Source organism: Oceanobacillus neutriphilus, from assembly GCF_014645515.1.
GTDB lineage: Bacteria > Bacillota > Bacilli > Bacillales > Amphibacillaceae > Oceanobacillus > Oceanobacillus neutriphilus.
In genome coordinates this window covers 288358-346028 of sequence record NZ_BMLW01000004.1, presented here as the reverse complement: position 1 = coordinate 346028, position 57671 = coordinate 288358, and the positions used below count along the sequence as shown (strand labels likewise).

50 protein-coding genes, 1 pseudogene and 1 riboswitch (1 of these 52 running past the window's edge) are annotated in these 57671 nt (G+C 38.5%); of the genes and pseudogenes, 31 read left to right on the top strand and 20 right to left on the bottom strand.

Translation table 11 applies throughout. The annotated features are described in order from the left end of the window. From rpe to IEX29_RS08865, 7 genes are all read right to left on the bottom strand, one after another. Positions 1-139, bottom strand: partial view of a ribulose-phosphate 3-epimerase gene (gene rpe, locus IEX29_RS08895; RefSeq protein ID WP_188734106.1) — the start only. It extends 545 nt beyond the left edge of the window; 139 of the gene's 684 nt are visible here — the first part of the coding sequence; the start codon lies at positions 137-139; its stop codon lies beyond the left edge, outside the window. Positions 140-163: 24 nt separating this feature from the next. Then, on the bottom strand, positions 164-652 hold the full coding sequence (locus tag IEX29_RS08890) for a PTS sugar transporter subunit IIA (RefSeq protein WP_188734105.1): 489 nt from the start codon (positions 650-652) through the stop codon (positions 164-166). Positions 653-687: 35 nt separating this feature from the next. Further along, positions 688-2031 carry a PTS galactitol transporter subunit IIC gene (locus IEX29_RS08885; protein ID WP_188734104.1) on the bottom strand — a complete coding sequence of 448 codons (1344 nt, stop codon included), beginning with the start codon at positions 2029-2031 and terminating at the stop codon, positions 688-690. Positions 2032-2051: 20 nt separating this feature from the next. Next, on the bottom strand, positions 2052-2330 hold the full coding sequence (locus IEX29_RS08880) for a PTS sugar transporter subunit IIB (RefSeq protein ID WP_188734103.1): 279 nt from the start codon (positions 2328-2330) through the stop codon (positions 2052-2054). Positions 2331-2376: 46 nt separating this feature from the next. Further along, a complete protein-coding gene (locus IEX29_RS08875; protein WP_188734102.1) occupies positions 2377-3198 on the bottom strand; it encodes a BtpA/SgcQ family protein in 822 nt (273 codons plus the stop codon). 18 nt (positions 3199-3216) lie between these two features. Continuing rightward, positions 3217-4008: a DeoR/GlpR family DNA-binding transcription regulator gene (locus IEX29_RS08870; RefSeq protein ID WP_188734101.1), complete on the bottom strand. Its 792-nt coding sequence runs from the start codon at positions 4006-4008 to the stop codon at positions 3217-3219. A gap of 257 nt (positions 4009-4265) precedes the next feature. Next, complete coding sequence (locus IEX29_RS08865) at positions 4266-5975, bottom strand: ABC transporter ATP-binding protein (protein WP_188734100.1); 1710 nt, start codon at positions 5973-5975, stop codon at positions 4266-4268. Positions 5976-6353: 378 nt separating this feature from the next. Here IEX29_RS08865 and IEX29_RS08860 point away from each other — a divergent pair, with 378 nt between their 5' ends. From IEX29_RS08860 to IEX29_RS08850, 3 genes are read left to right on the top strand one after another with little or no spacing between them, the layout of a single operon-like run. Continuing rightward, positions 6354-7766 (top strand): ABC transporter permease, encoded by a 1413-nt coding sequence (locus tag IEX29_RS08860; protein ID WP_229720146.1) that lies wholly within the window; start codon positions 6354-6356, stop codon positions 7764-7766. Positions 7767-7783: 17 nt separating this feature from the next. Beyond that, entirely contained in the window at positions 7784-9277 is a 1494-nt protein-coding gene (locus IEX29_RS08855; protein ID WP_188734099.1) for an ABC transporter permease, read from the top strand. 27 nt (positions 9278-9304) lie between these two features. After that, complete coding sequence (locus IEX29_RS08850; protein WP_188734098.1) at positions 9305-11107, top strand: ABC transporter substrate-binding protein; 1803 nt, start codon at positions 9305-9307, stop codon at positions 11105-11107. 177 nt (positions 11108-11284) lie between these two features. On the opposite strand, the gene IEX29_RS08845 is transcribed toward IEX29_RS08850, so the two are convergent. Beyond that, positions 11285-12691: a YfcC family protein gene (locus IEX29_RS08845; protein ID WP_188734097.1), complete on the bottom strand. Its 1407-nt coding sequence runs from the start codon at positions 12689-12691 to the stop codon at positions 11285-11287. 232 nt (positions 12692-12923) lie between these two features. Here IEX29_RS08845 and IEX29_RS08840 point away from each other — a divergent pair, with 232 nt between their 5' ends. The 24 genes and pseudogenes from IEX29_RS08840 to IEX29_RS08725 all read left to right on the top strand — a co-directional run bounded on the left by IEX29_RS08840 (position 12924) and on the right by IEX29_RS08725 (position 40632). Then, positions 12924-14051: a M20 peptidase aminoacylase family protein gene (locus IEX29_RS08840; protein ID WP_188734096.1), complete on the top strand. Its 1128-nt coding sequence runs from the start codon at positions 12924-12926 to the stop codon at positions 14049-14051. 286 nt (positions 14052-14337) lie between these two features. Further along, complete coding sequence (locus IEX29_RS08835; RefSeq protein ID WP_188734095.1) at positions 14338-15441, top strand: amidohydrolase/deacetylase family metallohydrolase; 1104 nt, start codon at positions 14338-14340, stop codon at positions 15439-15441. Continuing rightward, positions 15419-16525, top strand: coding sequence for a DgaE family pyridoxal phosphate-dependent ammonia lyase (locus tag IEX29_RS08830; protein WP_188734094.1), 1107 nt, complete (start codon positions 15419-15421; stop codon positions 16523-16525). The genes IEX29_RS08835 and IEX29_RS08830 overlap by 23 nt, the downstream gene beginning before the upstream one ends. Next, a complete protein-coding gene (gene dagF, locus IEX29_RS08825) occupies positions 16525-17277 on the top strand; it encodes a 2-dehydro-3-deoxy-phosphogluconate aldolase (protein ID WP_373290658.1) in 753 nt (250 codons plus the stop codon). Before IEX29_RS08830 ends, dagF begins: the two co-directional genes overlap by 1 nt. Then, positions 17270-18283 carry a sugar kinase gene (locus IEX29_RS08820; RefSeq protein ID WP_188734093.1) on the top strand — a complete coding sequence of 338 codons (1014 nt, stop codon included), beginning with the start codon at positions 17270-17272 and terminating at the stop codon, positions 18281-18283. Before dagF ends, IEX29_RS08820 begins: the two co-directional genes overlap by 8 nt. Before the next feature lie 335 nt (positions 18284-18618). Beyond that, on the top strand, positions 18619-19059 hold the full coding sequence (locus IEX29_RS08815) for a DinB family protein (RefSeq protein ID WP_229720145.1): 441 nt from the start codon (positions 18619-18621) through the stop codon (positions 19057-19059). Between the two features lie 432 nt (positions 19060-19491). Beyond that, positions 19492-20655, top strand: coding sequence for an ROK family protein (locus IEX29_RS08810; protein ID WP_188734091.1), 1164 nt, complete (start codon positions 19492-19494; stop codon positions 20653-20655). Between the two features lie 320 nt (positions 20656-20975). Beyond that, complete coding sequence (locus IEX29_RS08805) at positions 20976-22547, top strand: ABC transporter substrate-binding protein (RefSeq protein ID WP_188734090.1); 1572 nt, start codon at positions 20976-20978, stop codon at positions 22545-22547. Between the two features lie 109 nt (positions 22548-22656). Further along, complete coding sequence (locus tag IEX29_RS08800) at positions 22657-23577, top strand: ABC transporter permease (RefSeq protein WP_188734089.1); 921 nt, start codon at positions 22657-22659, stop codon at positions 23575-23577. A 90-nt stretch (positions 23578-23667) separates the two neighbouring features. Next, the gene (locus IEX29_RS08795; protein WP_188734088.1) at positions 23668-24561 is read left to right on the top strand and encodes an ABC transporter permease; all 894 of its coding nucleotides are present in this window, start codon (positions 23668-23670) and stop codon (positions 24559-24561) included. Between the two features lie 14 nt (positions 24562-24575). Further along, positions 24576-25592, top strand: a complete 1017-nt coding sequence (locus tag IEX29_RS08790) for an ABC transporter ATP-binding protein (RefSeq protein WP_188734087.1) — start codon at positions 24576-24578, stop codon at positions 25590-25592. Next, entirely contained in the window at positions 25564-26547 is a 984-nt protein-coding gene (locus tag IEX29_RS08785) for an ABC transporter ATP-binding protein (protein ID WP_308423632.1), read from the top strand. The genes IEX29_RS08790 and IEX29_RS08785 overlap by 29 nt, the downstream gene beginning before the upstream one ends. Positions 26548-26594: 47 nt before the next feature. Then, positions 26595-26864 (top strand): annotated as a pseudogene (locus IEX29_RS08780) (M81 family metallopeptidase); the annotation flags it as partial. Between the two features lie 13 nt (positions 26865-26877). Further along, complete coding sequence (locus tag IEX29_RS08775) at positions 26878-27750, top strand: sugar phosphate isomerase/epimerase family protein (RefSeq protein WP_188734085.1); 873 nt, start codon at positions 26878-26880, stop codon at positions 27748-27750. Between the two features lie 118 nt (positions 27751-27868). Next, the gene (locus IEX29_RS08770) at positions 27869-28933 is read left to right on the top strand and encodes a Gfo/Idh/MocA family protein (RefSeq protein WP_188734084.1); all 1065 of its coding nucleotides are present in this window, start codon (positions 27869-27871) and stop codon (positions 28931-28933) included. 55 nt (positions 28934-28988) lie between these two features. Beyond that, entirely contained in the window at positions 28989-30032 is a 1044-nt protein-coding gene (locus IEX29_RS08765) for a Gfo/Idh/MocA family protein (RefSeq protein WP_188734083.1), read from the top strand. A gap of 93 nt (positions 30033-30125) precedes the next feature. Next, entirely contained in the window at positions 30126-31778 is a 1653-nt protein-coding gene (locus IEX29_RS08760; RefSeq protein WP_188734082.1) for an alpha-L-fucosidase, read from the top strand. Between the two features lie 96 nt (positions 31779-31874). Next, positions 31875-32867: an asparaginase gene (locus IEX29_RS08755; RefSeq protein WP_188734081.1), complete on the top strand. Its 993-nt coding sequence runs from the start codon at positions 31875-31877 to the stop codon at positions 32865-32867. 10 nt (positions 32868-32877) lie between these two features. Next, positions 32878-34236 (top strand): M17 family metallopeptidase, encoded by a 1359-nt coding sequence (locus IEX29_RS08750; RefSeq protein ID WP_188734080.1) that lies wholly within the window; start codon positions 32878-32880, stop codon positions 34234-34236. Continuing rightward, positions 34229-34915 carry a copper homeostasis protein CutC gene (locus IEX29_RS08745; RefSeq protein WP_188734079.1) on the top strand — a complete coding sequence of 229 codons (687 nt, stop codon included), beginning with the start codon at positions 34229-34231 and terminating at the stop codon, positions 34913-34915. The genes IEX29_RS08750 and IEX29_RS08745 overlap by 8 nt, the downstream gene beginning before the upstream one ends. A gap of 266 nt (positions 34916-35181) precedes the next feature. Continuing rightward, on the top strand, positions 35182-36810 hold the full coding sequence (gene mdlC, locus IEX29_RS08740) for a benzoylformate decarboxylase (protein ID WP_188734078.1): 1629 nt from the start codon (positions 35182-35184) through the stop codon (positions 36808-36810). 81 nt (positions 36811-36891) lie between these two features. Further along, complete coding sequence (locus tag IEX29_RS08735) at positions 36892-37815, top strand: AEC family transporter (protein WP_204799059.1); 924 nt, start codon at positions 36892-36894, stop codon at positions 37813-37815. Between the two features lie 284 nt (positions 37816-38099). Next, positions 38100-39374: a cytosine permease gene (codB, locus tag IEX29_RS08730; protein WP_188734077.1), complete on the top strand. Its 1275-nt coding sequence runs from the start codon at positions 38100-38102 to the stop codon at positions 39372-39374. Next, entirely contained in the window at positions 39364-40632 is a 1269-nt protein-coding gene (locus tag IEX29_RS08725; protein WP_188734076.1) for a cytosine deaminase, read from the top strand. Before codB ends, IEX29_RS08725 begins: the two co-directional genes overlap by 11 nt. 34 nt (positions 40633-40666) lie before the next feature. Here the strand turns inward: IEX29_RS08725 and IEX29_RS08720 are convergent, their stop codons facing one another. The 4 genes from IEX29_RS08720 to IEX29_RS08705 all read right to left on the bottom strand — a co-directional run bounded on the left by IEX29_RS08720 (position 40667) and on the right by IEX29_RS08705 (position 44315). Then, positions 40667-41443 carry a sulfite exporter TauE/SafE family protein gene (locus tag IEX29_RS08720; RefSeq protein WP_188734075.1) on the bottom strand — a complete coding sequence of 259 codons (777 nt, stop codon included), beginning with the start codon at positions 41441-41443 and terminating at the stop codon, positions 40667-40669. Positions 41444-41563: 120 nt separating this feature from the next. Beyond that, positions 41564-42895 carry an amidohydrolase family protein gene (locus IEX29_RS08715; RefSeq protein WP_188734074.1) on the bottom strand — a complete coding sequence of 444 codons (1332 nt, stop codon included), beginning with the start codon at positions 42893-42895 and terminating at the stop codon, positions 41564-41566. Between the two features lie 104 nt (positions 42896-42999). Next, the gene (locus IEX29_RS08710; protein WP_188734073.1) at positions 43000-43449 is read right to left on the bottom strand and encodes a hypothetical protein; all 450 of its coding nucleotides are present in this window, start codon (positions 43447-43449) and stop codon (positions 43000-43002) included. Next, positions 43446-44315, bottom strand: coding sequence for a DUF3100 domain-containing protein (locus IEX29_RS08705; protein WP_188734072.1), 870 nt, complete (start codon positions 44313-44315; stop codon positions 43446-43448). Before IEX29_RS08705 ends, IEX29_RS08710 begins: the two co-directional genes overlap by 4 nt. Before the next feature lie 293 nt (positions 44316-44608). Then, a riboswitch (purine riboswitch) is annotated at positions 44609-44710 on the bottom strand. A gap of 425 nt (positions 44711-45135) precedes the next feature. On the opposite strand from IEX29_RS08705, the gene clpP reads away from it, so the two are divergent. Both clpP and manA read left to right on the top strand, forming a co-directional pair. Beyond that, a complete protein-coding gene (clpP, locus tag IEX29_RS08700) occupies positions 45136-45708 on the top strand; it encodes an ATP-dependent Clp endopeptidase proteolytic subunit ClpP (protein WP_188734071.1) in 573 nt (190 codons plus the stop codon). Between the two features lie 220 nt (positions 45709-45928). Continuing rightward, positions 45929-46885 carry a mannose-6-phosphate isomerase, class I gene (gene manA / locus IEX29_RS08695; RefSeq protein WP_188734070.1) on the top strand — a complete coding sequence of 319 codons (957 nt, stop codon included), beginning with the start codon at positions 45929-45931 and terminating at the stop codon, positions 46883-46885. 52 nt (positions 46886-46937) lie between these two features. Here the strand turns inward: manA and IEX29_RS08690 are convergent, their stop codons facing one another. The 4 genes from IEX29_RS08690 to IEX29_RS08675 form a co-directional block, all read right to left on the bottom strand. Continuing rightward, positions 46938-47849: a PTS system mannose/fructose/sorbose family transporter subunit IID gene (locus IEX29_RS08690; protein ID WP_188734069.1), complete on the bottom strand. Its 912-nt coding sequence runs from the start codon at positions 47847-47849 to the stop codon at positions 46938-46940. Positions 47850-47868: 19 nt separating this feature from the next. Continuing rightward, the gene (locus IEX29_RS08685; RefSeq protein ID WP_217697318.1) at positions 47869-48666 is read right to left on the bottom strand and encodes a mannose/fructose/sorbose family PTS transporter subunit IIC; all 798 of its coding nucleotides are present in this window, start codon (positions 48664-48666) and stop codon (positions 47869-47871) included. Positions 48667-48708: 42 nt separating this feature from the next. Beyond that, positions 48709-49683, bottom strand: coding sequence for a mannose/fructose/sorbose PTS transporter subunit IIA (locus tag IEX29_RS08680; RefSeq protein WP_188734068.1), 975 nt, complete (start codon positions 49681-49683; stop codon positions 48709-48711). A 406-nt stretch (positions 49684-50089) separates the two neighbouring features. After that, on the bottom strand, positions 50090-50458 hold the full coding sequence (locus IEX29_RS08675) for a DUF956 family protein (protein WP_188734067.1): 369 nt from the start codon (positions 50456-50458) through the stop codon (positions 50090-50092). A 347-nt stretch (positions 50459-50805) separates the two neighbouring features. On the opposite strand from IEX29_RS08675, the gene IEX29_RS08670 reads away from it, so the two are divergent. Then, the gene (locus IEX29_RS08670; protein WP_188734066.1) at positions 50806-51705 is read left to right on the top strand and encodes a macrolide 2'-phosphotransferase; all 900 of its coding nucleotides are present in this window, start codon (positions 50806-50808) and stop codon (positions 51703-51705) included. Between the two features lie 125 nt (positions 51706-51830). Here the strand turns inward: IEX29_RS08670 and IEX29_RS08665 are convergent, their stop codons facing one another. The 4 genes from IEX29_RS08665 to IEX29_RS08650 all read right to left on the bottom strand — a co-directional run bounded on the left by IEX29_RS08665 (position 51831) and on the right by IEX29_RS08650 (position 55569). Beyond that, complete coding sequence (locus IEX29_RS08665) at positions 51831-53297, bottom strand: glycoside hydrolase family 1 protein (protein WP_188734065.1); 1467 nt, start codon at positions 53295-53297, stop codon at positions 51831-51833. 48 nt (positions 53298-53345) lie between these two features. Next, positions 53346-53699, bottom strand: a complete 354-nt coding sequence (locus IEX29_RS08660; protein WP_188734064.1) for a PTS sugar transporter subunit IIA — start codon at positions 53697-53699, stop codon at positions 53346-53348. 42 nt (positions 53700-53741) lie between these two features. Continuing rightward, complete coding sequence (locus IEX29_RS08655; RefSeq protein ID WP_188734063.1) at positions 53742-54986, bottom strand: PTS sugar transporter subunit IIC; 1245 nt, start codon at positions 54984-54986, stop codon at positions 53742-53744. Positions 54987-55230: 244 nt separating this feature from the next. Beyond that, positions 55231-55569: a PTS sugar transporter subunit IIB gene (locus IEX29_RS08650; RefSeq protein WP_188734062.1), complete on the bottom strand. Its 339-nt coding sequence runs from the start codon at positions 55567-55569 to the stop codon at positions 55231-55233. A gap of 202 nt (positions 55570-55771) precedes the next feature. Here IEX29_RS08650 and IEX29_RS08645 point away from each other — a divergent pair, with 202 nt between their 5' ends. Beyond that, positions 55772-57664 (top strand): BglG family transcription antiterminator, encoded by a 1893-nt coding sequence (locus IEX29_RS08645; RefSeq protein ID WP_188734061.1) that lies wholly within the window; start codon positions 55772-55774, stop codon positions 57662-57664. Positions 57665-57671 lie beyond the last annotated feature (7 nt).

The window sequence follows — 57671 nt, the reverse complement described above, 5'->3', positions numbered from 1 at the left end:
AAATACTGGGCGCAAATACACCATCAATCACATCCAAATGTAAAAATTCCGCTCCGCCTTTTTCAGCGATATCAATTTCACTGCTTAAATGTAAAAAATCAGCGTTTAAAATGGACGGAGCCAGGATTCGTTTTTTCAACTTTATTCAAAGCCTCCTGCCTGTTTATTCTAATAATTCATTTATATAAGGAAGGATACATTGAAAGACTTCCTCTTTTGTAGCTGCATTTCGAATGCTCGTTAATTTTTCTTTGTCTCTCAATATTTCAGAAAGTGCTTTCAGCATGATTAAATGCTGACCCGAATCAGTAATTCCTAACATAAAAACGATTTCCACGTTTAGAGGTTCACCTGAAGTCATTTCATGAAAGGTAACTGCATCTTTTAAGATTCCTACAGCTAAGCTTTCCTGCTTCACATGGACTGGATCTGCATGTGGAATAGCGACGCCTGCGGAAGTCGTCCTCAGTCCGGTCGGATATTTTTCTTCACGTTTTATGATTGCTTGTTTAAAAGAATCATGCACGTAATCTTTGTCATAGAATAGTTGACTTAATTCCTTCAATAATTCATCCGATGAACTAGCACAGATATTCAGCATAATCATATCTTTATCAAATTTTAATTTGTTTCTGTTTTTATTGTGATTCATTCCAGAACCTCCAGTAGAGCTTTTAGATAACGATTTTAGGATGTCTTTTCAGGCTCTTCTTTTCTATTTATCTTTTTAAATACGAAGTAGTACAATACGATAATAAATAGTGCCAGGATAATAAATCCTAATACTTCCATTCTCATTAAGATGGTAATAATAAAGTTAAACACATTCCCGATATATAATGCAGATACTTCTGTTCCCCCCGCGGATTCGATAAATCCTCCAGCGCTGGCTAAGTCTGTATAATAAGAAGAAAAGAAAGTAGCTATATAAAGCACTAATACCATATTGACTGTAGAGCTGATAAGCGTTCTGATAACATCTCCCTTATGCATGATCGTTGCCATACAGATAAAGAAAGGGGCAAAGGCTAAATCTGCGAGAGGGAGCACTTTATTGCCCGGCAGAATGGCAGCTAAGACGAGCGTAATAGGAATAATTAATATTCCTACTGTAATAGTTGTCGGATGGCCTAGTGTAACTGCTGAGTCTAATCCTATAAAAAATTCTTTGCCTTTAAATTTTGTTTGAAAGAATTTTTTCGCAGCATCTGAAATGGGCATCAGTCCTTCTACAATAATCCGGATAACACGCGGGAAAAGGATCATAATACCCGTGATTACAATGACCAGCTGGCTGCCATCCACAAAGCTTGTGCCTGCTAATATAGCAATGATTACACCCAGGATAACTCCGATAATCACTGGATCACCAAACATACCAAATTTCTTTTGAATAAAGTTTGTATCCATTTTCCTATTATTCAGAGCTGGTATTTTATCGAATATCTTATCCATCAAAGCATAGAAGGGGACAGTGGAAGTAGCAAACCCTTGACTGATGGATATCCCTTCAATGCCAATAACCTTTTGAACTTTTTTGGCTGTTAAATCAGCAACGATAAGTGAGAAGATAGCGTGAGAAATTGCAGCCATAATACCATAAAATAAATTTGAGGTAATAAGGGCAACTACAGATCCCGTCAGTGCATAATGGGAGTAGTTGAAAATATCAATATTCATTGTTTTGGTAAGCTTGCTGATTAATAGAAGAACGTTTAGGCCAAAAATAATCGGGATGATAAGAGCTCCTACAGTAGTTGAAAAAGCAATACCTGCAGAGGTCCCTGATCCTAAATCAATAACAGATAAATTTAAGCCAAACCGCTCAACCATGGTCTGGACAGATGGTGAAAGGTAATCACCTATTAAGCTGACAACTAAGTTAAGACCTAAAAATCCAACACCGACAGTTACAGCAGCTTTAATCGCCCTCAGTATGCTTAAACGGAATGCTAAACCAACTATAAAAAGAACAATAGGGACAAAAATGGTTGCTCCTAACGATAATATATAATCGACAACACTTTGCATGTTAAGCTCTCCTTTATGCTTTAGTCGGATAAAGCGCTTATAATTTGCTCTTTAATAGCCTCCTCGTTAATTCCCGTTAAGAATCCGGCTCCTGAAAGGGCAGGAACTCCGAAGTCAGATTCTACCTTCATGCTTGTCACGATTAAGTCTGCATCACTATTCTCATAAACTAGTTCAGATAAGGTGGTTTGTGTGAGCCGATAGTCGATTCCTGCTTCATCCAGTGTCTGGCGGACTTTATCCGCTATTAATGTTGAAGTTGCAATACCACCGCCACATGCTACGATTACTTTTTTCATATATTGACCTCTCCTTTAATTGAGATTGATTTGTTATTCTCTATTGCTAAGCTTGAATAGCTGTTTCGCGAAAGGCTTTTACTTTATTCATAAATTCTTCTACACGTTTCTGATCAACCCTGTTTTCAAATTTTCCATCATATTTGAATGCTGTTCCAACTACTGCACCATCCGCAATTGCCAGCTGCTGCTCCAAGTTTTCAATACGTACTCCGGTATTTGCCAGTATCACGCAATCAGGCACAGTTTCCTTTACTTTTTTCAAGATTTGAGAATCTGTCTGTTCTCCGGCAGTTAATCCAGAAACACAAAGCGCATCGGGCCGATTATTAAATACAGTAGACTTGGCAATATCTTTGATATCTCTATCAGCCACATATTTTGCTGCTTCAGGCAAGATATTAAACAGAAGCTTCACATCCTGGGCATGCAGATGATACTGGTGTCTGACGGTTTCGCCAACGTTTGTATCCCATAATCCAAAGTCGCTGGCATACACGCCGGTAAATATTTCCCGGACAAATTGAGCCCCGGTGGCAGCAGCTAAATCAAGTGATCGCTTTGCATCCCATAATACGTTAACGCCATAAGGTATTCTTATATCATTCATCAGCTCCCCGATTACTCTGGCCATCGCAGAAACTGTTTCGGTTTTTACTTCTGTTAAATAAGGAAGACTGAATTCATTGGAAAACATAACTGCATCTACACCGCCATCCTGTAATGCCTTTAAATCTTTACGGGCCTCTTCTATGACATAATCCATTCCTTTTTTATAGTCATAGGATGGATCTCCGGGCAAGGGTTGCAGGTGACACATTGCGATAATTGCTTTTTCTGTTCCAATAACTTCTTTTAACCAAGTCATCAATAACTTCCTTTCTTTTCAGTTTTTTACTTTCGGGGTATCTATGGAGATCCCCGCTTTTTTGTAATCTTTCATTTCCGTATCGGATAAGGATTTATTCGTTATAATTCTATCTAGTGTGTCTATCCCGGCGACGGATGAAAATGCTACCTGGTTGAACTTCCTGTCATCCGCCAATAAGATAATTTCATTGGCAATTTCTATCATTGTTTTTTTTATGTTGGTTTCATCAATATTGGAATTGGTTAATCCTTTATCCGCATCAATAGCATCCGTTCCTAAAAATACTTTATCTACATTGAGCTGGCGCAGCATATCTTCTGCAAATGGTCCATTTAAGCTATACACCCCCTTTCTCTTTTGCCCGCCGATAACAACGATGTCTATGAGGTCATTTTCACTGAGTACCATGGCATTTTTAATGTCATTTGTAATGGCTGTTATATTTTCAGTGCATTGTAATGCGAGTTTTTTAGCAAGCAGCAAGGTTGTTGTACCGGAATCCAGAAGAACGGTTTCCCCAGGCTGGATATGTTTGAAAGCCAATTCCGCAATTTCTTCTTTCTCCTGAATGGCTTCCTGTTCTTTGATAACATGGCGGGGTTCAAATCGGGTCCCTTTCAATTTTTTACTTTTAGCTCCTCCATGAACCCGGATAATAAGATTCTGTTTCTCTAACTCTTTTAAATCCCGTAAAATAGTTGGCTTGGAAACATTAAATTGATTTGTTAAATCGATGATGTTTACTGTTCCCTTATCATCTATAAATTCCAGTAATAACTCTAATCTTTCTGCTGGTAAAATCTCCATCCACTCCTTGTATAATGTATGATTTCATTTGATTGTTTATGATTTTATATGGCAGGAACATGAGGTGTTTTGTACCGTGATAGTAATTTTTATTTTTTGTTGATGCTTTTTAGACCTATTTTTCTAAAAAAGTTGAATGATATAAAAAAATACTTCATAAAAAATCATCACTGGCTTTATAAATTCATGAAAACAAAAAAATCTCCAGCTACTCTGAAATGAATAGCTGGAGATTTTCTATTGAGTATTATCTGTGTTTACACAAGCATCCAATGCTCCGGTCTTACTTCCTCTAACCGATTTTTTTCAAAATGATAGGTTTCTGTCTTAATATCATGCTCCCGGATCTTTTTCGCTTCAATCCCCGGATCTGGAATAGGTACAGCATCAAGCAGTGATTTGGTATATGGGTGAAGTGGATTTTCATAGAGCTCTTCACTCTCTGCCACCTCAATAATTTTGCCGGAATACATGACTGCAATCCGGTCACATATATGCTTTACCATTGCCAGGTCATGTGCAATAAATAGATAGGTTAGGCCAAGCTTTTCCTGCAATTCCTCTAATAAATCCACAATCTGTGATTGAATGGAAACGTCCAAAGCGGATAGCGGTTCATCACAAACAATAAATTTCGGTTTTACAGCCAGCGCCCGGGCGATACCAATACGCTGCTGCTGTCCTCCTGAGAATTCATGCGGATACCTGTTGGCGTGTTCCTTTGTCAGGCCTACCAGCTCTAATAATTCCTCGACCCGGGCTCTTCTTTCTGATTTTGTTTTACATAGCTTATGAATGTCCAGCGGCTGACCAATAATATCAAGAATCTTCATTCTCGGGTTTAAAGAGGCCTGCGGATCCTGGAAAATAATTTGAACATCTCTGCGGAGCTTTTTGAGTTCCTTGCGATTAAAATCATGGATTCCCATTCCTCCGAAAAGAATTTCTCCTTCTGTTGCCTGCTGCAGTTGCAGAATAAGGCGTCCGGTCGTCGATTTTCCAGAGCCGGATTCTCCTACTAATCCTAATGTTTCACCAGGTCTGATGTGGAAGTCAATATCATCCACTGCATGCACAAGTCCGCCTAATTTTAATGGGAAAATCTTTTTCAAATCCTTTACGTTAATTAAGGACTCGGTATCTTGAAATGATTTCGTGTATCTGCTCGCCTTTTTTTGATCAATCCGTGGCAGGGCATGAAGCAGCCGTTGTGTATAGGGGTGTTCGGGCTGTGTGAAAATGGATGCTGTGTCGTTTTGTTCAACAATTTTTCCATCTTTCATGACAACAATCCGGTCGCACATACCGGCAACAACCCCAAAATCATGCGTAATCAAGATGATGCTCATATCAAATTTCTCCTGCAGATTTTTCATTAATTGCAGAATTTGTGCCTGAATACGCACATCTAATGCCGTTGTCGGTTCATCAGCAATTAATAGCTTCGGCCGGCAGATTAAGGCCATTGCAATCATGGCACGCTGCAGCATACCACCTGAGAATTCATGTGGATATTGATGATACCGTTCTTCGGGTGAGGTTATTCCGACCAGCTTCAGCATTTCAATCGTTTCTTCTTTTGCTTTATGTGCAGAAAGCTTGCGGTGTTTGCTGACTACTTCATCAATTTGCTTACCGATTTTCATTGTCGGGTTAAAGGAGCTCATTGGATCCTGAAATATCATACTGATTTCCTGACCGCGAATTTTCTGCATAGCATGATCAGAATAATTTGCCAGATTATTTCCTTCATATTCTATTGTATCCGCTTGAAGGTGCGCGGATTGGCCGGGAAGTAATTGCATAATTGCTTTTGCGGTAACGCTTTTTCCGGAGCCGGACTCGCCGACAATACCTAATGTTTCTCCTTTTTTCACGGAGAAAGAAATTTGATTAACGGACTGAACCTTCTGCTCCGTAGTCTGAAAATGAACAGATAAATTTTTAACGCTTAATATGTCTTTCATTATCATATCTCCATTTAATTAAATATTTGATTTATTATATATCCCTGTACACCAGAGCAGCAGAACATTTAGCCTGATAAAAATATAAGAAAAATTGCCATTTCGATAAAATATGTGTGAATAATTTTTTTCAGGGTGAATAAACAAGACTCTGAATATATACATATATATAACAGGAAGTATGTAATGTTATTACAATTAATTTTAAGACTTTAAAATTAGTAAGCTCTTACTCTATGAAATCTGTCCGGAAGAGCACTCAAAGTCAGTAAAATTAATTTGACAATTACATCATTCCTTTCTATAATTCCTATTAAGCATATTCTATACTAAGAAGGTAGGAATTATCAAGATTTAAAGAAGGGAGTAAGAAACCTATTGTCAAATTCAATATCCGAGAATGTGTTATCCCGCGGTTTTTTGATTGTTCATCGTCAGGTCTTTCTGAGATGGATTCAATTTTTAATCGGGTTTCCAATTCATATAATTGCTCTCTGTATCTATTTCAGTAAAAGAAAGTCTAATACATATGATGCTTTGTTTAAGGAAAAAATGCATAATTTTATGAAATCAAAAGCATATGCAGCTTTAAAAAGCGATTATGAAAAACAATATGATAAAAAGCAGGCTTACTTCCGGCGCCCGATAAAAGAGACAGAAAAAGAAAAAATTGTTCAGCGGCAGCTCAGGAAGCGTTCAGAAGCAATGGTGGAAAATGAACTTGGGTCAGAGGCAAGAAAGCCGATGAATTATATGGAATTTTTCCACGGTCTTTTACTGGATAAGCGTTTCCTCATACCTACGTTCATTCCGGGGATTTTAGCTTATAGTATGTACTTTATTTATCAAGGTGCCTTTAGGCGTTTTGTATTTGAACGAGTTGTTATGACGTTCTTTGTAATTATTTCTGTTATCGTGATTGTATTTACCATTCTGTATATTTCGCCATCCGATGCGGCTGCCAATATATTGGGTGAGTCTGCTACACAGGCGCAGCGGGATGCTTTTAATATCCAGTATGGCCTGGATCAGTCTTATTTCGTGCAGTTATGGCATGCTTTAAGCGGTATTCTGACATTTGATTTAGGGCATTCTTATACAGGTAATGAAGTGATTATGAATAGTATTTCAAACCGTTTTCCAGTGACACTTACTTTAGCGATTTCTTCTCTTATTCTGGCAGTTATTATCGCTGTGCCGGTAGGAATGATTTCGGCAGCACGTGTTAATTCATTTTGGGATTATACGTTTATGTTCATTGCTCTGATCGGCTTATCTATCCCGAGCTTTTGGCAAGGTCTTATTTTTATTCTCACCTTTTCGATTCAGGGAGATCTCCTGCCGTCAAGTTATTCACCGGGGAACTTTTTATCGCTGATTATGCCGATTGTTGTATTAGGAACAGGGCTCGCTGCAGCGATAGCCAGAATGACTCGTTCCTCTATGCTGGAGGTCATGAATGAGGATTATATGATTACGGCAAAAGCAAAAGGGTTAACTGGAAGAGAGACATTTATCGGTCATGCGCTGAGAAATGCCTGGATTCCTATTTTGACAGTTATTGGGCTGCAGTTTGGCGGGATGCTCGGCGGAGCAGCCGTAACGGAAAAAGTTTTTAATATCAGCGGTTTAGGAAGCTATATTGTAGATAAACAATTTATTCCTGACACACCGGCAATTCTTGCGGGAGTCGTTTATATCGCTATTACCATTTCGATTGTTAATTTAATTGTAGATCTTGTTTATGCGATGCTGAATCCGCGTATCCGTTCGCAAATGAAGAATAGTTAGGAGGGTGAGAGGCTTACATGAATTATGCTAATCTACAGTCTTTAAAGCGATCCGACCTGTATAAACACGGTCACTTTGCATTTGTTATATCGATCGTATTAACGTTGATTTTTCTGTTCAACAGCTATGATTTTAGCACGAATACATTTCACTCTGTTTTTAGCATTTTTACCGTTATCTTTTTGATAAACAGCTTATATCAGCTTTTCATCGTGCTTTTATTACGTAAAGATTTATTGAAAACAGGAGAAATCAGGAATCGTACACGTATGCTGGCTGCAGTACAGGTTCTGTCGTTAGTCTGCGGAAATGTTTTTACAGCAACATTTGCTTTTCGGCTTTTAAAGAAGAACACATCTATTGAATATACATTTGCATATTATATGCTCATTACAGATTTTCTTATTATTGCGGTTACATCGTTGAATTTATTTAAAGCCTATGTATCTAATCATTTTATGTTATCTATGGGTATTTTACTGGCATTATTAATTATTGATATTGCCTTGGTAATTTTCTTTTATCGGCAGGATGATGCTTCATTAGAAGAGAAAAAATCATTGCGTCTGCTAGCTGTATTTTTATTTATTGCCACGTTAACAGGAAATATATTCCGTTTAATTCTTGCTTACAGTATCCTGTTAAAAATATCTAAGAAAGACCAGTCAGTTATTGATAAATGGCGATTTTTCTGGATAAAACTGGGTAAAAGCTTTACAGCAATGATTGGTTTATTATTTGTTATCTTTACCTTTTCAATATCCATTACCAGCTTTGGTACGTTTGTAACAAGCTTTGCAACAGCAAATGATTATAGCTCTCTGCTGCAGGGGCCAAGCTTTGTGCATCCATTTGGAACGGATAATTTCGGCCGTGATGTATTTTCCAGAATTATTTTCGGAGCAAGGATTTCCTTAGTCATTGGTTTATTGACAACGATTATTCCAATGATTATTGGCGGATTGCTAGGGGCACTGGCAGGCTATTATTATAAAGCTACCGATCAGGTCATTATGCGTGTGATGGATGCTTTGTATGCCATTCCCGGGATTTTATTAGCAATTGCCATTATCGCAGCATTTGGTTCCAGTACGATCAATTTAATCATTGCTCTAAGCATTGGATCGATTCCGATTTATGCAAGAACGATGCGGGCCAATATTTTAATGGTATCGAATTTAGAATATATTGAAGCAGCCAAAGCATTGGGAGAATCGGATTGGAAGATTCTGACGAAGCATGCTATTCCAAATGCTTTTGCTCCGATGATTGTCAAAGCTACCTTAACAATCGGCGGGGCGGTTATTGCAACAAGCAGTTTAAGCTTTTTGGGACTTGGCGTAGAGCCTCATGTTCCAGAGTGGGGGAATGTCCTCCGTATCGGGAGTGCTTATTTAGAAACCGAACCATATTTAGCAATTTTTCCGGGGATAGCGATTATTTTGCTGGTTTTAGCCTTTAACTTTTTAGGCGACGGCCTGCGGGATGCGTTAGATCCAAAAATAAATTAATTTTACAAATAGGGGGAAATACACAAAATGAAGAAATGGAGTTTTTCTTTTCTGCTTGTACTTGCTTTACTGTTAGCAGGGTGTGTAAGTACAGAATCTGATGTTCAGGAAGAAGGTTCAGGCGGCGGTGGTGGAGGTACAGACCAGCCGACCATCGAAATATTAGCAACAAGTACACAGGAAAATGACGTAAATATTCTACGTGATCAATTAACAAACACAGGCTTTAACGTAGAATTAAACATCCAGCCGGATTACGGCAGTTTTACAACACAGCGCGATGCTGGAAATTATGATATCGCCCTTAACAGCTGGACAACGGTTACCGGAAACCCGGATTATGCTGTCCGTTCTCTGTTCACCTCAGACGGTGATAATTCGTTATTTGCAGATGAAAAAGCAGATGAACTTGTAGATAAAGCAAGTACCGAATTGCCGGGCGAATATGAAGAAACCTATAAAGAATTAGAGGAACAAATTGTTTTTGATCAGGCGTATATTGCACCGCTTTATATTTCATTAAAAGCACAGGGTGTGAATCACGATATCATTAATGAAGAAACAGTCCGCCTGCCAAAATCACGTGCGGCAGTATGGGAGAATGTAGATTATAATGATACATCCTTACGTGATAGTGAGCCTTTACTTGTTCACCAGGCAATCAGTGATTTAACATCATTAGACCCAATTAAAGGAAATGATGGTTCTATTAACACGTTAAATACAAACATGTATGTCCGGTTAGTCAATTTAACGGATGATGATGAGGTCGTTTCTGATGGTTCGCTTTCTTTAAATCATGTGATTGCGGATGGCAGCCAGGATTTTTATTTCTTACTCCGTGACGATATTAATTTTGCAGAGGTAGATGGTGATACAGCAGCTGATACAGGTGAACGTGTAGGTGCAGAGGATGTCCAATTCAGTTTAGAACGGGCAAAGGATCCAAATTCTGTTCCGGATCATCGTACTTACAGTCTGCATGAAAGTATGGAAACAATTGAAATTGTAGATGATCTTTCCGAATTAGAAGACACCTCTTCTGTAGATGGAAATACAATTAAACAAGCGTTAGAAGAAGGACTAGATACAGAGATTGATTCATTAACAACAGATAAAACAGAAGCGGATAATGATGCAGGAACCTATCAGGTTGTAAAAATTACAACAGCAAATCCGTTCCCGCAGGTACTAAACTATCTTGCGCATCAGTCAGCTGGTATTGTATCAAAGGATCAGGTGGAGAGTATCAATACGTTTGATGTAGAAGACTATGATGTTAATGAAGATGTAGCCTACGGTGATCAGCGGACTGTACTGGAAGATAGTAATGAAGAAAACACGCTTTATGCAAGCGGTCCGTACATTATGGTTTCTAAAAATGACTATGAAGCGGATTTTGTGAAGAATCCCGGGTATATGCCTGGATCTGAATATGAGCCTAAAATAAGTGAAGTAGTCGTGAAATTTATTCAGGATCCGGAGAGTGCATTATCTGCACTGCGTAATAATGAGATTCACATTCTGAATGGTGTGGCTGAGAATCGTTATGACACAGTGGAAGAGGATGATAGTTTAACCTTACAGCAAAACGAGAGTAACGGTGTTTCCTATCTGAGCTTTAATTTGGAAGATAGCGAGCTTGCTGATAATGTAGCATTGCGCCAAGCAGTACTATATTCTATTAATCAGGAAGAATTTATCTCCTTCTATGAAGGTAATAAATTACCGGCTGTTTCTACCCTTAGTTCATTGGTGGATACCGGATTGGAGCTGAAAGCAGATCCGGAGCAGGCAAAGAGCTTGCTGGAAGAAGGGGCAGCAGAATAATTTAATAGAGGATGATTAGCAAAATATGATCGTTCACTCTGCTTCACTTTTGATAAAAAAGCTATATGAAATAAAGGTAAGCTTATATTAAAAAAATAAAAGCGAGGAGAGCTGCATTTTGGAAGCTGCTCTTCTCGCTTTTTGTGTGCTATTTTTTATAAAATATCTGTCAGATTATTATACCGGTCCCCAGTTAATCAGAACGGTAATCACGATAAAAATAATACCAATAATATACCAGATTCCCACAAGCGGCAGTGCAAATTTCAGCCACTTTGTCCACGGGATACCGGCAATTGCGAGATTGGCCATCAATACACCGGATAGAGGCGTAATAATATTAGTGAAGCCATCTCCAAGTGTATAAGCCTGTACGGCAACCTGCCTCGGAATATCCATTAAATCAGCAAGTGGTGTCATAATCGGCATAACAATGGCTGCCTGGCCGCTTCCGGAAGTAACGACGAGATTAAACAGACCATTTCCGATAAACATTGCTATTGCTCCCATGACACTGGAAAAAGGCTCTAAAGCAATTGCCATTCCATGTACAACAGTATCCAGCACCTGTCCATTTTCCAGTATGACAACAATAGATCGGGCCATGCCAATAATTAAAGCGCCATACAGTACTCTTTTTGCACCAGTCATAAACTCTTCTACCATCTGGTTGGCACCTATTTTTGCAATAAGAGAGGTAACAACGGCCAAGGCTACAAAAATTCCAGCCATCTGGTTGATATCCCAACTCCATTGGAAAACACCATAAACATAGACCACAATAGCAGCTGTAAGCACGAGTAATACAGTAAGATGTGTCGGTGTCAGCTTTCCATCCACGTCATCCATAGATTTTTCCTCTGAACGCGGAAAAGGATTATCGCTCAGGATACTTTTTTGCGGATCATTTTTAACACGATTGGCATACCAAATTATGTAGGCGATGGTTGCACCGACAACGATAACATAGAGGACTATTCTTAGAGCAAGCCCTGAGAATAATGGGAGCTGCGCAATTTGCTGTGCAAACCCCGTTGTTTGCGGGTCTAAGAATCCGATTGCAAACCCGGAATATGCACCTAAATAAATAATGGAGACACCGACAATAGCATCCATCTTCATTGCTCTTGCCAGGATAATTCCAATTGGAATAAAAGCAATAGAGGAGTTGGCGATAATTCCCAGTCCGCCAAAAACAGAAAAGAGACCGGCGACCATTAAAATTAAGAGCCATTCCCGATTTTGTGTGCGTTTAATTGTGTTGAGAATCAGATTGTCAATTGCCCCTGTTTTTTCTATAACAGCAAAAGTTCCTCCAATAGTCAATACAAGGAAAATTAGGCCGGCCCCGCCGATTAATCCTTCTTGAATCGAGCTGAATAAACCAATAAAGTTAACCGGCTGCTGTTCTATTTGGCTGTAGCTGTCAGGAACAATGACATCAATTCCTTCTTCCGTTGCTTCTCTTTCATAACTGCCTGCCGGGATAATATATGTAAGAATGGCAGCAAGCAATAATATAATAAATAAGATAACGTATGCATCCGGAAGCTGAAACTTCTTTGTTTTTTCTTTCTGTGACATAAAACCCTTCTCTCTCTTTGGAAATTTTAAACTTGAAATTGATTATATAAGAGTTTATACTTCAAGGCAATATTAAATAATGAGAATACTTTAAATAATGCAGGCTATTTGTTTTGTTTGAAAATACGATTCTATGAAAACAAAACTGGAAGGAGTTAAGCGGATAAGTCATTAGACTGTTTAAAATCTGTCTGCGTAAAAATAGAATTTATTCGATGAAGGATGGAGAAGAATGAGGGAAAATATAGAAAAAAGTGTTTTAGAAACCTTTCAGCATTTACATACACATGCTGAAATCAGCTGGGAAGAAGTAGAAACTACCAAATATATAAAAGAAAAGTTAGAAGAGGCAGGCTGTGAAACAATTACATTTCCAGACCACACAGGCGTCATTGGGAAATTCGGAAACTTTCATAAAGGTTTGCCGATAATTGGTGTGCGTGCAGATATGGATGCGTTATGGCAGGAAGTGAACGGGAAATTCCTGCCCAATCATTCCTGTGGGCACGATGCGCATATGTCGATCGTATTGGGTGTATTATGGACATTACAGCAAATACCCGATATCCAGGATAAAGTAGCCATCAAATTTATTTATCAGCCTGCTGAGGAAGAAGGCGGCGGTGCGTTGAAAATGGTAGAGGAAAAGGCTGTAGAAGACGTGGATTACCTGTTTGGCGTTCATCTCAGACCTAAACAGGAGGCCGCTGCAGGGCAGGCAGCTCCTGTTATTGTCCACGGTGCAACGAAAACATACGAAGCGGTCATTAAGGGAGAAGATGCCCATGGCGCCCGCCCGCATTTGAATGATAATGCGATTGAAGTCGGTATGCAGATTGTCAATATGCTGGGTCAAATTCATATGGACCCAAGAGTCCCGCATTCTGCGAAAATGACGAAATTCCAGGCAGGGGCAAAAAGCTCGAATATTATCCCGGGAAACGCATCATTCAGCTTAGACTTACGTGCGCAGACGAATGAAGTTATGGATCTGCTGGTGAAGAAAGTAGACGGTATTTTAGATTCTGTCCGAAATCTCTATGATGCTGATATTGATATCTCTGATTTTCATGGGGTGCCGGCAGCTGAAACAAATGAGGAAGCAACAAGCTTTATGCGTGCAGCAGTGGCGGATGTATTGGGTGAGGAAAATATTGTAGAACCGCTTCTTACACCAGGAGGAGATGACTTTCATTTCTATACTGTGAAAAAACCGGAATTAAAAGCTACGATGCTGGGTTTAGGATGCGACTTAGGGCCAGGATTACACCACCCGGATATGACCTTTGATAAAGATGCGCTTCAAACGGGAGTAGATATTCTGACAAAAGCTATTTTGAAGGTTTATCAAGAGGATTGATAGGTAATTAGATTATAGATATATAGATAAGCCAGTTCTTGCTGTTTTTATGGCAGGGGCTGAGCTTTTTCGGTTATTTTATGAAATTATGGAAGGATAACTTGTTGAGAGTACAGCAGCATAGGATAGGTAAAGAACATTTACACTTTTTTCATTTAAACATTATAACCTTATATTTACTAATAAGAATTTTAATGATAATCTATTCCATATAGAGTTAAATAATTAGAAAATGTTATAAGCGGTTTTTTAATATGATGAAAGCCGATCAAAAAGGATGATGGAAATGGCAGACAATGTAGTTTTGCAGAATATAAAAATGCTGGATGGAACTTCTATAGATATTGTTGTGGAAGATAACAGAATTGTAAATATTACCTCACCAGGAACAGCCAATGGTAAGAGAGTAATTGATTATCAAAATAAAGTATACGTTTCCAGCGGTTGGATTGATATGCACGTGCATGCCTTTCCAGAGTTCGATCCATATGGAGATGATATCGATGAGATTGGCTATAAAACAGGAGTAACGACGATTGTTGATGCGGGAAGCACGGGTGCGGACCGGATTCATGATTTGGTTGACAATTCCCGGAAGTCTAAGACAAATGTATTCGCTTTCCTGAATATTTCACGAATCGGTTTAAAGAGAGTGGATGAATTATCGGACTTATCTTTGTTGAATAAAGAGGAATTAAAACGTGCTGTCAAGGAGAATAGAAATTTTGTCGTTGGTTTAAAAGCAAGGATCAGCAATAGTGTGGTAGGAGCGAATGATATAAAGCCTTTAAAAATGGCGCGTGAGTTTTCTAAGGAAACGGGATTACCGTTAATGGTTCATATCGGATCAGGTCCCCCAGATATTAATGATGTATTGGATTTACTGGAGAAAAATGATGTGGTTACACACTTCTTGAACGGAAAGGCAAATAATTTATTTGATAATCATGGAAAACCGCTGCCTAAGTTTTTAAAAGCAATGGAACGCGGTGTACATTTAGATGTTGGTCATGGTAATGCAAGTTTTTCTTTTAAAACAGCTGAGCAGGCCAAGAAATACGGCATCCATTTTAATACCATCAGCACAGATATTTACCGGAAAACCCGGCTGTATGGACCGGTGTATAATATGGCAAGTGTTTTAAATAAATTTTTATGTTTAGGCTATTCACTGAAGGAAGTCATTGCTGCTGTAACGGCTGATGCTGCTGCATGGTTAAATAAACCGGAGCTTGGCCGTATTGCAAAAGGAGATATTGCAAATCTTACCCTATTTTCTGTAGAAGATGAGACAATAGAGTTAATTGACTCAGACGGCGAGAAGCGGAAATCTGACCAGAGAATTGAAGTCAAAGGAGTGGTTGTTAATGGCGAATACAATGAATGCTAAGTATGGATTGAAGCGGGTTATTAATGCAAGTGGAAGAATGAGTATTTTAGGGGTTTCTGCTCCAACAGATACCGTTATGGAAGCTATGAAATCCGGCGGACAGAATTATGTGGAAATCTCAGATTTGGTAGATAAAGCAGGAGGGCATATTGCCGGACTGCTTCAATCAGAAGCTGCTGTAGTCGTTAATTCTGCTTCGAGCGGTATCGCGCTTTCTGTTGCAGCGGTTGTAACAGAAGGAAACCGGAGAAAAAGTGAAAAGCTGCATCAGGAAGTAATCTCCAAAAATGAGGTTGTTATGCTGAAGGGGCATAATGTGCAGTATGGCGCTCCGATAGAAACAATGGTTGCACTTGGTGGAGGAAAGCTTGTGGAAACAGGCTATGCCAATGAAGGAAGAAAAGAGCATATTGCGGATGCTATCAACGAAAATACGGCAGCAATTTTATTTGTAAAATCACATCATGCTGTCCAAAAAAATATGATTTCTGTGGAAGAGGCATGGGAAGTAGCACAGGAAAACAATGTTCCGTTAATCGTGGATGCAGCGGCGGAAGAGGATTTGAAAAAATATGTAAGGGTTTCCGATTTAGCCATCTATAGTGGATCAAAGGCTATTGAAGGGCCAACGTCTGGAATTGTAGCTGGAAAGAAAGATTATGTGGAGTGGGTAAAAACACAGCTGTACTATATTGGAAGAAGCATGAAGGTAGGGAAGGAAACGACATTTGGCCTGCTGCAGGCATTGGATGAGTATTTTGTGAAAACAGATCATAGTGAAGCTGAAAAGAGAAGCTTAGAAGTATTGGAGTCACTAAATACATTCGAAGGGGTGAATGTAATCGTCGTACAGGATGAAGCCGGTCGCGCTATTTTCAGAGCCAGAATTCAGATTGATGCAGCAACATCCGGGATAACTGCCAAAGAGGTAAATGACAAGCTTCGTAATGGTGAAATAGCAATTTACACACGTGATTACGGAATCCGCCAGGGCTACTTTGATATTGATCCCCGTCCATTACAGGGTGATGATATTCATATTATTGAAGCGGAATTAAAGTCCATTTTGGGAGGAAATAGATAATGAATATGGATCAGCGTTTTTATAAAAATAGAGTAGCGCTAAATGTGTTAGCCAATAGTATTGAAAATGCAAAGGAAGTATTTGATGCAGCGGAGGGTCATATGCTGGTTGGAGTACTTTCCAAGGATTATCCGACAGTGGATACAGCCGTTACAGCAATGAAAGAATACGGAGAGGCAATTTCGGACGCTGTTTCCATCGGATTAGGCGCGGGTGACAATAGACAGGCTGCAGTTGTTGCAGAAATTGCGAAGTATTATCCGGGATCCCATATTAATCAGGTTTTTCCTGCTGTAGGGGCAACACGGGCTAACCTGGGAGAAAAAGATAGCTGGATTAACGCACTTGTATCGCCTGCCGGTAAAGTGGGCTACGTGAATATTTCTACTGGTCCAATCAGCGCAGGAGCCGGTGAAACGGCTATTGTTCCAGTTAAAGCTGCCATTGCACTCGTTCATGATATGGGTGGAAACGCATTAAAATACTTCCCGATGAAAGGGTTACAATCAGAAAAAGAATTCCGTGCAGTTGCCAAGGCCTGCGGGGAAGAAAACTTTGCATTAGAGCCGACAGGCGGCATTGATTTGGATAATTTCGCACCAATTTTAGAAATAGCATTAGAAGCAAAAGTGCCGAAAGTAATTCCTCATGTGTATTCTTCAATTATTAATAAGCAGACTGGAAAAACCAACGCGGAAGACGTTAAAAAGCTTCTCACTATTAGTAAAGAGCTGGTTGATAAATATGTCTAAGAATATTGTTGCATTTGGAGAAGTAATGATGCGATTGCAGGCACCTGGTTATGAATTACTCACGCAGGCAAGCAATTTACAGTATTCCTTTTCAGGCACGGGGGTAAATGTTGCTTCTGCTATGACAAAGCTTGGGCACAATGGTTATCTGATTACAAAATTACCGGACAATCCTTTGGGAGATGCGGCAATCTCCTTCTTGCAGCGCTTGGGAATAGAACGTGATTTTATTGCAAGAAGCGGGAAATATATCGGGATGTATTTTTTAGAAAATGGCTTTGGGCAGCGAGCGAGCAGGGTTACATATACCAATCGTTTAGAAAGTACGTTTAATACGGCAGATATTTCCGATTATGATCTGGAGTCAATTGTGGAAGCTACGGATGTTATTCATTTTTGCGGAATCAGTCTGGCGATGACAGATGACGTGCGTGCAAATATGAAAGCTCTTGCTGAAAAGGTAAAAGAAAGCGGCGGAATAGTCTGCTTTGATTGTAATTACCGTCCTTCATTATGGGATGGGGGCTACGAGCAAGCAAAGCCGCATTATGAGGACATGCTTTCATTGGCGGATATCGTCATGATGAATGAAAAAGATGCAATGTATATATTGGGGATGAAAACAGAAAAGCAGGAAAGAAAAGAACAGCTTCAGGAGTTAATCCCTACAGTCGCTAAGAAGTATAACATTCAAACGATTGCGGGAACACACCGCAATATCAATGAGGATAATACGCATGCTTTAGAAGGCTATATATATAAAGAAGATAAATTTGTATTTTCCAAAAAAATTACTTTTTCTGTATATGACCGTATTGGGGCCGGTGATGCGTATACAAGCGGAATTCTGCATGGTGAATTATCCGGTTATGAACCTGATAAAACTGTCGAATTTGCAGCTGCAGCAGGTATGATGGCATGTACGATTTCCGGGGATACACCGATGTCAACGGAGGCGGAGATTTTAGCTGCTGTTTCGGGAGCCAAAGAGGATGTAAAGCGTTAATTGCAGAAAGGCAGGTGTTAAGAAATAACCTGTTATACTTCCGAATTAAAGAAATATTAAATAGTCTTATATTATACAATAAAAAAGAAGGTTTCCTGTATCAAGGTAGTCATGATGCAGGAAACCTTCTTTTTTAATAGATTGCTTAACAGAAAATGAAGCTCTCCACTCCGTCTTTGTGATAGAGTAAAAAAATAGATTTCTGAATAAAAATAATTCCGGCCAGGTGATCATAATGTACAAAGGTCTTTTCCCTCTTTTTGAAGAAATCCAGACTAATGCGAGATAAATATTTCAATACGGATATTTTCAAATCATCCATTCATACGAGGGCAGTGCCTGATAAATGGAGTGTCGCAGAATCCATCTACCACTGCTATTTACTACTGAAGCTTACAAGGATTACATCAGCCTGTTATTTGCCGATAGCCCGTTCTTATATGAAGCTCCGCCACCCAAAAATAAAACGGCATATAGATGATATGGAGAATATATATCGTGAAAAAACAATGAAAGCCCCCTTTATTTTAAAACCGAAAATGAAGCGGGAATATGCGCTTGAGGAGCTAAGAAATTTACTGGAGGAAGAGACAGAAAAGCTGAAATCCTGTGTAGAGTCTCTTACCAAAGAACAATGCTACTGGATCAGGTATCCGGATCCTGTGCCTGAATATCCGAATGTTGTACAGGTGGTGAAGCCTTTAAGGATTCATGAGGAGCATCATTATATGGTGGTGATGGAAAGGGAGTCTAAAAATAAAGAGAAATCTTTTTAAAATGTGTTTCGGAACTTTATATATTTATTTACGATTATTGAATATAAGACTAGTTTTATAGACTCTTATATTTTACTTATATTAGTGAATATTCTAAACCTAATTGCAGATGATAAGTTTAGTTAAATGATTGGGTAAATTCTTACTGTATATCGTTTAATATTATAAAGAAGGGATTACAGTGTTATGAATAATATAAAATTATTAATATCATGTTAATAATCCGACAATAATATATTGAATATTAAAAAATATAAAGTAAATTAAATGGATAAAGAAGGAAAAAATCACTAAAAATAGATAAGTATTAAGGGATTTTCGTGTGAAAAGATAAAAAAAGAAAAAATAAACTTTTCTAAAAATTATATTGACGTAGAAGACTCGCTAATCTATAATCATTATTAACATGATGTTAATAATGATGGTGATGGGATGAAAATAAAGGATCAGGAATTTATAAAAAAAGAGAATATTGGAACGGTATTAAATTTAATTCTTAAGGAGGGGCCGATTTCACGAGCGAGGATTGCTGAAAAAGTGACAATGAGTTTTACTTCAGCATCAAGGATAGTAGCTTCTTTGCTGGAATCAAATTTAATAGAAAAAGTTGGCTATACAAACGAAGGAAGTGGAAGAAAAGCTTCTTTGTTAAGACCAAAAAGAAATGCAGTTATATCTATAGGAGTGGAGATAGACAAAGATAAAATCAGAATTGCATTTATGGATTTCGTTGGTGGTTTAATAGCGATGGAAGAATTCAATTTTATAGTGACTACTCCAGAGGAAGCAGCTAAATTTATAGGTAATTGTATTTATTTCATGATGGAAGAAAATTTAATTCCGTCACAACAAATTGTTGGGGTAGGAGTAGGATTGCCGGGATTGATAAATCCTGAGAAAGGTGAAGTGTTGTTATCAGCACAATTTGGATGGGAGGAAATCCCTTTCAGAAAAATATTGGAGCAGGAAATGAAAATATCAGCACCAGTTCATATTGATAATGAGTTAAAAATGAAAGCGATCGCAGAAAATGAGCTAATCTTAGATAGGAAAGAAAAGAGTATGGTTTTAGCCGGGTTTGGTTCAGGTGTAGGTTCTGTATTGGTTTCAAATGGTGAAATCTATCGGGGGAAGGATAATTTTTCAGGAGAGATCGGCCATACAATTGTCGACCCGAATGGTGTTTATTGCACATGTGGAAATTTTGGATGTTTGCAAACGTATATTGCAGAGCAATTTTTGGTAGTGGAAGCTTCTAAGGTTAAACCAATAAAATCATTGAACGAAATAATAAAGGAAATGGAAAAAGGTGAACGATGGGCGATTCGTATAATCGACAGAGCAATACTTTATACGGTGATTACAATTAACAACCTGGTTAACATACATAACCCTGATATTGTTGTAATTTCAGGGAAGTTTGTGGAATCGAATCACCAAATAAGAAATCGTATTATAGAAAGATGCAAAGAAGAAATGACTAATTATAACAGACAATATCATTTATATACGACGGAGACAGGGTCAAAGGGAGTTGTCAGTGGAGCTGCATTAAAGGTGAAAAACTACTTTCTTGAAAATAAAGTCTTTAATTAATTTCCTTTATTTTTAAAATTATTCAATAAATAAACTGTTTTAATCAGTTAAAGGATAGAATTTTAAAGACATCAAGAAATAATATTTGATCGCCGCTTAGTAATTCCACAACAATTGAAATATCTGAGCTTGGAAGAAATGATGTCATCATGGGGGCAGGAATGTAATCTCATAGAGGATATTAGTCAACTAAGTTACGAAAAGGAGATGATATGAATGGTATATTTCACATTCTTTCATAAACAATAAAGAAAGCGCTTTAAAATGGGGTGTAAAGGAAAAATAATTATAAAAAAATATGCTACAGGAGAGTGGTTTAGTTGAAAAATTTATTGGCTGGTATTGGTTTATCGATAATCGCTATGTTTGTACTTTCTGCTTGTGCAACGAGCGGATCGTCAGATGAAGGGGATAGTACAGGAGGTGACGGGGCTGCGGATAAGAGTGAGGTGACCATTGCTTTTCAGGAAAATATTCAAACAATGGATCCACATAATGGCAGCGCCGGTATCGATAATAGTGTGCAATATGCAATCTATGAATCTATGTTTACACCTGATGAGGATGGAGAACTTCAGCCATTATTGGCAACAGATTATGAAATTTCAGATGATGGATTAACATATACTTTTAAATTAAGAGATGACGTAACATTTACAGATGGGGCAGAATTCAACGCCGATGCTGTAAAGGCGAACTTGGATCGGATCATTGATTCAGAGGGGTCTTTGAATAATTATAAGAGTTTAAGAGATGTAGAGAAAGTAGAAGTAGCAGATGATTATGAAGTAGAGGTTACTTTAAATAATATTAACAGTCAGTTTATTAATAAAATTGGTATGCTTCGCATGGCAAGTCCTGATGCCTTAGAAAATGATATTGATTTCGGGGAGGAATCTGCGGGTACTGGCCCATTTGTACTGGAAAAATGGAATCATGGTGATTCTCTTGTAGCAACAAAAAATGAAGACTATTGGGAAGAGGATCTACCTAAGGTGGATAAGGTGACATTTAAACCAATTCCGGAAGATGGTTCGCGCATTGCGATGTTGAAAACTGGTGAGGCAGATTATATTTTCCCTGTTCCTGTTAACGATGTAGAATCTCTTGAAGCGGAAGATAATATTGAAGTATCTGTCGTAGAATCGACTTACGTAAACTATGCAACGATTAATACAAGTAAAGAACCATTTAATAAAAAAGAAGTCAGACAAGCAATGAACTATGCGCTTAATCAAGAGGATTTTGTCAAAGTAGTTAAAAATGGTTATGGAATTGTCTCCGATTCCGCCCTTCCAGCTACGAACAATTATTATGCGGCTCAGGAACCTTATGATTATGATCTTGAGAAAGCAAAAGAATTACTGGCTGATGCGGGCTATGAAGATGGATTCTCTACAGAAATCTGGGGAAGTGATTCAAGTAAGGATAAGCGAGGAATGCAATTTATTCAACAACAGTTGGGGGAAATTGGTATAGATGTTGAGATTAAACAGATGGAACGTGGGACACTGTCCGATGAAATCAATAAACCGGAATCTGCAGAGGATTCTGAGGTAGAGATGTGGTATGTTGGCTGGTCATCTCAGGTTGGTGATGCTGACAATGCAACGAACCCATTGTTCAGCAGTTCTTCTTTTCCTCCAAACGGTTCCAACACGGCCTATTACGATAATGAAAAGGCAGATAAGCTGATTGAAGAAGGGCTCCATGCGAAAAGTGAAGAGGAAGCTGCTGAAAAATACGCAGAATTACAAGAAATCCTTTGGGATGATGCGCCATGGCTGTTTACGGCAGTTGACGAAGAGCCTACAGCTATGAGAAAAGGACTGAAAGGAATTTGGAGATCTGCTGATGGTAACTTTTATTTAAGAGAAGTTGAATGGGAGTAATGAGTTAAAAATAGTAGAGATGCACCAGCTTCATTTTTGGTGCATCTTGCGTATTTAATAAAATATATCAGAAATCTGAAAACGTTACATTATTCAAGGAGGTGTCAATATGGGCAGATACATCATAAAAAGAATAATTGGGTTAATACCACTTCTCCTTGCTGTGTCCTTTTTAATATTTATTTTTATTCACCTTATACCGGGTGATCCGGCACGGTTAATGGCTGGAAAAGATGCAACCAATGATGAAGTAGAAGCGCTCCGTACATACCTTGGTCTGGATAAACCTATATTAGAACAGTATTTCATTTATATGAAGGAATTGTTTCAAGGAGATTTGGGGCACTCATTACGCTCCAATGCACCAGTAACCCAATTATTTGGAGAACGGTTCTTGCCTTCACTACAACTATCCATATTAAGCATCGGCTGGGCAATGTTGATTGGTATTTTGCTTGGAGTTATCTCTGCAGTGTTTAGAGGGCGCTGGCCGGATTATTTTGGAACCATTACCGCTATATCAGGTATTTCGGTACCTAACTTCTGGTTAGGTCTGGTGATGATTCAATTATTTGCCGTGCAATTTAATATTTTCCCTGCCGGCGGTATCGAGACCTGGAAGGGATATGTATTGCCGTCTTTTGCTCTGGGGGCAGGAATTATGGCTATGATTACCAGATTTACAAGATCATCGCTCGTCCAGACGCTCCAAGAAGACTTTATTCGAACAGCGCGGTCACGGGGGCTTGGTGAAAGAGCAATCATTTTTGGTCATGCACTGAAAAAATCAATGATTACTGTGCTTACAATAGCAGGGCTTCAGTTTGGTTTTTTGTTGGGCGGTTCTATTGTAGTAGAAACGGTGTTCTCTTTCCCAGGTATGGGAAGGCTGCTCATTGATTCCATACAATTTAGGGATTATCCGGTTGTACAATCTTTACTGTTGATTTTTTCTTTAGAATTTATACTCGTGAATTTAATTGTAGATATTTTATATGGATTCTTTAATCCAAAGATTAGATATAACTGATAATCAGCTATTTATATTCGGAAAGATGTAAAATAATGGATGTGAAGTAAGAACAACATACATTATTTCAGCATCTAAGGAGGTGTTTTGATGTCTGAAACACAGATAACTACGGATCAGACACAATTCGTGGAAACAAAACAAGATTCCAATTTTAAAAGGCTGCTCCGTTCTTTTAAAAAAAACAAGTTAGCTTTATATTCCCTTTACGTCATCATTCTCTTGCTGTTGATTGTTATATTCGGGCCTTGGATTACACCATATGATCCGCAAGAGGCAAATTATGATAGCATACTGGAAGCTCCGTCATGGCAACACTTGGCCGGGACAGATGAATTTGGTAAAGATGTATTGAGCCGTTTGATTGTTGGTGCAAGGTTATCACTTGGTGTCGGTGTATCAGCAGTATTATTAGGAGCTGTAGCCGGAACCATTTTAGGACTGATCAGCGGCTTCTTTGGCAAATGGGTGGACAGAGTGATTATGAGAATTTGTGATATTCTGTTTGCTTTTCCTGATTTGGTACTTGCTATAGCGATGGTTGCGATTCTGGGACCAGGAATGAAAAACGTGATTATCGCGATTGCTTTTTTCTCCACCCCTTCTTTTGCCAGAATTGTTCGTGGAGAAACATTGGAAATCAAAGAGCGGCTGTTTATAGAAGCGGAAAGGTCGATTGGTGCAAAGAAAAGCAGGATTATCTTAAGACATGTTTTTCCGCAAACCATTTCTACCATTATTGTTTATATTACTATGAATATTGGCGGAGCAATCATATCTGCAGCCAGTCTGAGTTTCCTTGGTTTAGGTGCATCGCCGTCTTCACCAGAATGGGGAGCGATGTTAAGTGCTTCAAGAGATTATATTGGACATGCTTTTCACTTGATCTTTTTCCCTGGCTTGGCAGTGTTTATCACAGTGTTAGTATTGAACCTGTTTGGTGACGGATTACGTGATGTACTGGATCCGAAAACGAGGGATTGAAGGGAGTTATGAATATGACAGGTTTATTAGAGGTAAATAATCTGAAAACAGCTTTTATATCAGATGATAAAACTACACAAGTTGTCCGGGGAGTCAGCTTCGCAGTAAATAAAGGTGAAATCGTCGGTATTGTTGGGGAATCAGGCTGCGGAAAAAGTGTTACCTCTTTATCTATTATGCGGCTTTTAAAAGGAACATCCGGAACCATTCAGGATGGCGAAGTGCGATTTCATGATCAAAATTTATTGGATTTGTCAGAACAGAAAATGCGTAAGATTCGCGGGAACAGTATGTCTATGATTTTCCAGGATCCAATGACTTCTTTAAATCCCGTATTAAAAATAGGGAGACAATTGATGCAGGGGATTATGCTGCATTTAAAATACCCGAAGGAAAAAGCGAGAAAATATGCAGTAAGTATGCTGGAATCAGTGGGTATACCGAGAGCAGAAAGTATTATGAATGAATATCCTCACCAACTATCCGGGGGGATGAATCAAAGGGTAATGATTGCCATGGCAATGTCCTGTAATCCGGAGCTGCTGATTGCCGATGAACCTACAACAGCGCTGGATGTAACGATTCAGGCACAGATATTGGAATTAATGAAAGAATTACGTGAAAAACAAAATACAACGATATTAATGATTACCCATGACCTCGGTGTGGTATCCGAAGTGTGTGACAGAGTAATTGTCATGTATGCGGGAAGGGTTGTTGAAGAAGGAAAAACAGCCGAAGTGTTTGAAAATCCAAAACATCCATATACAGAAGGGCTCATAAAATCTATGCCGAAAATTGGGCAGAAACAATCACGGCTATACGCCATCCCTGGTCAAGTTCCAGATCCTGCAAACATGCCAAAGGGGTGCAAGTTTGCTGCGCGTTGTCCGCATGTCATGGATATATGCACAGAGAAAGAGCCAGATCTGATAAAGGACGAAGAAGGCCGGAAACACAGATGTTGGCTGTATCAGGGGGAATATGAAGGAGGGGAGAAGGTTGACGTCAAATCCAGTACTGGAAATTAAGCATATAAAGAAATATTTTAAAATATCTAAAGGATGGTTTGCTGAGAAGAAATATGTAAAAGCCGTGGATGACGTTTCATTTTCTATTGAAAAAGGCAGAACCGCAAGTATTGTTGGTGAATCTGGATGCGGGAAATCTACTTTGGCGCGATTGGTAAATGGTTTAATTGAAGCGGACAGTGGTGAAATCGTTTTTAAAGGTAACGATTTAACGCATAAAAATGAAGCGGTCTGGCGAACTTTCAGACAGCCTATGCAGATGATATTTCAAGATCCTTATGCATCTTTGAGCCCTCAAATGAAAATAAAAGATCTCGTTGCCGAACCCCTGCTCATTCATTATCCAAAAATGTCTAAGGCAGAAATAGAAAAGATTGTAAAGGAGACATTGGATATCTGTGGTATTGGAAGCCAACATCTCAGCAAATACCCACATCAATTCAGCGGTGGTCAAAGACAAAGAATTGGTATTGCAAGAGCATTGGTATTAAGACCTGAATTAGTCATTTTGGATGAGCCGGTGTCTGCGCTTGATGTCTCGGTACAGGCACAAATTTTAAACTTATTAAAAGATTTACAAGAGAAGTTTGATTTAACTTATCTGTTTATCTCTCATGATTTAAGTGTTATAGATCATATTAGTGATGATGTGGCTGTGATGTACCTCGGAAATATTGTGGAGATCTCATCAAGAGATACACTTTTTGAAAGTCCTAAACATCCTTATACACAGGCGCTGCTTTCTTCTGTTCCTGATAAGGATCCGAAGCTTAAGCGAGAGAGGATTATCTTAAAGGGAGAAATACCAAATGCAGCCAATCCGCCTTCGGGGTGTAAGTTTCATACGCGTTGTCCTTTTGCAATGAATGTATGTAAAGAAGTAGCCCCGGTGATGCAGACATTGGACAATGGGACACAGGTTGCCTGTCATTTGTATCAGGAAAATCAATCATAATTAAAATAGTATTTGTTTAGGAGAGGAGATACAAGAAAGTATTAACTAGTCATTTTAACTCAGAATCAAATGAATTTTCTAACCAGAATATGGGCTTTGAAAACTTTGTATTTAGATATGGAAAAGACTCGATCGATGCAATGAATGTAAGGAATATATTTGAAGATGCAGGAATTGAACTGGTTCCAAGTCTGTATGCGAATGGACGTCCAGGAGGGTTAATTACAAGAGATGCATTAGATTTTATTTTACACAGAATGACTGTAAAAGTAAAAACGCATTTACATGAAATAGAAACTAAAATTTACAATCTATAAGGAGTGTTGAAAAATGAAATTGGGAGTAAGTACGTATAGTTTATTAAGTGCTATAAATGCAGGAGAAATGGATGTAGTGGATGTTATTCAATGGGTTGCAGATAATGGGGGAGAACATGTAGAGCTTGTTCCTTATGGATTTACTCTGGTTGATAATTTGGAATTAGCAGACCGTGTTCGTGATAAAGCGAAAGAAGTAGGAGTTGAGCTTTCAAATTACTCGATGCCTGCTAACTTCGTGCAGGAAACGGAAGAAGCATTTCAGGAAGAAGTTGAACGGATTAAGCAGCATGTTGATTTACTCCATCGCATGGGAATCAAATTTATGCGGCATGATGTAACCGCGTTCACGTTACCTCCGGAAAAAAGAACGATTCAATATTTTGAGGAAAGCCTTCCATTAATCATCAAAGGCAGCCGCTTAATTGCAGATTATGCAAAGCAGTATGGTATAACAACCAGTGTGGAAAACCATGGGATGGCTGTCCAGCATAGTGATAGAGTCCAGCGCGTTGTTCAAGAGGTTGACCGTCCTAATTTTAAAACAACACTTGATGTTGGAAACTTCTTATGCGTAGATGAGGATCCGATTGTTGGCGTTAAGAAAAATCTGCCCTTGGCATCAGTAGTACATTTTAAAGACTTTTACATCCGCCCTTATGATCAATATCCAGGAGAAGGAAAATGGATTAAAACAGCAAATGAAAATTATATTCGAGGCTCGATTGTAGGTCAAGGTGATATTGAGATTAGAAAAGTAGTCAAACTTGTTAAAGAATCAGGTTTCGATGGTTACATTGCTATTGAGTTTGAAGGAATGGAAGAATGTAAGGAAGCTACTAAAATTGGCCTGGCTAATTTAAAACGTTTTTGGGAAGAAGCATAATTTAGATAGAAACAGTATAAGTAATGAGGATAAATCTTAGCATAGGGGCACGAAGAAATTATTGCAAAACCTGTGAATGAGAATTCTCATTCACAGGTGAATTGGAAGGGAGCATATTATGGGGAAAATCAGAATTGGAATTATCGGAACAGGTTCTATTTCGGAAATGCATTTTGAAGCTTATAAGAATCATAAAGATGTTGAGATAGCGGCTATTTGTGATTTGAATGAAGATAGAGTAATAGAACAAGCAAGGAAGCATCATGTAGACAAATATTTTACGGCTTATAAAGATCTCCTTGAATCGGATGATATTGATGCTGTTAGTATTTGTACCTGGAATAATTCTCATGCCGAGATTGCTATAACAGCTTTTAAAGCAGGTAAGCATGTATTGGTAGAAAAACCTTTGTGCAGGACTTTAGAAGAAGCAAAAAACATGGAAAAAGAAATTAAAAATAATCATAATCAAGTCTTTCAGGTTGGCTTTGTAAGACGTCATGGAACCGCTGTAAAGGTATTGAAGAAGTTCATTGATACAGGAAGTTTAGGAGAGATTTATTATGCAAAAGCTTCCTACCTGCGGGCACTGGGGAATCCGGGTGGGTGGTTTGCTGATAAAGAACGCTCAGGTGGAGGACCGCTAATTGATTTAGGTGTCCACGTTATAGATTTATCCTGGTACCTCATGGGAAAACCGAAAGTAAAATCGGTAAGTGGAAACATCTATCAACGTTTGGGTAACCGGTCGAATATAAAGAATAAATCATTTTATAAAGCTGCTGACTTTCATGCTGATCAAAATTCAGTAGAGGATCTGGTAAGTGCTATGATCCGGTTTGATAATGGAGCATCCATTATGGTGGATGCCAGCTTTACATTACATGCCAAAAGTGATTCAGGCGAGCTAAAGGTATTTGGAGATAAAGGCGGAGCTGAAATTGATCCTTCTCTTCATCTGACCACAGAAGAGAATGACACTATTTTAAATATTACTCCTAATATTGACCAGATGTCATTTACAATGCAGGATGGGTTTCAAAATGAAATTAATCACTTTATCTCCTGTATTAAAGGAGAAGAAGAAACTATTGCACCTTTTACAGATGGTGTTGAAATTATGAAAATTTTAGACGCTATATATAGATCCAGTCAAATAGGAAAAGAAGTTTATTTTGACTAGATTACAATAGTTGATGATATTTCATATGTTTGATATTCGTTTGGGGGGATAGCTATTGAATCAAATAATCAGGGTCGGGATAATAGGCGCCGGCGCAATTGCCCGGGATGTACATATCCCTAACTATCTAAAGCTGGGAAATAAAGTGGAGATTGTAGCCATTACAGATATAGTAAAAGAGAAAGCTTTAGAATTAGCTGATCAATATAATATTAAATATGTGTTTGAAGATTTCCAGACAATGTTTAATAAGGTGGAGCTGGATGCAGTCAGTGTATGTACACCAAATAAATTTCATTTTGGTGCAGTAATGGCTGCCTTGAAAGCTGGCTGCCATGTTTTATGTGAAAAGCCTCCTGCTATGAATGTCCGTGAAGCAGAGCGAATGGAAAATACATCTAATGAAGCGGGGAAAATTCTATCTTATGGCTTATGCTATCGTTACACAGCAGAAGTCCAAACATTGAAACGTATGATTGATGCAGGGGAATTAGGTGAAATTTACGCTGCACGTGTTCATGCCCTTCGCCGCCGGGGAATTCCCGGCTGGGGAGTGTTTACAAACAAAGAGCTGCAAGGTGGAGGAGCACTTATAGATCTCGGGGTTCATATGCTTGATACTGCGCTTTATTTAATGGGCTATCCAGAACCCGATATTGTTTTTGGAGTAACTTATAAAAATCTGGGAACAAAAAAGGGTGTAGGAATGTTCGGCGAATGGGATTGGGAAAATTTTTCAGTAGAAGATATGGCACGGGTAATGATTACTTTAAAAAATGGGGCATCTATTATTTTAGAAACATCATTTGCTGCAAATATTAAAAGCCATGAAGAGATGAGCGTGGCGCTAATGGGGGATAAAGGGGGAGCAGATGTTTTTCCTTTGCAGATTTATGAGGAGAAACACGATGCTCTTTTTGATATGACGCCCTCGTTCTTGCTGCCTCGAGATAAATTCGAAGAGCAGTTTAAGACATTTATTAATAACTGTTTAAATAATTCAAACGTCAGTAACAAAACAGATGGCGTGATACTTCAAAAAATAATTAATGGTGTTTATGAATCAGCTTCTAAAGGGGTTCCGATTAAACTAGCTTAATGAAAGAGGATTTTTAAATTATAAAAACGTAGTATTACATAGTAATAATCTTATTATCTATACGGCTATTTTGCTAAATGAAAAGGTGATTTGATGCAGATAAATAATCAAGGACTTCAAGGAATTCCCGGAGAGATTATATTAGATTCTCCAGAACCTGTTAAATCATGGAGAGAGCTTCGCTACGGAATGTTTATTCATTTAGGGTTATACTCTTATCTCGGTGGTGTATGGCAGGGTGAAAAAATTCAAAAAGGATACAGTGAACAAGTTCAAATGTGGGCAGACATACCTTTTGATGAATATAAAAAAGTTGCTTCTCATTTTACATTAGAGTATTTTGATGCAGAGGCTATTTGCCGTTTGGCTAAAAACAGCGGCATGAATTATATTGTAGTTACCAGTAAACATCATGATGGTTTTTGTATGTTTAAAACGAAAACAACGGATTATAATGTGGTTGACTCCACCCCTTTCGGAAAAGATGTCCTTCAATTGTTATCTGAAGAATGTGCGAAGCAAGGATTAAAATTCGGGGTTTATTTTTCATTGGTAGATTGGCACCAAGGTCACGATTTTGATTTTGACAATAATAATACCATTCCTGAATCGATGGAGCCTTTAATTGAACAGCAGCTTACCGAATTAATGCGTCATTATGGACCGATTGCAGAAGTATGGTTTGATATGTCATCTCCTACGAAGCGGCAAAGTATCAAGTTTAAAAAAATTGTACGTAAATACCAGCCAGGTGCAGCAATTAACGGGAGAATATGGAATAATGAAGGAGATTTTCGTACATTAAATGATAACCAAGTACCTTCTGACAGATTGGATGGAGCCTGGCAAACTCCTGCCTCCATATACAATGCAACCTGGGGTTATAGAAGCTGGCAGAAAAGAGACAATTTTGATTTGAAGGTCTATCAATTATTAAAAGGATTGATTGCTGCCAGAGCAAGAGGAGGAAATTATTTATTAAATGTTGGCCCACAGGCTGATGGATCCTTGGTTGGGTTTGAAGAGGAAGTTCTTCAAGCAATTGGTGAAGAGATTAAGCGACACCCTGAAGCAATATTAAAAGCAAATCCAACTAAATTTTATAAGCAAGAGTGGGGAGAAATCACAAGTCTTGGACAAGATTTATTTTTACACATTACTAACCCGCCTGAAGATAATAAAATAACACTTTCAGGGTTAGTTTCCCGAATAGATGAAGTTGTAGAAGATCAAACAAACCAAAAGCTGGTATGGAGTAAAGAGAATCTTGATTTAAAGGTTATTTTACCTGATCAATTAAAAAGAAAAAACTTAATAATTATTAAAGTGAAGCTGACTGAACCATTTTATCTTATTCCAGGTAATACGGTTTCTATAGGTGAAGACGATGTATGGAAAATTTCTGAAGAAGCTATGGAATATGGGTATAATTATGCTGATCAGGGCAATTATACAAGTCTTACAAAAACAAATATCAGACAGTCTTTTTACCTGTCCAATGATTCAGCTGGAGAAGTCAGTATTCGGATCTTTGGAAATAGTCGCCCGGATTACATTTATTCTGTAAAAGTCGGATCTGAGAAAATAACTATGGAGGGTAAGGATTTGCTTCAATCAGAAATCGGCCCTTTTAACATTTGTTTAACGGAGACTATCATTCCCATACATATCACATTGGCAAATCCGGATTATTTTAATCGGGAGATGGAACTGGAAGTAGAATCAATTCATGTTTCTCTAAAATAAATGGAAAGGTTAACTTTATCAAATGGATAAATATAAAAAGATTTTGGGTTATAGATGATTGTGGTAATATCCTAAATAAATAGAAGGTGAAAATAAATGAGTACCATTATTGCAGAAGAATATCGCGGTGGAAGCTTAGAAAACAAACATAATGGAATAATATGCGTGTTAAATGAACAGAAAGAAGTGATTTATTCAAAGGGAGATGTGGAGCATACACCTGTCTTTTACCGATCTGCCATGAAGCCGATCCAGGCGATTCCTGTATTTGACACAGATATTGAGGACAAATATAGCCTTGAGGCTGATGAAATGGCATTGTTTTGCGCGTCACAGCGAGGAGAAAGCTATCACCAGAAAAGCTTGAAATCTTTAATAAAAAAATTAGAATTAAGCGAAGAATCACTGATATGCGGAGAGAGCTATCCTTTAAATGAATCTCCTAAAATTGATTATATTTGTAAAGGGCATAAAAAGCGGAAACTGCTGCATAATTGTGCAGGTAAACATCTGGGGTTCCTTGCTTATTCAAGAGAACTTGGATATAGCATCGCAGACTATGGAGAGTTTAATCATCCGATTCAAGAACGGATTAGAGAGGAAATCGAGGTTTTAAGTGAATATCCCAAAGAAAAGATGAGTGCAGGAAAAGATGGCTGCGGAGTGCCGGTGTACGGCGTTCCATTACGAAATATGGCTCTATCTTATCTTAAGTTTGTGAAGCCGGAAATGATGAACGATAAGAAAAAAGAGAAGATACTGAAGAGAATTTCTGACACAATGCAGGCCCATCCAGAGATTATTGCCTCTCATGATTTTATATGTACGGTATTACTGGAGGATGAGAATATTCTTGCAAAGGGCGGGGCGCAGGGAGTTTATTGTCTTGCACTGAAAGAAGAAAAAATCAGTATTGCTTTAAAGGTTCAAAGCGGAACCGAATTGCTCTGGCCATTAGTTGTTGCTGAAATTTTAAAGAAAATAAATTATAAAAATAAGCGAACCATTGATAATCTATATAAACTGCGTTCTTCCAAGGTATTGAGTGATGCCGGGGAGGTAGTAGGAGAAACAAAAATTATCTTATAGGGATGATGATATGAAAGCAAAATTAATATTCTATAAAGAAAAAAAAGAACTTCCAGATCAACTGCAAGGCAGAAGTGTATGTGACTTTGGCGAGATGTTTCAATGCTATGACGAGCATATAGACTCTATATATGTTTGTCATGCACAATCTAATAAGCTATATGATGAATTAGAATGGGAGAAGCTTGGTAATATGTGTTATACGTTTATTGAGAAGAACCATATAACCAGTGTAGAAATCGATGAGGGTAACTGTGCAAAAATTAATCTGGCAGATTTTTTAGAAGGGTTTTATAAAGCTGATTATAAATTTGACCGTTATCTTTCTGCTAACATGGAGAGAAAAGAAGTATCTGTAAAGCTGCCGAAGCAATTTAAAGATACTGCTATAGATGCAAAGAAAATTGCAGAAGCTGTTCATGTTGCTCGCGATATATGTAATGAACCGGCTAATAAATTATACCCGGCGAGCTTTGCCGATTATTTGAATCAGTTATTTAAGCAAACGGATGTCGAAGTGGAAATTATCGGGGGCAAGGATTTAAATGAGAAAGAATTTTATGCAGTTGAAACAGTAGGAAAAGGCAGTGAATATGAGCCCTGTGTTGCTGTATTAACACTAAAAAATTCAGATGGAAATCCGGTTGCATTAGTTGGAAAAGGAATCACCTTCGACTCTGGCGGAGTGAACGTAAAGACCGGGAATGCTATCGCCGAAATGAAAATGGATCTTGGCGGTGCAGCAGCGGTTACCGGAGCAATGAAGCTATTAGCAGATAAGAATATTAAGTGTCATGTTAAAGCTATTTTACCTATGGCAGTCAACGTCAGCGGTGCCAGTGCTTATCTTCCTTCTGATGTGATAGAATTCAGAGATGGTACGACTGTAGAGGTTGGGAATACAGATGCTGAAGGCAGGCTGGTTATCGCTGATGCTATTTTATATGCTCAGTCTCTTGAAATTAACCGGATTATAGATATTGCTACTTTAACAGGTAATGTGGGACAAGCATTGGGTTTGAAGACCGCAGCTATATTCAGTAATGATATAAATCTTTCCGATAAATTATACAAGTTTGGTCAAAAAAGTGGAGATAGTGTGTGGCCGATGCCGCTTGAAAAAGAATATAAGCAGTATTTGCATAGTCAGGTTGCGGATATATCGAATATGAGCAGCCATCAGTTTGCGGGCTCCATTACTGCAGCATTGTTTATTGAGCACTTTGTAAAAGAAAACACAAAATGGCTTCACATTGATATGGCAAATACGTCAAAAATTTTCCCGGATGCTGCTTTAGGTGCCTCTGGTTTTGGGACGAAACTGCTTTATGAATTCGTTGTTCAACAGGAGGAGCTTTGGAATGATTGAATGTATTGTTCAAAATGCAAGAGATGCAAAGGATGCTGAAAAACTTGGAGTTACAAGATTAGAATTAGTTTCAGCAATTGAATTGGGCGGTTTAACGCCAACTTATGGAACATTCAAAAGTGTGATAGATAGTGTCCATATCCCTGTGCAGGTAATGATTAGACCGCATGATTATGGGTTTATATATAACCAGGCTGATAAAGAGGTCATGAAGAAAGATATTTCTTTACTGCATGAAATGGGACATCATCGGATTGTTATCGGAGCGTTGAATGAAGATAAAACAATAGATACAGATTTTTTGGATGATTTATTCAGGGAATTTCCTGAATTGAATGTTACTTTTCATCGTGCTTTTGATGAGGTTGGAGATCAGATAGAGGCCTATCAGACTTTATCGGCCTATCGGAAAAATATTAAAAGAATCTTAACCTCCGGTGGTGAGGATAATTGTGCGGCAGGAGTAGATTCTCTGCGTCAACTTGTTCAATTACAGCATAAATTGCAGGGACCAAAAGTTTTGGCGGGCAGTGGATTGAATGTAGATAATATACAAACGTTGCATAAAACAATTCAAGCGGATGAATATCATTTCGGCAGTGGAGTTAGAAGGAAACAGTCTTTTGAAGAGAGTATAGATAGAGATAAAATAAAAAGGATAATTAATATTCTGCGCTGATTTGAAAGGTACAAATTAAAAATGGATTTTTACCAGCCAGTAACGGCCCGATTTGTTCGGGCCTACAGGATATAAGTCACAAAAGTGTTGCGGCACGATGTCACGAACTTAGCCTTTGTTTCTTGAACAGTAGAGATTGAAAAAATCTTATCGAATAAAATATCACTCTATTAAAAAATTTAAGGTTTCATTGTTTATAGTTAGGGTAATAGAAAAAGTAGCAAAAAATCTCTCTATTACAAGGAAGAAAAAAAGGAGTGCATTATATGACATACACTGTACGAGACGCTACTTTTGAAGTATTAAGAGAACTAGAGATAAAAAAAATCTTTGGAAATCCAGGATCCACAGAAGAAACCTTTTTAGAGAATTTTCCGGATGATTTTTCTTATATTGAAACATTACATGAAGCCTCCGCTGTAGGTGCTGCTGACGGTTATTCTCAAGGGACCCGGCAAGTTTCTATGGTCAATGTCCATACTTCTGCGGGCTTGAGCAATGCAATGAGCAATATAATGACCGCTTCTATGAACAAAACACCAATTATTATTACAGCTGGAACCCAGACACGCGAGATGCTCCTTCATGAGCCTTGGTTAACCAATATCGATGCTGAAACGGTCCCAAAGCCTTTTGTTAAATGGAGTTATGAGCCTAAAAGAGCAGAAGATGTACCGGGTGCATTTATGCGCGCGTATGCCATGGCAGTGCAAGAACCGGCTGGCCCCGTTTTTCTATCCATTCCTTTAGACGACTGGGATAAACCAATTGAAAATTTACCTCAAATTAGAAATATTGAACCCAGAGTTGCCCCCAATCCTTATAAATTAAATGCGTTTGCGGAAAAATTGAATAATGCGAAGAACCCAATACTTATTTATGGTTCCGATATTGCCAGAAGCGGCGGATGGGAAAAAGGAGTTCAACTAAGTGAGAAAACGAATATCCCGGTCTGGGCAGCTCCTTCGTCAGAACGAGCACCTTTCCCAGAAAATCATGAGCTTTATATTGGCGGTCTGCCGTTTGCCATTAAGCCTTTAGCTGAAAAATTAGAAGGTCATGATGTAGCGCTGGTTATTGGAGCACCTGTATTTCGTTACTATCCATATGTACCTGGGGATTATCTGCCGGAAAATCTGGAATTATTGCATATTACGGATGATGCTCACGAAGCAGCAAAAGCACCTGTAGGAGACACGCTGGTTTCCAACGCTGCTTTAGCTATTGAAGCATTACTTCCACTGGTAACGCATCACGAGAAGAATAAAGAAATTATCAAACTGGAGCATCGGATGGCGCCCCATGAAACAAGCAAGCCGGATAAAGAAGCAGATAATAATTTGCTTCATGCTTATGAGCTATTCAAGCAGCTCCATGATAGTATGCCTGAAAATACGATTTTAGTAGAAGAGACTCCTTCAAACTTGGGCGATCTTCACAAAGCCTGGCCAATTAATCAGCCGGATACTTTCTATACTTTTGCCAGCGGCTCATTGGGCTGGAATTTACCAGCCAGCCTGGGACTAGCTTTTGCAGAAAAAGAAAAGGGGACAAACCGGCCTATCGTAGCTATCATTGGTGATGGCTCTATACAATATTCCATTCAGGCTTTGTGGACGGCAGCACAGCATGATTTACCAATCCTATTTGTCGTACCAAAAAATAATGAGTATGGAATTTTAAAATCATTTGCTGTGGCACAAGATACGCCAAATGTCCCTGGTTTAAATATTCCGGGCATAGATCATGTCTCTTTAGCAAAAAGCTATAACTGTATTGGTAAAAAAGCTGATACCCATGAGGAGGTTGCTGAAGTCATTGATCAATTTTTAAAAGATCAAAAGCCGACTGTTATGGAAGCAGCTATTAATCCATCTGTTCCGCCGTTATTTTAAAAAAAGAAAAAGAGGTTAGTACGTACAAATTATAGTAGTGCTAGCCTCTATTTATAAACACAAACGCTTGGGGAGAAAATCATGACAACATTAATTACGGTATTGCTGCCTATTGTAGTCACCTTAGGGTTAGGCTTCTTTGCAGGCTGGCATAAAGATTTCACTCAAGGACAAAGCACGATTTTAAACCGGGTCGTCATGTTGTACTCCTTGCCAATGAGCCTTGCAGCCGGCATCCTCAGTATCGATCGATCTGAATTGTTTGACAACATCCCTACGTTCGTCGGCCTGTTTATTGTAATGATTGGAGGATACTTTCTTTGCCTCTTCATCTTTAGATTTATTTTCAAAAACTCCATTGGCGTAACTGCTTTAAGGGCATTAGCAATTACAGGGCCTGCCGTTCCTTTTGTCGGCCCCACTGTTTTAAGTACCATGTTTGGTGCCAGTGATTCAGCGCTCGTCGTTTCTTTAGGAAGTATCCTGATGAATTTAATTCAAGTACCTGTCACTTTAGTATTGTTATCACTTGGAAATCAACAAAGCCAAAGCTCTTTTTTTAAAATTATTAAAGACGCAGTAAAGGAGCCTGTTGTATGGTCGCCTATTCTTTCGTTTATTTTAGTTTTGATAGGGTTTCAGCTCCCTTCCGATATTGGCGGATCTCTTACGTTATTAGGAACTGCAACAGGCGGAGTGGCTCTATTCGCATCGGGGATTGTTTTATATGCGCAAAAAGTATCTATTTCTAAAGATGTTATTGTCAACGTGCTGGCTAAATCAATCTTAATTCCATTGATCACTTTTTTGATTACATGGGCGCTCAAAGATTCCCTGCATACGATTGAAATAACAACTTTGACAATGGCGATTCCAACAGCATCCATTCCTGTTATCCTTGCAGTAGAATATAAAACATATGAAAAAGAAGCAGCCTCCACGCTGTTCTTTAGTACATTGATTTCAATCATTGCGATGGGAATATTAATATTTATAATTGGATAAAAATATTAATACCTGAAATTTCCAAGATGACAACTTGGCAATTTTGTGCCATAATATATTTTGATAAAACATACTGGTACCTTTAAATCAGTCCAGAGAGGCTGACAAGGACAGCGCGAATAAAATAGTCACATGTGAGTACCTTTGGGAAAGGTATATTCAAATGTATGCTATTTAGGAAAAGCTTCTTGTCAGAGATTGGACAGGGAGCTTTTTTTCTGTCTATAATCTCGATTAAGTTTTCCGGTGCCAGTTTCTTATATTAAAACACTGGAGGAATTGGTATGTCACAAATAGATAAAGAATTTTCATTGCAGGCAGTGCCGCAATCACATCGGAACGGATTCTGGAAGATTTTAGCAGTAATGCTCTCGCTCAGCTTTTTCTCGGCAAGTATGATGTCTGGTGGAACATTAGGAACAGGGCTTTCTTTTGCTAAGTTTATCTGGATTGTACTGGCTGGTAACCTGATTCTGGGGCTTTATACAGGTTCTCTGGCTTACATTGCTTCTAAAACTGGATTATCTACACACTTATTAGCACGCTATGCGTTTGGAGAAAAAGGATCATATCTAACCTCCTTTCTGCTTGCTTCTACACAAGTATGCTGGTTTGGGGTAGGGTTGGCGATGTTTGCTATTCCGGTTGCTACGGCGACAGGATGGAATGTATATCTGCTTATCGCTGTTTTTGGCCTGCTAATGACTGTTTCAGCAATTTTCGGAATGAAAACTTTAACCATTTTAGGATTTATTGCAGTGCCGGCGATTGCGATTTTTGGAAGCTATTCCATGTCTAACTCCGCACAGGAAATTGGAGGGCTGCAAGGACTATTCGCTTATGAACCGGCACAGATAATGAGTGTGGGATTGGCTTTAACAATTTGTGTTGGGTCCTTTATCAGTGCGGGAACACTGACTCCTGACTTTGCCCGTTTTGCAAAGTCAGCGAAATCAGCAGTATGGGCAAATATTATTGCTTTCTTTCTTGGAAATTCATTGATGTTTTTATTCGGTGCAGTCGGCGCTATGGCTTTTGGAATCGCCGATATTTCGGATGTGATGTTTTTACAAGGACTGATGATTCCTGCTATTATTGTATTAGGCTTAAACATCTGGACAACGAATGATAGTGCTCTATATGCCTCCGGTTTAGGATTTGCTAACATTACAAAATTACCAAAGAAAAAAATTGTTGTGTTCAATGGAATTGTCGGGACTGTCGCTGCAATATGGCTGTACAATAACTTCATTGGATTCTTAAACATTCTGGGATCTGCACTGCCATCCATTGGAGCGATTATATTAGTCGATTACTTCCTGGTCCGCCGCAGAAAGTACGAATCCTTTGAAACAGTAAAATTTAAGGCTGTAAACTGGGTAGCAATTATTGCCTGGGCCGGCGGAGTAGCAGCTGCGAACTTTGCACCGGGAATTCCGCCAATCAATGCCTTAGTAGGAACGTCTATCATTTATGTTGCCGGAATGAAAATAATGTCTCAAAAAGAAAAGGTCACAGCACCATTAAAAGAGAAGGATGAGGTAGTCAGTGATTATTAAAAATGCAAAGCTAAGAGGAAAAGAAGGTCTTTGGAATATTGTCATAGAAAATGGTACATTTAGTGCCATAACAGAGGAGTTACCAAACTCTGAAGATAAAGAGGTTATTGATGTGAATGGAGCGCTGGTTCTTCCACCTTTTATTGAGCCGCATATCCATTTAGATACCACATTAACAGCAGGGGAGCCTGCCTGGAATCAAAGTGGAACGTTATTTGAAGGAATCCAGCGCTGGTCGGAACGAAAAGAATCCTTAACGATGGAAGATGTGAAAAAGAGATCAAAAACAGCATTGAAGTGGCAAATTGCTCAAGGGATCCAGAATGTCCGTACCCATGTGGACGTGACAGATCCAGAGCTGACGGCGTTAAAAGCGATGCTGGAAGTGAAGCAGGAAATGGCTCCTTATGTTGATATCCAGCTGGTTGCTTTCCCGCAGGAAGGAATTCATTCCTACCCGAATGGAAAGGAACTTTTGGAAGAAGCATTAAAAATGGGTGCTGATGTTGTCGGTGGTATTCCGCATTTCGAATTTACAAGAGAATACGGTGTAGATTCTATGAGAGTCGCGTTTGATCTTGCTGAGAAATACGATAAATTAGTGGATATTCATTGTGATGAAATTGATGATGAGCAGTCCCGATTTGTAGAAGTAGTTGCAAAAGAGGCTTATGAGCGCGGCTGGGGCGAGCGTACAACAGCCAGCCATACGACAGCAATGGGTTCTTATAATGATGCGTATACATCGAAGCTTTTCCGTCTGCTGAAGATGTCTAACATTAATTTTGTATCGAACCCGCTTGTTAATATTCATCTTCAAGGCAGATTTGATACGTATCCAAAGCGCCGCGGCTTAACTCGTGTGAAAGAGCTGCAGGAGGCAGGAATGAATATCTGCTTCGGCCATGATGATATTTTTGATCCATGGTATCCGCTTGGAACAGGCAATATGCTGCAGGTGCTGCATATGGGGATTCATGCGTCTCAATTAATGGGCTATGAACAGATAGTTAATTCAATTGACTTAATCACAAAAAACAGTGCAAAGACATTGCATATTGAAGATAATTATGGCATTGAAGCAGGCAAGCCGGCGAATTTCATCGTTTTGTCCGCTGATAATGAGTATGATGCGATTCGCAAGCAGGCTATTGTGACACATTCCTTCAGAAACGGAAAAATGATTGCTCATACAAAGCCAAGTGAGGCATCTATTTTGTTAAATGATACGGAAGAGAAAGTAACCTTTCAAAGATAAAGGAAAAGCGCATCCTATAGCGGGTGCGCTTTTTTTAACTTCCTAATGCTAAGCTGACAAGCATGTATAGGGACGAAATGATAGTAATTATTGCAATAAAAATCTTCAACTGGTCAACAGGAACTTTATTGGCAAGCCTGGATCCGGTTAAGATACCAATTGTTGTACCAACTAAACTAAAGAGAATAAACAAAGGCATATTATCAATGCTTGCATACGTGAAATATCCAAAAATAGATGGAAGAGCAATGATAATCGAGTTTAACAGCCCTACACCGACTGCCGTCCGGATATTCACACCAAGACTTGCAAGTAATGGTACAACTAAAATTGGGCCACCTGCACCAGTCAATGCGCAGATAGCTGCGGTAAGGACTCCAAGCACTATAATCCAAATTGGTTTATTTAAAATGATAGATTTATTATTTCCTGGTCCGCCCTCAGCTGGTGCTTTGTTTTTCTTGAGTATAATGGAAAGTCCTGCGAACAAAACAAATAAGTAAAGCAGCAGTTTTGCCAGTGTTTCGGAAATAAGGACGTTAATTTGTACACCGAGAAAAGCTCCCGGCAGACTGCCGATGCTTAAATAAAGTGCTAATTTTAAATCCATATATTTCAGCTTCCAATAAGAATATGCACCAATAAGACCTGCGACCAGAAAAGCGAGGAAGCTGAGTGCGAGAGAATCATGTACAGGCAGACCCAGGAAGCCGACATAGATAATAGGCAGCAGGAAGCCGGAAACTCCAGATAATCCTACTAATATCCCAATGATTAAATTTGCAATAAATACAATAAAAAATGTTAACATCTGAGTGACCTCACCTTTCTAAATGCTTTTTCCTGATTATTACGTTTGTTAGCTTGCTCCGAACAAGTATACGAGCGCTTCAACATTGCGTTAAACCGCTCGTATACTTTGATGCAATATCTAAATTTTAGCACGAATAATGAGGTCGTCCATAGCTTTTTTACTTTCATATTTAATTCTTTCTTCATCCAGTGTAAGTACTTCTCTATTCTTCATCAAAATACGTCCATTGACAATCACATCAGCAACGTCATTGCTGTTTGCAGATTCTATTAATGTATTTGTCAGCTGATGTGTCGGTGCAATATGGGGCTGATCTATATTTATTAAAATCATATCCGCTTTCTTGCCGACTTCAAGCGTTCCAAGCTGTTCATCCTGCAGCATTGCTTTTGCCCCGCCAAGCGTTGCCATTTCTAAAATGGATTTAGATGGCATTACAACAGGGTCAAAAATCGGAACACCCCAGAAGGCGCGCATAAGGGATTTGAAAACCTTCATTTGATCAAATAAGCTCAATCCTGAGTGAGCTGAGCCATCTGTTCCTAAACCGATGCTTACACCTTTTTGCATCAAACCGGGCGTTTTGGTAACCCCTTTGCCCGCATTGCTGATAGGGCTGTGAGCTACCTTGCTATCATATTTCTGAATGAGATCCATCTCATTCTCGGATAAAAGGATACTGTGAGCACCTAAGAAATTCTTGTCCAGCACGCCTAAGGACTCCAGATATTCGTACGGACGCATTTGGAAGTTTTCCAGACAATAGCTGATCTCATTTGTATACTCATTCATATGTGTCTGCATACCTGTTCCGGCAGCACTTGCTGTTTCATAGACCTTTTGAATGAGTTCAGGTGTACATGTAATTAGTGATCGTAAGGAATACCACACATTGATTCGTCCATCTGCTTGCCCATGATAAGTATCAAACAGGTTTTTGTTTCTCTCGATATTATGTTCAATTGTTGTTTTCATGGATTCTGGGATGGCGGCACCTGTATCCATTGTGGAACAGGTGAGTACTCCGCGTAAACCGGAAGTTTCTACGGCTTCTGCGACTTTGTGCATATAGCTCCCGCCTGCATCAATGAAGCCGGTAACACCGGCCTTCAGCATTTCCAGACAGCTTAATTCTGCACTAATTGCTACATCCTCTTCCCGCAGGTTGCTTTCAAATGGAACCATAATACGTGTCCAAATCATCGGATATTCATCCGAAATTCTTCCGCGTAAAAGTTGTTGATTTGTATGTGTATGCGCATCAATTAAGCCTGGCATAACAAGCTTGCCTTTTCCGTCTAAAATTTCCTTTGCCACACATATTTGAGCTTCGTTATTTTTTTCAATAGCTATAACCTTTTGATCCCTGATAACAATATTTTGGCCGTGACAAACCTCAAAATCAGGAGTTAACAGGGAGCAGTTTTTAATCAGTAAATCTGCATTCATTTTAATTCTCCTTTAGAACACATTTAAAAAGGCTGATTATCAGCCTTTTTAGACGCCTTTTTTATTTATAATATAAGTATTACATTTATTGTCATTTTATTAGATTAAAAAGTATTTGTTACTGTTAAAAATACTTGTGCAAAAACTGCCTGAAGCAGGAATGTTCCTGTAAATACAAATACAGCGATAATGATCATTTTCCAGCTTTGGCTCATAAATGCTTTGAAATCCAATCCTATTCCGGCCAGAGTACCAACGACAGTGAGTGGTGCTGTAAAAGAAATCAAAGACGTATAGTAAATAATTGGATCAGAAATTGGCGAAATCGGACTGGCTAACAGTAAACCAGTTAAAGCAACATACACAACAGCAGGTACTTTTAAAGGAACGATCTTCGCTATGAATATCCCGATAAATGCAATACTGGATAAAATTAATACACCGGGGATAGACTCCATAATTGAAATATCATTTTGAAAAAAGTTTGCAATAATCGCTGTAAGGACAGATGTAAATAAAAGAGAGATTGTCCAATCTTTCATACTCATATTCATTGTGAAACCCTGCTTTCTGCTGATTTACTATGAGAAATATTTTTATTTTTTCCTCGTCGTCCGATTTTCGGCTCTAGCCAGGCATACATTTTGTTTACAAGCGGCAATGAAATAAATAATGTAAAGTAAATTCCGGTAATCGCAGATAACATATCACTCATTCCAGCCAGCATAACGATTTGATCTGCATAGGCCGGATAAATGGTTGCCAGCGTACTTGAGGCGGCAGCCATCATAACACCGCTCCCGACGCCGCTTGCCATTGCCAAAGCCAGGGGATGAAAGAAATCAAATGACGCGACAATACTTGCTAATAATCCAAGATAAGTGGTCCCAATCAGAAATCCGATGATGTAAATAGAAAGGGATCCGCGGGCTTCTGGAGAGTTTGCTCCGTACTTGCTGCAAATCAGTCCATAATCTTTATCGCGGTTGGTAGAACTGGTTGCACCGATTGCTTCACGTTTAAGACCGAGGAATAGCGCGATAGGAAGAGCAAACAGCATCGTGCCGATTGTTCCAAATTCCTGGAAAACCAGTGCCGGGCCGACATTGACAAGCTCAGGAAGATTAGCCCCTGCCATAACGCCAATTTTTGCCATAAACGGAGAGATAGCAACAAGAACGAGCTGCGATGCTTTTTTTGTTTCCTTCTTTTTGAGGAATCCGAGAGCATCCTTTCCGAATATAATACTGATGATAATAGCGAATAACATTGGGTAAAGCACGATTAGTGCGGAACCGACGCTGAACTGAATCGTTCCAATAAGCTCAGCGATAACAACGATCCCAAAGGCAATAGCATACAGACGGTAATTCTCTTTTAAATGTCCAATAATAGTTGTTTTTTGTTGTGCTTTTTCCATGTTGTGTTTTTCCTCCTTAGATGTACTGCCAAGTCAATGGTCAACTGCAAATAAAAAAACTCCAGTAAGTTTCCTTTACTAGAGTTTCAAGCTTGGCATATGAAAAACACAAAAAAGACCAATGTAAATGGGCGACGACCTTCGTTTGAACAGTATTGATTACTTCAACGGAAGCGATCGCTAAATACACCGCACGAAAATGAATGAACAGCTATCTATCGTTCAGATACTAAAACAGCGATATATACACCCCAAAGATGAAAAAGATACATGTTATTTTTATCTTATTCTATTGATCGTTTGTGATTTTCTATAGTCAAACCATTTACGGTAGTTTGGTAGAAACTTTTGGACCATATTTCCAAATTTATATAGATAATCAAAAGACGAATATTAAATTGATTTTTAAATTTAAATGTTCGTGTATTAGTAACTTACATTAATATTATAAGAATGTCAAAGGTTTTTTTGCGGGAATTGTCATAATGAAACAATGATATAAGAAAAAGAACCGGATTCGAGAAGTGATTTAAATTTTTAAACTCCCGTATCTTTTTACGGTCAGTAATCGTTTATGTTATAGAGAAGCCTAAAAGGAGGGAATGACATGTATGCCGGGCCTGGCACACGTGGAAATGAAAAAGATACGATCATCTACACGATTTATCATCAGCTTTCCCATTAGTGCTTTTTCTGGAAATATTTAAGGCAAATCAGCAGGGAGTAAGGTTGTGTCAGTAAACAACATCGTTTAGCTTCTTACGCTCTCTCAATGACAGCATAGACTGTCAAAATTCATACGTTTACAAGGAGGATGCTTATGTCTACAGTTCCTTATGTTATTGAACAGTCAGACCGTGGAGAGCGATCTTATGATATTTTTTCCAGACTGTTAAAGGACCGGATTATTATGGTCAGTGATGAGATTAATGATCAGATGGCGAATAGTATTGTTGCTCAGTTGTTATTTTTGGCTGCAGAGGATGAGAAGAAGGAGATCTCTATTTATATCAACAGCCCTGGAGGTTCAACTTCTGCGGGGTTCGCCATTTTTGATACGATGCAATTTATTAAACCTGATGTTTGTACTATATGTACAGGTTTAGCGGCTTCATTTGGTGCCATGCTGCTGCTGGCAGGTACGAAAGGGAAACGTTTTGCACTTCCAAACAGTGAGATTATGCTTCATCAGCCGCTGGGAGGAGCCCGTGGACAGGCAACAGAAATCGATATTTCAGCAAGGAGAATTATCAAGCTCCGGAAAAAAATTAATCATATTATTGCGGAGCATTCTGGTCAGCCTATTGAAAAGGTAGCGAAAGATACAGAACGTGATTATTTTTTAAGCGCGGAAGAAGCAAAAGATTATGGGTTAATCGATAAAATCATTTAACCATGAAAAAATGAGCGGGCTGTCATTCCGATTTGGCAGCCCGTTTTCATGAGGGGAATGGAGTACTCAAGGTAAGGGGAGAGGATAATTTTATTACATAGAGAATTAGATTAAGAAATTACTCTGACAAAGAAATATTGATAATAAAGGTTCTTCTTTTATTACTTTATATATTTGTAGTAAAGTTAATGAAAGAGAATGTTTTCTTAGGAGGACCTGTATGTATAATGAACCTATTTTTTTAGAGCCGGTATTGCAGGAAAGGATTTGGGGAGGAAATAAACTATCTACGGAATTCGGGTACCAGACCCCCTATGAGCACACAGGAGAGGCGTGGGTTATTTCTGCACATCCGAATGGTCCAAGTAAAATCAAAAATGGCCCGTTGGAAGATAATACACTCCAAGACGCATGGGAAAAACATGGTGAATTATTTAATCGGACAGAAGCTGCCGGTGAAAGTTATCCGCTGCTTGTGAAGATCTTGGATGCGAATGAAAATTTGTCTGTACAGGTTCATCCTGATGATAGCTATGCCAAGGAAAAAGAAGGCGTGCCTTATGGCAAGACAGAATGCTGGTACGTTCTGGATGCTGAGGAGGGTGCCGAATTAATTTTAGGGCATCATGCCAAGAACCGTGAAGAACTGCAAGAATCAATGGAGAAGGGTGCATGGGAAAGTTTATTAAAGCATGTACCTGTAACAGCGGGAGATTTTGTCTATGTGCCAAGTGGAACGATTCACGCCATTGGTGCAGGGATCGTGATTTTAGAGACGCAGCAGAGCTCAGACATTACTTATCGTGTGTATGATTATGACCGGACAGATGCAAATGGAAATCCAAGAGATTTGCACCTGAAGCAAGCTGCAGAGGTGACAAATGTACCTCATAAAGATCCAAAAGGAGAAATCATTCAAGAGACAATAGAGGATTTGACTGTCCGGAAATTAGTCCAAGAAGCTTATTTTACAGTCTATCATTGGGACTTGCGGGGGGACTCCATTTTGGAAAGAAAAAAAGATTTTCTGCAGGTAAGTGTGATAAAAGGAGAGGCTGCTATTACAACAGATAATAAAACATTTCGTGTCGAAAAGGGGATGAATTTTATTATTCCAAACACTGTTAAATATTTTTCGCTCCAGGGTAATGCAGAGATGATTGTATCTCATACTTAAAAGACCGCCTGCTTAAGTAGCAGGCGGTCTTTTAACTTAAATCTTATATTGGTTACATCAAATGTATTACGTGGAATACAACACCAACTACGAACAATCCAAGAATCATTACAATTGGAGAAACCTTTTTCCTGAGCAGCCACATACAAAGGAGTGTCAGCAGTAAGCCGGCCAGACCAGGAATCAAACTGTCTAAGTTGTCCTGCAAGGTCGTGACATCCGTTTGGCTTAAGGCTCTGCCCTCTTCCTGCTGCATCAATGCAGACTGGATTCCTTCAGATCCCTCAGGCAAGTTATCCCAATCAATATAAGCACCTTCGCCGAGCTGAACCTCTGAAACGGTCGGGGTAAAGGCCACATCCACCCAACGGTTCACCAGCGCTCCAAGGATAAACATACCGAGTATGGACGCGCCTTTCGTAATATCCTGAAGCAACCCGCCTGACAAGTCATCCGTAATTTTTTCTCCCGCTTTATAACCAAGCTCCTGCGTATACCATAAGAATCCCATCCGGATTGCGTTCCAAGCTAAGAAGAAAATAATTGGACCAAGTATGTTACCAGTCATCGCAAGGGAAGCAGCCAGTGCCCCGAGAATTGGTCTGACCGTGAACCAGAAAATAGGATCCCCGATACCTGCTAAAGGTCCCATCATTCCGACCTTAACCCCTTGAATTGCCTTATTGTCGACTGGTGCACCATTTGCGCGTTCTTCTTCGAGTGCTAACGTTACCCCAATAATAGGGGAAGCGACATAAGGATGTGTATTAAAAAACTCCAAGTGACGCTGCAGTGCAGCAGCACGATCTTCTTTTGTCTGATATAATCGTTTGATTGCCGGAATCATGGAATATGTCCAGCCGCCATTTTGCATACGTTCATAGTTCCAAGAACCTTGAAGGAAAGTGGAACGCCACCAAATAGAAATACGATCTCTTTTTGATAATTTCACTTCTTGTGCCATCTTCATAACCTCCTTCTTTTTAATAATCTTCTATAATATCGCCCAGCGGATCACCGGTGTTTCCACCGCCGCCACCAGAGCCGCCTTGTTTCGTAAGTGCTAAATAAATAAGTGCAAGAGCCACACCGATACCGCCAAGACCTACAAGTGTAATGTCCGGAATTGTCGCTAGTACGAATCCAATTGCAAAGAATGGCCATACTTCTTTGGTAGCCATCATGTTAATAACCATTGCATAACCAACAGCTACTACCATTCCACCGCCGACTGCCAAACCATCTGTCAACCAGTCCGGCATAGCCTGAAGCATTTCCCTAACTGGAGTTGCGCCAATAGCAATAATTAATGCAGCAGGGATTGCAATACGTAATCCTTGCATACAGATAGCAATAACATGCCACATTTCAATTTTTCTAATATTCCCTTCCTTCGCTGCAGCATCCATTAAATGGACAATCCCTGTGGCGAGGGTTCGTACAATAATTGTTAGTAATAAACCTGCAACTGCCAATGGAATTGCAATTGCGATAGCTGAGGATACACCTGATGAGCCCTGTCCGCCTAAAACGAGAATAATTGCTGATGCGACAGAGGCCAAAGCTGCATCCGGCGCTACAGCTGCTCCAATATTTGCCCAGCCTAAAGCAATCAGCTGCAAGGTACCACCTAAGATAAGACATGCCGTTAATTCTCCGGTAACTAAGCCGATTAACGTACAAGCAATAATTGGCTGGTGAAACTGGAATTGATCCAGGATTCCTTCCATACCAGCTATAAATGCCACAATAATAACTAATATTATTTGAATAATCGTCAAATCCATGATTATTAAACCTCCTTTTTTCTCTAATGATCAGGATTATTTCTGTCTGTCTAATTCTGCTTGAGCTCTTCTCAAAATCTCATCCATATTCCCATATGAATCAGCTGGAACCTTACGTACGTCAAAATCGACGCCAAAGTCTTTTAGCTTTTTGAACGTATCAATATCGTTCTGGTCAAAGGCCAATACTTTATTTGGCTGCACTTTACCAGTTGAATGTGACATGGAACCGACGTTAATGGTATCCAATGGAACACCGCCTTCAACTGCTCTGAGTGCATCTTGCGGATTCTCAAAAAGAAGTAATGCCCGCTGTCCGCCAAAATGCTGATCATCTTTTGCAAGCTCAATCATTTTCTGAACAGGAACCGTATGTGCCTTGATACCTGAAGGAGCAGCCTGTTGAATCAATTTTTTACGCAGTTCATCCTTCGCCACAGTGTCAGAAACTACAATGATACGTGTGGGCGATGTGCTTCTCGTCCAGGAAGTTGCAACTTGCCCATGCAGTAAACGAGAGTCAATTCGGGCTAACACATATTCGAATGAACCAGGGGCACCTGTGCTGGCTCCTGAAGAAGCGGCAGCATCATCAGCAGGAGCAGCCGGTTCTAATTCTTCCGGCTTTACTTTAACTGCGTCTTTCGCTGTGTCGATAATATGAGCAGCTATTTCATGCGCTGTGTTCATGGACATGCGTGACGCATAAGATTCAATAACCATTGCTAAGTTTAATCCCGCAACGATAGCCCATGTATCTTCATGTCCTTCCATCAAGCCGTTCGCCTGATTGAAAGGAGTTCCGCCCCAAAGATCGACTAAGAATAATACTTCATCTTGATTATCGAAAGAAGCAATGGCTTCTTCCATTTTTGCCTTGATATCCTCAGGTCCTTCACTCGGCATCAATGTAACAGCTTTAACATTCTCCTGTTCTCCGAAGATCATTGCTCCAGATTGCAAGATACCGGTAGCAAATTCGCCGTGACTGGCAATGATAATTCCTACCATCTTTTTACCTCCTCTTAATTTATTGTTAAGGCTTAGATAAACATGGTAAGCTCCTAAAGTGATGTTTTTTGTTTATATAAAGCGTTTTCCCCCTGATGAAAAACAATAAAAAAAGGCATGAGAAAAAAGTAGGTAAAATGAAGGCAGAGTATAGATGAACCCATATACTTCGTTTTAATCACTACTTTTCACTCATGCCTGATCGAATCAGTAACACGTAAAAAATAATTGCAATAGTTATTTAAATTTGTTATGAAACCGCTTTATTTATCGAACGAATTATTAATAAGCTTACTTTAATGAGCTTCCATAAGATATTATAGCACACCAGTTTTTCCCTTTCAAGAGGGAGTTATTTTTAAGTGATAAATCTGGACTTCAGCTTGTCTTATGAACAAAATGGCTTTTATTTGGTTTTCTTTTTGAAATTACGTTTGATAGCATCAAAGGCATTTAATGATTTTACCATACGATCCGGGTCTACATATTCACGAATTGCCCGAAAAACTTTTTTAGGATCTTTGGAGGAAAACGTAAATGTTCCGTTCTTCTTGGTCTGGATGGCATAACGGGGAATCCACTTCCCTTTGAACAAGACGGAAGCAATCACGTAGTCCACTTCCTCCCAGGGAATTTGAATAAACTTATGAGCATCACGTTTATTATAAAATTCAAACCCTTTGTCACCAATCATTATTTTACCGTAATCTGTCATTCTTATATGTGAGGTTGCATCAATAACTAAATCAACTTTGGTATTGATTGATTGTACCATTTCATCTACCCCCATTTCTGTTAATTATTATTATACACGCTTGACCACTTCAAGTAAAAAATACCGAGACAAAGATGACATTGCGAATAAAATACCATTATGCTAGGATGAATATAATTATAAGGGAGGAGGGATTCTGTTGGTCGATAACCAATCTTTACGCTAATGCGGATGCTGCAGACACGATATGTGCCCAGATGAAGGATTGGTCTATCATTTTTGAATCCCTATACGGTTGAAAAGCATAAGCAGAGAGGAAGTCTATTTTTCTCTGTTTTTAAGTCTTAGCGTATCCTTTACTGGCTGCACGTATTAAAGCAGAATAAATAAAGAAGGATGTGGCAGATTTGGATAAACAAACTGTGTCAGACTTAGCTCATAAATATGGTCTGAATTTGAAGGAAGACTCTATCAGCTTTAATGAATCCGGGTTGGATTTTCTGGTTGCTTTTGCGGAGGATGCAGACGGCGAGGAATGGGTGTTAAGAATACCAAGACGCGATGATGTTATGGACAGGACAATTGATGAACGGAAGGTATTAAAGGTTGTTCATCAGCATGCGTCTTTTCAAGTTCCGGTCTGGTCTATTTACGAAAATGATTTAATTGCATACAAAAAACTGAAGGGTGTCCCTGCTGGAACAATCGATCCGGAAATTCAAAACTATGTCTGGGAAATGGATATCGAAAACATACCTGAACAGTTTCACCAGAGCCAGGGAGAGGTTTTAGCATCTTTGCATAATGTGCCGAAAAAAGAAGCAGAAAAAGCAGGTATCCCTGCATACACAGCAAAAGAAGCGCACGCATTGATGAAAGAACGGATGAAGAAGGTGAAGGAACGCTTTGGTGTTGCGGATGGCCTTTGGAACCGGTGGCAGGCGTGGTTAAATAATGAAGAGCTTTGGCCAAAAGAAACAGGACTGATGCATGGTGATGTGCATGCGGGTCATATGATGATTGATGACGACACAAATGTTATCGGCTTAATTGATTGGACAGAAGCCAAAGTAACGGATGTTTCGAATGATTTTGTCTTCCAATATAAAGCATTTGGCGAAGAGGCGCTTGATAAGCTTATTCATTATTATAAACAAGCCGGTGGAATCTATTGGCCGAAAATGAAAGAGCATATTATTGAACTGGATGCCACATATGCTGTAGCTATTGCAGAATTTGCGATGATTTCCGGTATGGAAGAATATGAGCAGATGGCCAGGAGAGCATTGGGAGTAACGAATTTTTAAAAATTTAAAGTGAAATATAAAGAAAAGCTGTCTTTGCAAAGACAGCTTTTCTTTACTATATTTTGTGAAATGGGCTGTTATTTCTTGTACTGGAGCATTCTTTAAACATGATCAGAGGACTCTGCTTATTTATCGTTGAAGCTTAAGCCTGCACCGTTAGTTGCGATTACTTTTTGATACCAATAGAACGAATCTTTTTTAAACCGGTCGCCTGTACCTTTACCGAAGTCATCAAAATCTACATAGACGAATCCATATCTTTTCGACATTTCAGCAGTGCCGGAACTCACTGCATCAATAGGCGACCAAGGTAAGTAAGCAAATATATCTACTCCATCCTTTACGGCCTCGCCAATTGCCTGAATATGATGTTTTAAATAATCGATTCTATAATCATCATGAACGGTACCGTCTTCAAAAACATCCTCATAGCCAAATCCGTTTTCAGCAACCATGATCGGCTTTTGATAACGATCCCAATATTGACTGATGGCGTTATAAAAACCTAATGGATCGATCGTCCATCCCCAGGCGTTTCCTGTTAAATAAGGATTTTCGCTAATAGATGCCGGGTCCATTGTATTTTTTTCTGAATCAAGCGTTCTGGAATAGTAATAAGAAAACGCCAGGAAGTCTAACGTGTTTTCTCTTAAAAGTACTTTATCCTCTTCACTGATCTTAATATTGATATTATTCTCTTTAAAGTATCTCAGCATATGCCCGGGATATTCTCCTCTTAACGGAACATCTGCATAGAAATATTGCATGCGGATTCTCTTCATTGCAAAAACAATATCCTCCGGCTTACAAGTACGTGGATAATATGTACAGTCAGCCAGCATGATTCCAATTTGAATCTCTGGATTTAGTGATTTTGCATATTCTTTTAATTTTGCATTGATGATAAATTGATGATGAATAGCTTGATATTGATCTTCTGCAAGATTATCTGTTTTATCTCTTAAAATTCCTAGAGATTTAAATGAGCAATATTGAATTAAATTTGTTTGATTAAAGGGAATCCAATACTTTACTTTATCTCCATATCTATCTAGCAATATTTTTCCATAACGGGTCATAAACTCGATAAGCTTAGGATTACGGAATCCTCCATATTCAGTTAATAAGTGCAGTGGAATATCATAGTGGAACATAGTTACAATAGGTTCCATACCAGCATTTATTACTTCGGCAATGACTTTGTCGTAAAACTCAAGTCCTTTTTCATTCGGCTCAAGCTCGTCTCCATTTGGAAAAACTCTCGGCCAGGCAATTGAAAATCGGAAACTATTAAAACCCATTTCTTTCATTAAAGCAATATCTTCTTTATATCTGTAATAAAATTCATTTCCATGTCTCTTAGGATAATAGCCTGTCTTATCAGCTACTGCTCTTTCCAAGGTTGCAGTAGTATGCTCATTTTCTACTAATTTGCTTCTGTATTTTTTTCGATCCAGACTGGGATCAAATTTATGAATATCTGATGTGGAAAGGCCTCTGCCGTCTACATCGTAGGCACCTTCTGTTTGACAGGCAGCAGTTGCTCCTCCCCACAGAAAATCCTTTGGAAAAGTAAATTTATTGCTGTTCATTGCAAATGCCTCCTCAATTTTGTGTTTTCTTCGGCTTACAGCGTTCGTTTATTTGCGATTTACCGTTAATTCATATAATTCAATCATTTGTTTTGTCATACGTACCTCAGACATAATTGTCATCAAATGATCCTGGGCATGATTCAACAATAAAGAAGGTTCATGTGTCACTCCGCGCGCTTCATCCTGGATGATCTGCGTTTGTGATTGATGCGCTTTTAAAATTCCGTTTGAATTTGCTTCATTTATTTTTTCATAAGCTGCCTTGAAGTTCTCTTCTTTTGCTAATTGGAATGCCTCGTCTGCTAATGCTCTTGCATTTCCTGCATGTAAGATGATCTGCATGGCAACAGTAGTAACTTCGTTTTCTTGATCTGCCTGTTTTTCATTTGAATTTGACATATTTATCCACCAATCCTCTGTATTTATGTTTCTATACTTTATTTATTCCGCCAGTTCTTCCGCTTTTTCTTCTTTTATTCTTTGTCTTTCAAATACTTTAAAGAATGGATACCAAGTTGCAAGATAAACGCCGAATAAGAGAATGTAAACGAGTACGGCACGTAAATCCTCTGTAATCATGACACTTGAAAAAGGTGCTGGAATTTGTCCTACTTGAATCATTTTAGATGGAATATTCAAAAGGTCTGTGTACATTGCAAGATAAACGATTGTCGGTCCGGTAATGGCGTTTATCCACATTGGCACCATCAGCAATGGGTTCATAACAACAGGAGCACTATACATTATAGGTTCATTAATATTAAAGATAGAAGGTACGATAGTGAGCTTGCCGATGGTCTTTAACCCTTTGGACTTAGAAAAAAGCATTAATAGATTTAGGGTTAAGGTAGCGCCGACGCCCCCCATTGTAATCAGGCCGGCTGTAAATACAGCTTCGTTTGTAGCGATATTTGTTGCTGGCAATCCTTCTGATACAGCGGCTACGTTGGCTGCTATACCTGCCATGAAGATTGGTGTTTTAACGCCGTTCCACAACCAATGAGAAATCCCCAGGGTATAGAAGAACGTCATGATAAATATGAGCAAGACAAATCCTGGTAAAGTCTGACCAAAATTTTGAATTGGTGAAAATGCCTTAAGAATCAAAGCAAAAATATCTAAATTAAATTTGAAGCTTAATAATGCAGAAAGTCCAATAGAAAGGAAGATTGGGATGATGTTACGAACCCATCCTATTACAAAATCCGGTAAACTGGATTTACTTAATAAATTCATTTTTCCAATCAGATTAAAAATAATGGCAACTAAATAACCTGCGATAATCCCCACTATAATACCTGTAGGACCAAATCGCCCAAACTCAACTGTCAAAATACCATCATCGTTAATGAGTGGTTTAATAAACATAAGGAATACAGGAATAGCAGTTAGACCTGCATTCACCGCATAATTGGTGCGTCCTAATTTTTCCATGGCCTGATTTGCCAGCATAAAAGCAGTTAATAATCCTAACATTCCGAAAGTGAAATTAGCGATCCTGCCTAGATCAGGCAACACAGTTATATAGGAACGTATAACGTTATATAGAAAAATAACAGACCCGGTTAAAATAAACGGAATGATTTTTTGCATAGTACTTGATAAAGCTGCAACCCAGGGCTTCTGTGAAAATTTATTCATGGTTGGAGCAAATGAATTGCTCAGCCAGTTCATAAAACGCTTCATTTCTTTCTACCTCCTTTTTTGTTTTTAAAGGGTGAATTTTTCTTTAAACAATATTTATTCAAACGCTTATTTGTCAGCAGTGATATAATCGTTTCTGTAAAGCTCTTACAAAAATATTTGATTAAAATATGGTTATCAAATGTACGGTGCTGAAGAAAATCTTGATTATATACACTGCTGCATACTGTTAATTCAAATATAGAAGTATTTATTGCTGGTATTTATTTCAAATGAAAACTTTCATCTATTCTGCGCTGGAAGAAGCGTCATTTTTTCCCCGAAGTTCAAAGGCGAAATCTAATAACTTATCACCGTCTAAGGTACCGTAAATTTTTTGTGGAATAACATCTACTGATACATTTAACGGCTTACCTAACTCAGTAAATTTTTCCTTATAAGCCTCATAGTGAGGACCTAAAAGCAAAACATCTATTGTTGGCAGATGTGAAATTGCTTCTGTTTCGCTTTTCGCTTCTATTTGTATATCTAAACCTTTTTTCTTTGCAGCTTTTCTGGCTTTTTGAGCTAGGAACCCGCTTGATAACCCCGCTCCGCAGCATAATAGGATTTTTAAGTTTTCCATCGTGAACCTCTCCTTTTTTTATGATGTCTTTATTATGATTCAAAAATTGAAGCGCCTCCACTTCTCTTTTGCACGGCAGGGTGCAAACAGCAAAATAAAAATAAAAAATTGCACCCTGTCGTGCAATTGAAAAGTTGAACTGGGAACAACTGATTTCATTATAATGAAGTTAAAGATATATTTTCAAAGTGGGGGTGATACGATGACAAACAAGAAGAAAAGATTAATGCTTCATTTGATGGAGCAACATTCTCCCTGCGCTGCTTCTGAATTAGCGAAGATTTTAAATATTTCTGTTCGAACGGTTAAAACGTATATTAAAGATATTAATTTGATGACGGATAAGAAAATCATTCATTCTTCTAATAAAGGTTATTTAATTAATAAACAGGATGCGCTTTCCTTCTTGGATAAACAACATTCTTTACCACAAAACTACTCGGAAAGAGCATTTTATATTATCAAAAAGATATTAGTAGAACATAAAAATCCAAATGTATTTGATCTTTGTAATGAATTGTTTATCGGCTATTCTACGCTTAAAGGTGATCTTGCAAAGATGAACACTACCTTTCAGATGTTTAATGTCCGGTTCTCCACCCAAAATGATATTGTACAAATAAAAGGTGCTGAGAAGGATAAGCGCTCTTTATTATCCGATGTTATTTTTAAAGAAACAAATAATCGTATTCTTGATTTGAATACATTAAAACAATCATTTGATGAAGAGGATATTGGGAAAATATCTAATATTATCAGTGATTTTTTCAAGAAAAATAATTACAGTTTAAATAATTTTTCTTTTATGAATTTGCTGCTGCATTTTTCTATTCTTATTGAAAGGGTAAAAAAAGGATACTCCCTTTCAGAAATTCGTGAAATTATTACGAAAGACGATGATGAACTGGCGTTGATTGAGAAATTATCAGAAAGGATTGAAAATGATTTTTCAATCAGTTTAAACTCCTATGAAAGAAATGAAATTTACATTCTTTTTAAAACGAATGTGAATTATCTGATTGATTCCAATTATAATGAATTGAAAAAGGTAATTGGTTCAGAGTATCTGGATACTATTTATGGCATCATTGAAGAAGTTTCTGAGCTGTACTCTATTGATTTAAACCATGAAAGCTTTATTGTTCCATTTGGTTTGCATGTGAAGTCATTAGTAACAAGAGCTTCTTTGAAAAAATATAATAAGAATCCCTTTTTAGAAAAAATAAAGCGTGACTGGCCTATCATCTATGATATAGCAATCTTTGTATCATTAAGACTTTCAGATATATATAAAATTGAAATAAAAGAGGATGAAGTTGCTTTTATTTTTCTCCATGTCGGGACGGAAATTGACAGACAAAATTCTACAACGGATAAATTGAAATGTATCCTGCTGTGTTCCGATTATTTAGGTCTTGAAAAAAAGATATACAACCAATTATTACTGGAGTTTTCTAATGATATTTCCATTGAAGCAATACTGTCCAGCTATGAAGAGGTAGAGAAATTTTCTTTTGATTTATTGATTACCGTTATTGAAGACGAGAGAAATAATTATTATCCGTCTGTTTTAATTTCTCCATTCCATCTCGATAATCAAAAGAAGGAAATTCATGAAAAAATATATGAAATACAGCAATCGAAGAAAAGAGAACTCATCTTTAACAATTTTGATAAGTACTTTCATGAAGCATTATTCTTTAAGCTGGAAAACGTTTCTAAGGACGAGGTTATTGAAATTGTGTGTGATAGGATGGAGGATATGGGTTTTGTTTCACACTCCTTTAAAGAAGATGTATTTGAAAGAGAGAATGCTTCTTCAACCTCCTTTGGACAAGTTGCCATACCGCATTCTGTTCATATGAATGCTCTGCAAACAAAAATTGGCATCGTCGTCAGTAAAAGAGGAATTATTTGGGGGGATAATACCGTAAATGTTGTCTTGCTGATAGCTATTAATAAACTTGATAAGCAAATTTTTTTAACTATAAATGATTCTATATTGTCCTTATTTGAGAATGAGAATGTCTTTGAAATAATGAGAAACGCATCGAGCCTGTCAGATTTTAAAGATGTTGTTTTTTTGAATATATGATAAAGGC

Coding starts and splice junctions, on each gene's coding strand:
- IEX29_RS08890 (WP_188734105.1), bottom strand. CDS start 652: ATGAATCACAATAAAAACAGAAACAAATTAAAATTTGATAAAGATATG.
- IEX29_RS08885 (WP_188734104.1), bottom strand. CDS start 2,031: ATGCAAAGTGTTGTCGATTATATATTATCGTTAGGAGCAACCATTTTT.
- IEX29_RS08880 (WP_188734103.1), bottom strand. CDS start 2,330: ATGAAAAAAGTAATCGTAGCATGTGGCGGTGGTATTGCAACTTCAACA.
- IEX29_RS08875 (WP_188734102.1), bottom strand. CDS start 3,198: ATGACTTGGTTAAAAGAAGTTATTGGAACAGAAAAAGCAATTATCGCA.
- IEX29_RS08870 (WP_188734101.1), bottom strand. CDS start 4,008: ATGGAGATTTTACCAGCAGAAAGATTAGAGTTATTACTGGAATTTATA.
- IEX29_RS08865 (WP_188734100.1), bottom strand. CDS start 5,975: ATGAAAGACATATTAAGCGTTAAAAATTTATCTGTTCATTTTCAGACT.
- IEX29_RS08855 (WP_188734099.1), top strand. CDS start 7,784: ATGAATTATGCTAATCTACAGTCTTTAAAGCGATCCGACCTGTATAAA.
- IEX29_RS08850 (WP_188734098.1), top strand. CDS start 9,305: ATGAAGAAATGGAGTTTTTCTTTTCTGCTTGTACTTGCTTTACTGTTA.
- IEX29_RS08845 (WP_188734097.1), bottom strand. CDS start 12,691: ATGTCACAGAAAGAAAAAACAAAGAAGTTTCAGCTTCCGGATGCATAC.
- IEX29_RS08840 (WP_188734096.1), top strand. CDS start 12,924: ATGAGGGAAAATATAGAAAAAAGTGTTTTAGAAACCTTTCAGCATTTA.
- IEX29_RS08835 (WP_188734095.1), top strand. CDS start 14,338: ATGGCAGACAATGTAGTTTTGCAGAATATAAAAATGCTGGATGGAACT.
- IEX29_RS08830 (WP_188734094.1), top strand. CDS start 15,419: ATGGCGAATACAATGAATGCTAAGTATGGATTGAAGCGGGTTATTAAT.
- dagF (WP_373290658.1), top strand. CDS start 16,525: ATGAATATGGATCAGCGTTTTTATAAAAATAGAGTAGCGCTAAATGTG.
- IEX29_RS08820 (WP_188734093.1), top strand. CDS start 17,270: ATGTCTAAGAATATTGTTGCATTTGGAGAAGTAATGATGCGATTGCAG.
- IEX29_RS08810 (WP_188734091.1), top strand. CDS start 19,492: ATGAAAATAAAGGATCAGGAATTTATAAAAAAAGAGAATATTGGAACG.
- IEX29_RS08800 (WP_188734089.1), top strand. CDS start 22,657: ATGGGCAGATACATCATAAAAAGAATAATTGGGTTAATACCACTTCTC.
- IEX29_RS08795 (WP_188734088.1), top strand. CDS start 23,668: ATGTCTGAAACACAGATAACTACGGATCAGACACAATTCGTGGAAACA.
- IEX29_RS08790 (WP_188734087.1), top strand. CDS start 24,576: ATGACAGGTTTATTAGAGGTAAATAATCTGAAAACAGCTTTTATATCA.
- IEX29_RS08775 (WP_188734085.1), top strand. CDS start 26,878: ATGAAATTGGGAGTAAGTACGTATAGTTTATTAAGTGCTATAAATGCA.
- IEX29_RS08770 (WP_188734084.1), top strand. CDS start 27,869: ATGGGGAAAATCAGAATTGGAATTATCGGAACAGGTTCTATTTCGGAA.
- IEX29_RS08760 (WP_188734082.1), top strand. CDS start 30,126: ATGCAGATAAATAATCAAGGACTTCAAGGAATTCCCGGAGAGATTATA.
- IEX29_RS08755 (WP_188734081.1), top strand. CDS start 31,875: ATGAGTACCATTATTGCAGAAGAATATCGCGGTGGAAGCTTAGAAAAC.
- IEX29_RS08750 (WP_188734080.1), top strand. CDS start 32,878: ATGAAAGCAAAATTAATATTCTATAAAGAAAAAAAAGAACTTCCAGAT.
- IEX29_RS08745 (WP_188734079.1), top strand. CDS start 34,229: ATGATTGAATGTATTGTTCAAAATGCAAGAGATGCAAAGGATGCTGAA.
- mdlC (WP_188734078.1), top strand. CDS start 35,182: ATGACATACACTGTACGAGACGCTACTTTTGAAGTATTAAGAGAACTA.
- IEX29_RS08735 (WP_204799059.1), top strand. CDS start 36,892: ATGACAACATTAATTACGGTATTGCTGCCTATTGTAGTCACCTTAGGG.
- codB (WP_188734077.1), top strand. CDS start 38,100: ATGTCACAAATAGATAAAGAATTTTCATTGCAGGCAGTGCCGCAATCA.
- IEX29_RS08720 (WP_188734075.1), bottom strand. CDS start 41,443: ATGTTAACATTTTTTATTGTATTTATTGCAAATTTAATCATTGGGATA.
- IEX29_RS08715 (WP_188734074.1), bottom strand. CDS start 42,895: ATGAATGCAGATTTACTGATTAAAAACTGCTCCCTGTTAACTCCTGAT.
- IEX29_RS08710 (WP_188734073.1), bottom strand. CDS start 43,449: ATGAATATGAGTATGAAAGATTGGACAATCTCTCTTTTATTTACATCT.
- IEX29_RS08705 (WP_188734072.1), bottom strand. CDS start 44,315: ATGGAAAAAGCACAACAAAAAACAACTATTATTGGACATTTAAAAGAG.
- clpP (WP_188734071.1), top strand. CDS start 45,136: ATGTCTACAGTTCCTTATGTTATTGAACAGTCAGACCGTGGAGAGCGA.
- manA (WP_188734070.1), top strand. CDS start 45,929: ATGTATAATGAACCTATTTTTTTAGAGCCGGTATTGCAGGAAAGGATT.
- IEX29_RS08690 (WP_188734069.1), bottom strand. CDS start 47,849: ATGGCACAAGAAGTGAAATTATCAAAAAGAGATCGTATTTCTATTTGG.
- IEX29_RS08680 (WP_188734068.1), bottom strand. CDS start 49,683: ATGGTAGGAATTATCATTGCCAGTCACGGCGAATTTGCTACCGGTATC.
- IEX29_RS08675 (WP_188734067.1), bottom strand. CDS start 50,458: ATGGTACAATCAATCAATACCAAAGTTGATTTAGTTATTGATGCAACC.
- IEX29_RS08665 (WP_188734065.1), bottom strand. CDS start 53,297: ATGAACAGCAATAAATTTACTTTTCCAAAGGATTTTCTGTGGGGAGGA.
- IEX29_RS08660 (WP_188734064.1), bottom strand. CDS start 53,699: ATGTCAAATTCAAATGAAAAACAGGCAGATCAAGAAAACGAAGTTACT.
- IEX29_RS08655 (WP_188734063.1), bottom strand. CDS start 54,986: ATGAAGCGTTTTATGAACTGGCTGAGCAATTCATTTGCTCCAACCATG.
- IEX29_RS08650 (WP_188734062.1), bottom strand. CDS start 55,569: ATGGAAAACTTAAAAATCCTATTATGCTGCGGAGCGGGGTTATCAAGC.
- IEX29_RS08645 (WP_188734061.1), top strand. CDS start 55,772: ATGACAAACAAGAAGAAAAGATTAATGCTTCATTTGATGGAGCAACAT.